General features: G+C 68.7%; 54 protein-coding genes and 1 tRNA gene (2 of these 55 running past the window's edge). 26 read left to right on the plus strand and 29 right to left on the minus strand.

Annotation, left to right across the window (positions count from 1 at the left end; genetic code table 11):
• The 4 genes in view from VGI12_20670 to VGI12_20685 are tightly spaced (at most 52 nt apart) and all read right to left on the minus strand, a layout consistent with a single transcriptional unit that may run on beyond the window.
• On the minus strand, positions 1 to 469 hold the start of the coding sequence (locus VGI12_20670; protein ID HEY2435096.1) for a hypothetical protein. Its footprint begins 611 nt before the window's first position; 469 of the gene's 1,080 nt are visible here — the first part of the coding sequence; its start codon is at positions 467 to 469; its stop codon lies beyond the left edge, outside the window.
• Positions 470 to 521: 52 nt separating this feature from the next.
• Entirely contained in the window at positions 522 to 887 is a 366-nt protein-coding gene (locus VGI12_20675; GenBank protein HEY2435097.1) for a cupredoxin family copper-binding protein, read from the minus strand.
• Positions 887 to 1,399, minus strand: a complete 513-nt coding sequence (locus VGI12_20680; GenBank protein ID HEY2435098.1) for a DUF4142 domain-containing protein — start codon at positions 1,397 to 1,399, stop codon at positions 887 to 889. The genes VGI12_20675 and VGI12_20680 overlap by 1 nt, the downstream gene beginning before the upstream one ends.
• Before the next feature lie 37 nt (positions 1,400 to 1,436).
• Positions 1,437 to 2,066: an RNA polymerase sigma factor gene (locus VGI12_20685; protein ID HEY2435099.1), complete on the minus strand. Its 630-nt coding sequence runs from the start codon at positions 2,064 to 2,066 to the stop codon at positions 1,437 to 1,439.
• A gap of 74 nt (positions 2,067 to 2,140) precedes the next feature.
• Here VGI12_20685 and VGI12_20690 point away from each other — a divergent pair, with 74 nt between their 5' ends.
• On the plus strand, positions 2,141 to 2,848 hold the full coding sequence (locus VGI12_20690) for a DUF169 domain-containing protein (protein HEY2435100.1): 708 nt from the start codon (positions 2,141 to 2,143) through the stop codon (positions 2,846 to 2,848).
• Here VGI12_20690 and VGI12_20695 read toward each other — a convergent pair.
• Together VGI12_20695 and VGI12_20700 are read right to left on the minus strand one after the other, a co-directional pair.
• Positions 2,838 to 3,737 carry a pirin family protein gene (locus tag VGI12_20695; protein ID HEY2435101.1) on the minus strand — a complete coding sequence of 300 codons (900 nt, stop codon included), beginning with the start codon at positions 3,735 to 3,737 and terminating at the stop codon, positions 2,838 to 2,840. The genes VGI12_20690 and VGI12_20695 overlap by 11 nt on opposite strands.
• A 60-nt stretch (positions 3,738 to 3,797) precedes the next feature.
• The gene (locus VGI12_20700) at positions 3,798 to 4,727 is read right to left on the minus strand and encodes a PEGA domain-containing protein (GenBank protein HEY2435102.1); all 930 of its coding nucleotides are present in this window, start codon (positions 4,725 to 4,727) and stop codon (positions 3,798 to 3,800) included.
• Between the two features lie 138 nt (positions 4,728 to 4,865).
• Between VGI12_20700 and VGI12_20705 the strand changes: the two genes are divergently transcribed.
• On the plus strand, positions 4,866 to 7,250 hold the full coding sequence (locus VGI12_20705; protein HEY2435103.1) for an ABC transporter permease: 2,385 nt from the start codon (positions 4,866 to 4,868) through the stop codon (positions 7,248 to 7,250).
• Here the strand turns inward: VGI12_20705 and VGI12_20710 are convergent.
• Positions 7,219 to 8,493: an NAD(P)/FAD-dependent oxidoreductase gene (locus VGI12_20710; GenBank protein HEY2435104.1), complete on the minus strand. Its 1,275-nt coding sequence runs from the start codon at positions 8,491 to 8,493 to the stop codon at positions 7,219 to 7,221. The genes VGI12_20705 and VGI12_20710 overlap by 32 nt on opposite strands.
• A 174-nt stretch (positions 8,494 to 8,667) precedes the next feature.
• On the opposite strand from VGI12_20710, the gene VGI12_20715 reads away from it, so the two are divergent.
• Together VGI12_20715 and VGI12_20720 are read left to right on the plus strand one after the other, a co-directional pair.
• A complete protein-coding gene (locus VGI12_20715) occupies positions 8,668 to 8,820 on the plus strand; it encodes a hypothetical protein (protein HEY2435105.1) in 153 nt (50 codons plus the stop codon).
• A 102-nt stretch (positions 8,821 to 8,922) separates the two neighbouring features.
• Positions 8,923 to 10,740 (plus strand): VWA domain-containing protein, encoded by a 1,818-nt coding sequence (locus tag VGI12_20720; protein ID HEY2435106.1) that lies wholly within the window; start codon positions 8,923 to 8,925, stop codon positions 10,738 to 10,740.
• A gap of 637 nt (positions 10,741 to 11,377) precedes the next feature.
• Here the strand turns inward: VGI12_20720 and VGI12_20725 are convergent.
• The 5 genes from VGI12_20725 to VGI12_20745 all read right to left on the minus strand — a co-directional run bounded on the left by VGI12_20725 (position 11,378) and on the right by VGI12_20745 (position 16,420).
• Positions 11,378 to 12,058: a Crp/Fnr family transcriptional regulator gene (locus VGI12_20725; protein ID HEY2435107.1), complete on the minus strand. Its 681-nt coding sequence runs from the start codon at positions 12,056 to 12,058 to the stop codon at positions 11,378 to 11,380.
• A gap of 14 nt (positions 12,059 to 12,072) precedes the next feature.
• Positions 12,073 to 13,002 (minus strand): hypothetical protein, encoded by a 930-nt coding sequence (locus VGI12_20730; GenBank protein HEY2435108.1) that lies wholly within the window; start codon positions 13,000 to 13,002, stop codon positions 12,073 to 12,075.
• 916 nt (positions 13,003 to 13,918) lie between these two features.
• Positions 13,919 to 13,992 (minus strand) — tRNA-Gly (locus tag VGI12_20735).
• Between the two features lie 15 nt (positions 13,993 to 14,007).
• Positions 14,008 to 15,366, minus strand: a complete 1,359-nt coding sequence (locus tag VGI12_20740; protein HEY2435109.1) for a phosphomannomutase/phosphoglucomutase — start codon at positions 15,364 to 15,366, stop codon at positions 14,008 to 14,010.
• A gap of 1 nt (position 15,367) precedes the next feature.
• The gene (locus VGI12_20745; protein ID HEY2435110.1) at positions 15,368 to 16,420 is read right to left on the minus strand and encodes an NDP-sugar synthase; all 1,053 of its coding nucleotides are present in this window, start codon (positions 16,418 to 16,420) and stop codon (positions 15,368 to 15,370) included.
• 45 nt (positions 16,421 to 16,465) lie between these two features.
• On the opposite strand from VGI12_20745, the gene pgsA reads away from it, so the two are divergent.
• Positions 16,466 to 17,014 (plus strand): CDP-diacylglycerol--glycerol-3-phosphate 3-phosphatidyltransferase, encoded by a 549-nt coding sequence (pgsA, locus tag VGI12_20750; protein ID HEY2435111.1) that lies wholly within the window; start codon positions 16,466 to 16,468, stop codon positions 17,012 to 17,014.
• Between the two features lie 22 nt (positions 17,015 to 17,036).
• Here pgsA and VGI12_20755 read toward each other — a convergent pair whose 3' ends face one another.
• Genes VGI12_20755 through aroC form a run of 10 tightly spaced genes read right to left on the minus strand, consistent with a single transcriptional unit; the run spans position 17,037 to position 25,461 of the window.
• On the minus strand, positions 17,037 to 17,801 hold the full coding sequence (locus VGI12_20755) for a hypothetical protein (protein HEY2435112.1): 765 nt from the start codon (positions 17,799 to 17,801) through the stop codon (positions 17,037 to 17,039).
• A complete protein-coding gene (gene bamD / locus VGI12_20760) occupies positions 17,798 to 18,631 on the minus strand; it encodes an outer membrane protein assembly factor BamD (protein HEY2435113.1) in 834 nt (277 codons plus the stop codon). The genes VGI12_20755 and bamD overlap by 4 nt, the downstream gene beginning before the upstream one ends.
• Complete coding sequence (locus VGI12_20765) at positions 18,628 to 19,575, minus strand: NAD-dependent epimerase/dehydratase family protein (protein HEY2435114.1); 948 nt, start codon at positions 19,573 to 19,575, stop codon at positions 18,628 to 18,630. The genes bamD and VGI12_20765 overlap by 4 nt, the downstream gene beginning before the upstream one ends.
• Positions 19,572 to 19,970: a thioesterase family protein gene (locus VGI12_20770; protein ID HEY2435115.1), complete on the minus strand. Its 399-nt coding sequence runs from the start codon at positions 19,968 to 19,970 to the stop codon at positions 19,572 to 19,574. Before VGI12_20770 ends, VGI12_20765 begins: the two co-directional genes overlap by 4 nt.
• Positions 19,971 to 20,645, minus strand: coding sequence for a ribulose-phosphate 3-epimerase (gene rpe / locus VGI12_20775; protein ID HEY2435116.1), 675 nt, complete (start codon positions 20,643 to 20,645; stop codon positions 19,971 to 19,973).
• Positions 20,642 to 21,364: a PASTA domain-containing protein gene (locus VGI12_20780; protein ID HEY2435117.1), complete on the minus strand. Its 723-nt coding sequence runs from the start codon at positions 21,362 to 21,364 to the stop codon at positions 20,642 to 20,644. Before VGI12_20780 ends, rpe begins: the two co-directional genes overlap by 4 nt.
• 40 nt (positions 21,365 to 21,404) lie before the next feature.
• Positions 21,405 to 22,742, minus strand: coding sequence for a 16S rRNA (cytosine(967)-C(5))-methyltransferase RsmB (gene rsmB, locus VGI12_20785; protein HEY2435118.1), 1,338 nt, complete (start codon positions 22,740 to 22,742; stop codon positions 21,405 to 21,407).
• Between the two features lie 37 nt (positions 22,743 to 22,779).
• Positions 22,780 to 23,727, minus strand: coding sequence for a methionyl-tRNA formyltransferase (gene fmt, locus VGI12_20790; GenBank protein HEY2435119.1), 948 nt, complete (start codon positions 23,725 to 23,727; stop codon positions 22,780 to 22,782).
• Complete coding sequence (gene def, locus VGI12_20795) at positions 23,721 to 24,230, minus strand: peptide deformylase (protein ID HEY2435120.1); 510 nt, start codon at positions 24,228 to 24,230, stop codon at positions 23,721 to 23,723. The genes fmt and def overlap by 7 nt, the downstream gene beginning before the upstream one ends.
• A gap of 25 nt (positions 24,231 to 24,255) precedes the next feature.
• Entirely contained in the window at positions 24,256 to 25,461 is a 1,206-nt protein-coding gene (aroC, locus tag VGI12_20800) for a chorismate synthase (GenBank protein ID HEY2435121.1), read from the minus strand.
• Between the two features lie 112 nt (positions 25,462 to 25,573).
• On the opposite strand from aroC, the gene VGI12_20805 reads away from it, so the two are divergent.
• On the plus strand, positions 25,574 to 28,777 hold the full coding sequence (locus VGI12_20805; protein HEY2435122.1) for a sigma 54-interacting transcriptional regulator: 3,204 nt from the start codon (positions 25,574 to 25,576) through the stop codon (positions 28,775 to 28,777).
• A 26-nt stretch (positions 28,778 to 28,803) separates the two neighbouring features.
• Here the strand turns inward: VGI12_20805 and VGI12_20810 are convergent, their stop codons facing one another.
• On the minus strand, positions 28,804 to 30,189 hold the full coding sequence (locus tag VGI12_20810) for a tetratricopeptide repeat protein (GenBank protein ID HEY2435123.1): 1,386 nt from the start codon (positions 30,187 to 30,189) through the stop codon (positions 28,804 to 28,806).
• Positions 30,190 to 30,261: 72 nt separating this feature from the next.
• Between VGI12_20810 and VGI12_20815 the strand changes: the two genes are divergently transcribed.
• Both VGI12_20815 and VGI12_20820 read left to right on the plus strand, forming a co-directional pair.
• Positions 30,262 to 30,876 (plus strand): sigma-70 family RNA polymerase sigma factor, encoded by a 615-nt coding sequence (locus tag VGI12_20815; protein HEY2435124.1) that lies wholly within the window; start codon positions 30,262 to 30,264, stop codon positions 30,874 to 30,876.
• The gene (locus VGI12_20820; GenBank protein ID HEY2435125.1) at positions 30,873 to 31,640 is read left to right on the plus strand and encodes a zf-HC2 domain-containing protein; all 768 of its coding nucleotides are present in this window, start codon (positions 30,873 to 30,875) and stop codon (positions 31,638 to 31,640) included. The genes VGI12_20815 and VGI12_20820 overlap by 4 nt, the downstream gene beginning before the upstream one ends.
• A 13-nt stretch (positions 31,641 to 31,653) precedes the next feature.
• On the opposite strand, the gene VGI12_20825 is transcribed toward VGI12_20820, so the two are convergent.
• Together VGI12_20825 and VGI12_20830 are read right to left on the minus strand one after the other, a co-directional pair.
• On the minus strand, positions 31,654 to 33,870 hold the full coding sequence (locus VGI12_20825; protein HEY2435126.1) for a hypothetical protein: 2,217 nt from the start codon (positions 33,868 to 33,870) through the stop codon (positions 31,654 to 31,656).
• Positions 33,871 to 33,921: 51 nt separating this feature from the next.
• Positions 33,922 to 35,766, minus strand: coding sequence for a SpoIVB peptidase S55 domain-containing protein (locus VGI12_20830; protein HEY2435127.1), 1,845 nt, complete (start codon positions 35,764 to 35,766; stop codon positions 33,922 to 33,924).
• 276 nt (positions 35,767 to 36,042) lie between these two features.
• Between VGI12_20830 and VGI12_20835 the strand changes: the two genes are divergently transcribed.
• The 11 genes from VGI12_20835 to VGI12_20885 all read left to right on the plus strand — a co-directional run bounded on the left by VGI12_20835 (position 36,043) and on the right by VGI12_20885 (position 46,298).
• Positions 36,043 to 37,482 (plus strand): type I 3-dehydroquinate dehydratase, encoded by a 1,440-nt coding sequence (locus tag VGI12_20835; protein ID HEY2435128.1) that lies wholly within the window; start codon positions 36,043 to 36,045, stop codon positions 37,480 to 37,482.
• On the plus strand, positions 37,479 to 38,957 hold the full coding sequence (gene trpE / locus VGI12_20840; GenBank protein HEY2435129.1) for an anthranilate synthase component I: 1,479 nt from the start codon (positions 37,479 to 37,481) through the stop codon (positions 38,955 to 38,957). The genes VGI12_20835 and trpE overlap by 4 nt, the downstream gene beginning before the upstream one ends.
• Positions 38,958 to 39,063: 106 nt before the next feature.
• A complete protein-coding gene (locus VGI12_20845) occupies positions 39,064 to 39,627 on the plus strand; it encodes an aminodeoxychorismate/anthranilate synthase component II (protein ID HEY2435130.1) in 564 nt (187 codons plus the stop codon).
• The gene (trpD, locus tag VGI12_20850) at positions 39,627 to 40,652 is read left to right on the plus strand and encodes an anthranilate phosphoribosyltransferase (GenBank protein HEY2435131.1); all 1,026 of its coding nucleotides are present in this window, start codon (positions 39,627 to 39,629) and stop codon (positions 40,650 to 40,652) included. The genes VGI12_20845 and trpD overlap by 1 nt, the downstream gene beginning before the upstream one ends.
• Positions 40,649 to 41,470, plus strand: a complete 822-nt coding sequence (locus tag VGI12_20855) for an indole-3-glycerol phosphate synthase TrpC (GenBank protein HEY2435132.1) — start codon at positions 40,649 to 40,651, stop codon at positions 41,468 to 41,470. Before trpD ends, VGI12_20855 begins: the two co-directional genes overlap by 4 nt.
• Complete coding sequence (locus VGI12_20860) at positions 41,467 to 42,084, plus strand: phosphoribosylanthranilate isomerase (GenBank protein ID HEY2435133.1); 618 nt, start codon at positions 41,467 to 41,469, stop codon at positions 42,082 to 42,084. The genes VGI12_20855 and VGI12_20860 overlap by 4 nt, the downstream gene beginning before the upstream one ends.
• Positions 42,081 to 43,301 (plus strand): tryptophan synthase subunit beta, encoded by a 1,221-nt coding sequence (gene trpB, locus VGI12_20865; GenBank protein HEY2435134.1) that lies wholly within the window; start codon positions 42,081 to 42,083, stop codon positions 43,299 to 43,301. Before VGI12_20860 ends, trpB begins: the two co-directional genes overlap by 4 nt.
• Entirely contained in the window at positions 43,301 to 44,095 is a 795-nt protein-coding gene (trpA, locus tag VGI12_20870) for a tryptophan synthase subunit alpha (protein HEY2435135.1), read from the plus strand. Before trpB ends, trpA begins: the two co-directional genes overlap by 1 nt.
• Positions 44,092 to 44,397, plus strand: a complete 306-nt coding sequence (gene pheA, locus VGI12_20875; GenBank protein ID HEY2435136.1) for a chorismate mutase — start codon at positions 44,092 to 44,094, stop codon at positions 44,395 to 44,397. Before trpA ends, pheA begins: the two co-directional genes overlap by 4 nt.
• Positions 44,398 to 44,399: 2 nt before the next feature.
• A complete protein-coding gene (gene aroF / locus VGI12_20880) occupies positions 44,400 to 45,449 on the plus strand; it encodes a 3-deoxy-7-phosphoheptulonate synthase (GenBank protein ID HEY2435137.1) in 1,050 nt (349 codons plus the stop codon).
• Positions 45,450 to 45,494: 45 nt separating this feature from the next.
• Positions 45,495 to 46,298: a prephenate dehydrogenase gene (locus VGI12_20885; protein HEY2435138.1), complete on the plus strand. Its 804-nt coding sequence runs from the start codon at positions 45,495 to 45,497 to the stop codon at positions 46,296 to 46,298.
• 59 nt (positions 46,299 to 46,357) lie between these two features.
• On the opposite strand, the gene denD is transcribed toward VGI12_20885, so the two are convergent.
• Positions 46,358 to 47,305 carry a D-erythronate dehydrogenase gene (gene denD / locus VGI12_20890; GenBank protein HEY2435139.1) on the minus strand — a complete coding sequence of 316 codons (948 nt, stop codon included), beginning with the start codon at positions 47,303 to 47,305 and terminating at the stop codon, positions 46,358 to 46,360.
• Between the two features lie 30 nt (positions 47,306 to 47,335).
• Here denD and VGI12_20895 point away from each other — a divergent pair, with 30 nt between their 5' ends.
• Genes VGI12_20895 through VGI12_20920 form a run of 6 tightly spaced genes read left to right on the plus strand, consistent with a single transcriptional unit; the run spans position 47,336 to position 52,872 of the window.
• Positions 47,336 to 48,091 carry an SDR family oxidoreductase gene (locus VGI12_20895; GenBank protein ID HEY2435140.1) on the plus strand — a complete coding sequence of 252 codons (756 nt, stop codon included), beginning with the start codon at positions 47,336 to 47,338 and terminating at the stop codon, positions 48,089 to 48,091.
• Between the two features lie 19 nt (positions 48,092 to 48,110).
• Complete coding sequence (locus VGI12_20900) at positions 48,111 to 48,605, plus strand: GNAT family N-acetyltransferase (GenBank protein HEY2435141.1); 495 nt, start codon at positions 48,111 to 48,113, stop codon at positions 48,603 to 48,605.
• A 31-nt stretch (positions 48,606 to 48,636) separates the two neighbouring features.
• Positions 48,637 to 49,329 carry a hypothetical protein gene (locus VGI12_20905; protein ID HEY2435142.1) on the plus strand — a complete coding sequence of 231 codons (693 nt, stop codon included), beginning with the start codon at positions 48,637 to 48,639 and terminating at the stop codon, positions 49,327 to 49,329.
• Positions 49,330 to 49,363: 34 nt separating this feature from the next.
• Complete coding sequence (locus VGI12_20910) at positions 49,364 to 51,241, plus strand: acetoacetate--CoA ligase (protein ID HEY2435143.1); 1,878 nt, start codon at positions 49,364 to 49,366, stop codon at positions 51,239 to 51,241.
• 54 nt (positions 51,242 to 51,295) lie between these two features.
• Entirely contained in the window at positions 51,296 to 52,477 is a 1,182-nt protein-coding gene (locus VGI12_20915) for an acetyl-CoA C-acetyltransferase (protein HEY2435144.1), read from the plus strand.
• On the plus strand, positions 52,474 to 52,872 hold the full coding sequence (locus tag VGI12_20920; GenBank protein HEY2435145.1) for a M67 family metallopeptidase: 399 nt from the start codon (positions 52,474 to 52,476) through the stop codon (positions 52,870 to 52,872). Before VGI12_20915 ends, VGI12_20920 begins: the two co-directional genes overlap by 4 nt.
• Positions 52,873 to 52,925: 53 nt before the next feature.
• Here the strand turns inward: VGI12_20920 and VGI12_20925 are convergent, their stop codons facing one another.
• Positions 52,926 to 53,339, minus strand: coding sequence for a hypothetical protein (locus tag VGI12_20925; protein HEY2435146.1), 414 nt, complete (start codon positions 53,337 to 53,339; stop codon positions 52,926 to 52,928).
• Between the two features lie 23 nt (positions 53,340 to 53,362).
• On the opposite strand from VGI12_20925, the gene VGI12_20930 reads away from it, so the two are divergent.
• Complete coding sequence (locus VGI12_20930; protein HEY2435147.1) at positions 53,363 to 54,862, plus strand: leucyl aminopeptidase; 1,500 nt, start codon at positions 53,363 to 53,365, stop codon at positions 54,860 to 54,862.
• On the opposite strand, the gene VGI12_20935 is transcribed toward VGI12_20930, so the two are convergent.
• A complete protein-coding gene (locus VGI12_20935; protein ID HEY2435148.1) occupies positions 54,843 to 55,088 on the minus strand; it encodes a hypothetical protein in 246 nt (81 codons plus the stop codon). The two genes, VGI12_20930 and VGI12_20935, sit on opposite strands and share 20 nt — an antisense overlap.
• A gap of 46 nt (positions 55,089 to 55,134) precedes the next feature.
• A protein-coding gene (locus VGI12_20940) for an N-acetylmuramoyl-L-alanine amidase (protein HEY2435149.1) crosses the window boundary here: on the minus strand, positions 55,135 to 56,277 show its 3' portion. It continues 879 nt past the right edge of the window; only the last 1,143 of its 2,022 coding nucleotides appear in the window; the start codon falls outside the window, past its right edge — the gene reads right to left on this strand; its stop codon occupies positions 55,135 to 55,137.

Below are 56,277 nucleotides of genomic sequence, written 5' to 3' on the forward strand. Positions count from 1 at the left end.
CGTCGGCGCGCGGCGCGCCGGGAACGTATTCGGCAAGACGGTCGACGCTCGCCGTGTTCCAGGATCGCGGATCGCGAGGCGGCACGCGTCCGAACAGCAGCGAGAGGTACTCGACGCGCGTCGGCGACTCGTGGAACAGCGCCTTGAACAGCAGGTGAAGCAGCACGTTGTCGCGCCGGATGTCGACGATGTAGGCGACATCCGGCCGGACTTCGACGATGTAGCTGAAGTTCTGGTCGGGACCGACACCGATGTAGGCGCCGCCGCGGACGTTGCGCCGCCTCAACTCGGGAATCACCTGGAGGTACGACCCCTCGTTCGAGATCAGGTTGTCGGTATCGAAGGAGCCACCCTTCTCCGAGAGCGATCCGACAGCTGCGGCAAACGTCGGCGACGTCGACGTCTGGCGTGCCGCAGCCGCCGGCACGAGAAGGACGGTGAGGGCGAACGCGAGTCGAAGCCGGGTCATGGGCTGCGATGAGCATACACGGCCCGCGAGAGTTTGCGGAGGCTCCCGCGCCTCAGCGAACGCTGAACCTGCCCGCCATCGGCACGTGGTATGAGCACTTGTAGTCGAACTCGCCGGACTTCCTCGCGACGTACTTCCAGCTGCCGCCCGGCGGAATCAGCTTCGAGTCGAAGAGCCCGCTCTTCGACGTCACCGTGTGCGCGACGACGTCGGTGTTGGTCCAGACGATCGTGTCGCCGGCGCGGGCGACCGCATCGGCGGGCAAGAACTTCATGCCCTCGATCGTCACGCGAACGGTGGCCGGCTTGCGCGACGGCTCGGCCGGAACTGGCGCGCGAAGCGGTGCCGCCGCCTCGATCGATCCGCAGAGGAGGAGGAGGAGGAAGGCGGCGGCAACCGCCCGCGCGCGGCCGCGCATTACTTCAGCGACGCCTGCAGATGCTGCGCATGTTCGAGATGCGCGGCAATCGCCGGGCGGACCTTGACGAGCAGCGCCTTGAGGTCGGCGTTGCTGGCATTGGGAATCAGCGTCTTGTCGATGGTGTCGAGCACCGCCTGGTGATACGCCACCTCATGGTCGACGTAGGCCTTGTCGAAGGCGGCGCCCTTCAGCGTCTTGATCGTCGCGAGGTTCTTGTCGCCGCCGTCCTTCAGCGACTTGCTGGTGTCGTTGTCCTGCGGCGTCACGTGCAGGCGTGTCACCAGTTCGGTCGCCTGCTTGTTCACACCGGTGTGGTCGGTCACCATGAGCTTGGCGAACTGTTTGACGTCGGCATTGCTCGCCTTCGACTCGGCCAGTTTCCCCGCGTCGATATCCACCTGGTTGGCGGTGACGACGATCGAAGCGATCTGGGCGTCGTTGGGCGCCTGCGCGAACGCGGGCGCCGTGAAGGTGAGCACTGCGGTTGCAAAGAGAGCGGTTGTTTTCATACCCGTTTGATGCACGGGCCCTCCGGCGCGTTCCCGGCTAGAGGCGAGCCAGCACGGCCGCGACGATGCGGTCGCAGCGGGTGCCGTCGAAGCCGAACACGTTGCCGCGCGCGCTGTCGACGTCGCGGTCGAGGGCTTCGCGCAGCAGGGCGCGGGCGCGGAACAGACGCGTGCGCACCGTCGCTTCGGGAATGCCGAGCGCAGCGGCGGTTTCACGCGCGGTCATCTCCTCGACCTCGCGCATGACGAACACGGTGCGGAAGTTCTCGGGCAGCTCGTCGATGCGTTGCTCGAGCACCTTCCGGACCTCGCCTCGCAGCGCGGCGTCCGACGGCGATTCGGTCTGGACATCGGGCACGTCAATCTCCGGCGAGGCGGCGTCAGCCTGACTGAACGAGATCACGTTACGGTCGCGCGACCGGCTGCGCACGCGCATCAGCGCCTGATTGATGACGATCCGCGTCAGCCACGTGGAGAGCTCGGCGTCGCCGCGGAAGTCCCCCAGTTTGCGGTAGGCCTGGACGTAGGCGTCCTGCAGCGCGTCCTCCGCGTCGGCGTCGTCGCGCAGGATTGAACGGGCCACACGGAAGAGCCGCTGGTTGTGCTGGCGCATCAGCCGCTCGAACTCGGCGGCGGATGCGGCGGAGGATCCGAGGTTGCTGGACATGCGCCAATGATTGGATGCCGGCCGCGCCCTCGGCGTTCCCGTCTGGTATCAGGTTGATATACTGGCACGCGGAGATGTTCACGCCAACCACATCGCTCGAATCACTGCTTCAACTGACCTCGGCGCCGGTCGCGATCACCTTCAGCGACGAGCCCCCGGCGGGGATCCCGCGCGCCGGCGCGGCCGAGGCCGCCGGCTGCGGCTACTGGCGGCGCGCCGCCGAGGGTGACGTGTTCTATACCGTGGCCGACGACCACAAGCGGTGTCCGGTCGGCGCGCACACGCACAATGTCCCTCTGTCACCCGCAGAGCAGCAGGAGCTCATGGGCCTGGTCCAGACGATGGTCGGCCTCTCTTACATCCGGATGGAGGAGGTGTCCGCCATCCCGACGCGAAAAACGCCGTTGCGCGTGGCGACGTATGCGCCGCTTGGCAAAGCGCCCGTCCCGCCAGACGTCGTTCTGGTCCGCGGCAACGCACGGCAGCTGATGCTGCTGGCCGAGGCCGCGCAGCTCGCCGGCATCGCCGGCACCGGCGCCACGATGGGGCGGCCGACATGCGCCGTGGTGCCGGAGGCGATCAACCGCTCGGCGACGGCGGCCAGTTTCGGGTGCGTCGGCAACCGTGTGTATACGAACGCGGGAGACCACGACGCCTACTTTGCGATGCCCGGCGGCCAGCTGAGCGCGCTCGAAGCCGCGCTCGCGACGATCGTGCACGCAAACGAGGAATTGGCGAAGTTCCATCGGGCGCGGGCCGGGCAGGGCGCGATCAGCGGATGAACGTCCCCTCGCGCAGCTCGCGGAAGGCCTGCTGGAGCTCGGCGTCGCTGTTCATGACGATCGGTCCGTACCAGGCGACCGGCTCTTCGATCGGCCGTCCCGAGACGAGCAGGAACCGGATGCCCTCGTCGCCGGCCTGGACGACGATCTCGTCGCCGCGGTCGAAGAGCACGAGCGAGCGATTGCCGGCGGCGCTGTATTCGACGCGGTCGCTGCCGTCGGCGGCCTCGGTGAGGACCGCGCGAGGGTCGGAGGCGTTGCGGAACCGGCCGCTCCCCGCGAAGACGTATGCGAAGGCCTGGCGCGCCCGATCCACGGCGATGCGCTTTTCGCGTCCGGCCGGCACGGTGATGTCGACATAGATCGGATCGGCCGCCGTTCCCTCGACGACGCCGCGACGCCCCCAGAACTCGCCGGTGATGATTCGCGCGTGCGTGCCGTCGTCGTCGGTTGTCTCCGGGATGTCGGCTGCCTGGATGTCCTGATAGCGCGGCTCGGTCATCTTCAGCGACGAGGGCAAATTCGCCCAGAGCTGGAATCCGTGCATCCTGCCCTGGGTGTCGCCGCGCGGCATCTCCTGGTGGAGGATGCCGCGGCCGGCCGTCATCCATTGGACGTCGCCGGCGCCGAGCGTGCCCCGGTTACCGAGACTGTCGCCGTGCGCGACCGTTCCCGCGAGCACGTAAGTAATCGTCTCGATGCCGCGATGCGGGTGCCAGGGAAAGCCGGCCAGATAGTCGGCCGGGGTGTCGTTGCGGAAGTCGTCGAGCAACAAGAACGGATCGAACTCGGCCGTGTCGCCGAATCCGAAGGCGCGGCGCAGTTTCACACCGGCACCCTCGACAGCGGGGGAGGCCTGGACGATGCGTTTCACGGGTCTGACTGACATAATATATGTAACTATATATTAGTAAGTCACGCGCTGTCAACCGGCCTCCCGCTCCCGCGACTACTTGCCGATCTGCACCGCGATGGTTCCGCTAATCCCGTTCAGATCGTGAAAGTCCGATGACGTCCAGCGATAGCCGATACCGCCGACCAGACGGACGTCGTGTCCAAAGCGGGCGACCACCTGCGCCTCCGGCACGCCGACGAAGAAGCCCTCATACGCGGATGGATAACCATAGTAGGGAGAGTAGTAGCCGCCGTGGCGGGGATCCACGTATCCGCAGTTGTTGCCGCAGCCGGCCGAGTACCCGTAGTAGCCGATGTTCGCGGTGCCCCAGCCGGCCAGTCCGTGAAGCGTCAGGCCGACCGGACTGTTGTGAAAGAGCCGCCACTCGCTGACCAGTCCCCCATACGCCATCTGCTCGGAGTAGTGGTCGTCGAGCTGGAAGTAGGCGCCGCCGCCGATCATGACCTGGCCGGCGAAGACGACCCCGCCGTAGAAGCCGGCGAAGCCGGTCGTCCGATGATTCATTTCGGTGATCTTGAAGTCGGGCGCGAACACGAATCCATCGCCGGTCGGCGTCCGCGACACCTGGACGATCGACCCGGGAGCGGCAGGTAGCGGCGCCGGCGGCGGTCCTTGGGGCTGCCCCTGCGGCTCGCCAAACGCATTTGGCGCCGCCGGACCATTCGGCAGGATGACGTTCAGCGGCGTCGACTCGCCGCGGTGAACCGTAATGCTGGCGTTGTAGGAGCGGTAGCCCGGCGCGCGCACCTGGACCGTGTGTGGTCCAGGGGTGAGCTGAATGACGAGCGGCGCGTTGGCATCGGGCGAAACCCAGCGCTCGCCGTCGATGTAGATCTCTCCGCTTGACGGACGGACCGTGATCGACAGGCTTCCAAAATCCCCGGTGCTTTGCGCCTGCGCGGTCGAAGCGGCAGCGGCCAGGGTGATGGCAACAATCAAGGCTTTGAAGACGGACACACGCATGAGAGGACTCCTGAGTTGTCGGTTGTCTCTGCAGATGGGGTGCCAGCCCGAGCGGGCGACGAAGGCCAGCAAATCCCGCCGCTCGTCCCCGGACGAGTGCAACCGTGTCCGCTTTGGGGCACACTGGGCCCAACCCGCATGACCGATATCCGTTACGCCCTCCGGTTGTTGCGCAAGGCCCGGCTGTTCACGCTGACGGTCGTGCTCGTGATCGCGGTCGGCATCGGCGCCACCACGGCGATTTTCAGTGTCGTGAACGCCGTGCTCCTGCGTCCGCTGCCATTCCAGGATCCAGCACAGCTGATGCAGGTCGCGGAGAAGAACGACTCGCTTCATCAACCGGCGTTCGGCGTCTCAGCGCTCAACTATCTGTCGTGGAAGGAGCGATCGCGAAGCTTTGCCGCGCTCGGCGCGATCCAGTTCGGCACGTTCACCTTGAGCGGGCAGGGTGATCCAGAAAATTACACAGGCAATGCGATCTCCGCGTCGCTGCTGCCGCTGCTCGGTCTGCAGCCGCTGGCCGGACGCGTGTTCGGCGATGCCGACGAGCGCACCGGCGCGGGCCCGGTGGCGATGCTCGGCGAGTCGCTCTGGCGCCGGCGGTTCGGAGCCGACCCTGGGATCGTCGGACGCCCGGTCACGCTGAACGGCGTGGCCTACACGGTCATCGGGATTGCCCCGCGGGCGCTGACCACGCTGACGGCGGGCGACGTGTGGATTCCGCTCGTCATCGACCCGCCGAAGGAGATTCGGCTCAACCACGTGCTGTTCGTGGCCGGACGGCTGAAGGACGGCGTCACCCGGCAGGCGGCCCAGGCCGAAATAAACGCCGTGGCGGCGCGGATGGAGCAGGACTATCCAGACATCCACGGCTGGGGCGTCAACCTGATCAGCTTCACCGACACGTTCGTCAGTGCCGACCTCCGCCGCGCGCTGCTCGTGCTGCTCGGCGCCGTCACGTTCGTCCTCGCCATCGTCAGCGCCAACGTCGCCAACCTGCTGCTGGCGCGCGCCCTCGATCGTCGGAAGGAAATGGCTGTGCGGGCGGCGCTCGGCGCCGGTCGGGCGCGGCTGCTGCGTCAGCTGCTCGTCGAGAGCCTGGTGCTGTCGGGAGTCGGTGGCGGGCTCGGCCTCGTCGGCGCGGTGTGGGCGATCGATTGGCTGCAGTCGACGCTGCCGCCCAACGTCCTGCCTGTTCCCGACATCGGGGTCGATCGTGTGGTGCTCGGCTTTGCCTGCGGCGTCACGCTGATCACCGGCATCGTCTTCGGGCTGGCGCCCGCCTGGCACGCGGCGCGGACCGACGTCAACGCGACGTTGAAGGACGCCGGGCGGTCCTCCACCGGCGCCCATCCGCTGTTCCGGCGCGCGCTCGCGGCGATCGAGCTGGCGCTCGCCACCGTGCTGCTCATTGGTGCCGCGCTGCTCGGGCGCTCGCTGCTCGCACTGCAGCGCCAGCCGCTCGGGTTCAACCCCGATGGCGTCCTGACCATGCAGATCTCGCTGCCGCCGACGCGCTACTCGAATGCGCAGCGGGTCGCGTTCTTCCGCGATCTCGACTTGGCGTTGAATGCGCTGCCTGGCGTCACCCGCGCCGCGATCACGAGCGGCATGCCGTTTGGCGCCGGCAACTACACGCGATCGCCGTTCATTCCCATCGGGTCGCGCGTCCTCGAGCCCGGCGCCGGCGTCCCGGTCGACTGGCGGACCGTCAGTCCCGGGTACTTCGCCACTCTGGGCATCCCGCTCCTGCGCGGCCGGGTCTTCACCGACGCCGACACCGGCAGCGCCCCCGACGTCATGATCATCAGCCGTTCGACCGCGCGGATGATGTGGGGTGACGACGACGCCGTCGGCCGTACGGTTCGCCGCACGGCGGACAAGAAGGAGTTCACCGTCGTCGGCGTCGTTGGCGACGTCCACAGCGCGACGCTCAACGTCGAGGCGCCGACGCTGTATTACTCGAACGGCGTCAGGACGTGGCCGCTGATGGACATCGTGGTCCGCACGTCGGGCGACACGGCGTCGACGATCTCGAGCGTGCGCGAGATCGTTCGGCGCCGCGATGCCGACCTGCCGCTGGCGAACGTCCGACCGATGCCGGAGTGGATTAGCAGCAGCGCGGCGCAACCCCGTCTCAACTCGGCGCTGCTGACCGTGTTTGCCGGCGTGGCACTGCTGGTGGCGGCGATCGGCACCTACGGCGTGCTCGCGTACTCCGTCTCGCAGCGGACGAAGGAGCTCGGGCTGCGGATGGCGCTCGGCGCCGATCGCCGCTCCGTTCTGCGGCTGGTGGTCGGCGAGGGGATGACCACCGGCGCCGCCGGCATCGTCGCCGGCGTCACGGCCGCGGGCCTGATCGGCAGGGCGCTGTCGGCGCTGGTCTACGGAGTATCGGTCTGGGATCTGCCGACGTATGCCGCGGTCTCGCTGCTGCTCGCGATCGTGGCGCTCGTGTCGTGCGTGCTTCCGGCCATCCGCGCGTCGCGCGTCAGCCCGATGGTGGCGTTGAGGCTCGAGTAGCGCCTCGTCCGGCGATCGCGGCGGTGCACCAGGCCCATTGGAAGTTGAAACCGCCGATCCGGCCGTCGACGTCGAGGATCTCGCCGACGAGATACAGCCCCGGACAGACGCGAGACTCCATGGTCGCCGCATCGATTTCCGCGAGCGGGACGCCGCCGGCGGTGACTTCCGCGTAGCTGTAGCCTCGCGTCTCGACGACCGGCAGGGGCCAGTCGGTCAACGCGTGCACGAGGCGTCGGCGGTCCTCGCGCGTGAGCTCGGCGGCGCGCCGATCCGGCGCCAGGGCGAGCGCGCCGAGGATCGCGAGGGCCATGGCGTCGGGCAGGTGCGGGACGAGTGCGCGGCGCAGGGTCACACCGGGACGCTCCCTGGCGGCGCGGATCCAGCTTCGCTCCACCTCGTCGAACCGCAATCCGGGATACCAGTTGGCGGCTAGACGCACGTCGCGCCCCAGCAGCGTCCCCCTCGTCCAGTGGCGCGATGCGTTGAGCACGACCGGACCGCTGATCCCGAAATGCGTCCAGAGCAGCGCGCCGCGTAACCGGATCGACAGCCCGCCATCGATCCACAGAGCCAGTTCCGCGTCTACGGTGACGCCGGAGAGGCCAGAATGCACGCTGTGCGGCGTGTCGGGGGCGAGCCGCAGCGGCACCAGCGCCGGCGTCGGCGCCACGATCGAATGGCCGAGCGACATCGCGAGGCGATAGCCCGAACCGTCGCTTCCGCTCTTGGGAAGTGATTGTCCACCCGCGGCAAGGACGACGGCACCGGCGCGGATGCTCCCAAGCCCGGTGTCGATGATGAAGCCACTTCCGTGGCGCGCGATCCGTTCGACTCGCGCACCTGGGACGAGCGTCGTGCCGGCTTGCGCGGCGCCGTGCACCAGCGCCTCGAGTACGTCACGCGCTCGATTCGAATCGGGAAAGAGCTTCCCATCAGGCTCCTCGTGCAGCGGCACCCCGAGTTCTGCGAAGAACGCCGTCGTTTCCGGAACGGGCAGCGCCCTCAGGATGCGCCGGACGGCGTGGGAGCTGGCGCCCCAGAAATCAGTCTCAGCGACGACCGCGTTCGTGACGTTGCAGCGGCCGCCGCCACTGACGAGAATCTTGGCGCCCGGCGTGCGCGCGCCGTCGACGATGACGACGCCGCCACCTGGGCGCGCGCGGCCGGCGAAGATGGCAGCCGCGAGGCCAGCAGCGCCGGCGCCGACGATGACGATGTCACTGCTGGCAGGGAGGGGCATCGGTCGAGCTTGCGGGCCACCATCATGACCGCGTACACTCCGCCTGTCTCCCCCTTTTTCCAGCGAAAGACCTGAGTGGCGGACTACGCCGTGCAGCCTGGCGCACGCGTCGTGTGGCGTCTCAGACGCGGCTCGACCGACGTACGATGCATTGTCTCCTCACGGGCAGTGCCCGTGGAGGTGCACGTCGTTCACGGTCCCGACGTCGTGGTGTGGCAGCTGTTCCAGGAGGAATGGATGGCGCTCACGTGGGCGCGCGCCTACCGCGAGCAGATCCGCGCGCAGGGATGGCGCGACGTGATTGACGATCCGGCGTCCGCGCGCTGAGCCCGTCAGGTGTAGACGATCGCTGTCGCGACAGCGCCATCGCCGAGCCGGGCGATCGGCTAGACTGCTCGAAGCCAGCGATCCCGTTCGCGAGGAGCCCCCGTGATCCAGGCGTCCCGGTTCATCGCCCTTCTATTGATCGCACTGCTCGGACAGACGCCGGCCGCGCCGCCGCAGCAGCCACTGCCGCAGCAGCCTCCGCCGCAGCAGCCCCCGCCGCGGTTTCGCACGGAAACGAACTTCGTACGGGTCGACGTCTATGCGACGCACGACGGCACGCCGGTGCAGGACCTGGCGCAGGAGGATTTCGAGGTCTCCGAAGACAACGTCCCGCAGCGGATCGAGTCGTTCGAGCACATCCTGATCAACCCGGCCGGGCCACAGGCGGCCCTGATCGAGCCGTCCTCGCCATCGCAGGCGAACCAGCTCGCTGCCGATCCGAAGCGGCGCGTCTTCGTGATTTTCCTCGACACCCACAGCGTGCCCTATGAGGGATCGCATGCGATCAAGGAGCCGCTCATCAGCTTCATGCAGCAGGCGATGGGGGACGACGACCTCGTCGCGCTGATGACGCCCGACATGAGTCCCGACCAGCTCACGTTCGGACGCCGCACGCAGGTGATCGAAGCCGGGCTGCGCGAGACCTGGTTCTGGGGGCGCCGCGACACGCTCTCCCTCGACGACTGGGAGCGGAAGATCGACGAATGCTTTCCGCCGCAGCCACTCGAGGGGGGGTATTCGTCGGCCCTGGCGAAGGCGTTGATCACGCGGCGGCGCGAACGCGTCACGCTCGACAGTCTCCACGATCTGGTCCGCCACATGGGCGCGCTGCGGGAGGGGCGTACCGCAGTCATCACGGTGTCGGACGGCTGGCTGCTGTATCGGCCGGATCAGTCGCTGATGTCCCCCAGAAAAACGGTGTTCGGGAAGAACGCGGATCCCCTACCCGGTTCGCCGACCCCGGTCGGCGTCGGGCGAGGCGGCACGCTCTCGAAGGAACCGGGATACGACACCAACCCGAACGATCGCACGACGTGCGACGCCGATCGAGCCGATCTCGCGCTCAGTGACGACGACCAATACTTCAAGACGATCTACGGCGAGGCGAATCGCGCCAACGTCAGTTTCTACACGATCGATCCACGGGGACTGGTGGTCTTCGACACACCGCTCGGCCCCGATCCGCCGCCGGATCTCGAGACGGACCGCGCGATGCTGACCCAGCGCCACGACGTGTTGAGGACGCTCGCCAGCGCAACCGATGGGATGGCGCTCATGGACAGCAACGATCTGCACCGGCAACTGCGGCGGATCGCCGACGACATGACGTCGTACTACCTGGTCGGATATCGCTCGACGAACGGCAAGCTCGACGGCCAGTACCGCGCGATCAAGGTCCGATCGAAGCGGGCCGGCGTCGACATCCGCGCCCGACATGGCTACACCGCCGCCAGCGCGGCGGAGGTCGCCCGGGCGCGTGCCGCGGCGGACCTGGCCGTGCCGGAGGAGAAGGCGGCGCTGAACCGCGCGCTCGGAACCATCGAATCCGACGCTCGCGCAGTCGGCCGCACCGTGCGCGGCGCCGGCGAACCGGTCGTCCTGCACCGAGGTCCGTCCACCGGCAACCAGATCCAGCCGTCGCCCGGGCGGGTGTTTCCACGAAGCGACCGCATCAGATTCGAGCTGGAAGCGCCGGCCGGCACGCCGGTCTGGAGCGGCGCCCTGCTCGATCGCAACGGCGGCAAGACGCCTATCCCGGTCGCCGTCGCCGAGCGGACCGACACCGCCACGGGGCAGCGCTGGCTGACGGCCGACATCACGCTCGCACCGCTTGGCGCCGGCGACTACGTCGTGGAACTGACCACCATCGAGGGGACCGCACAGAAGAAGACGCTGGTGGCGATTCGCGTCACGCAGTAGTGCCACGGCCGGTCGGTTCCGGAGCGGAACGCGCATCGCCCAGCGCTTCCATCACATCTCCGTGCGCCCAACGGCATCTCGGTAGACCGGAGTGTGCCCTTTTGAACAGCCAGCAGCGCTCGCCGGCCGATAAGCTCGATCTGAGGAATCCAATCATGAGTGCCAGCCACCACCCGACCGACACCCATCTACGGCAACAGCGGAAGAAGAAACGGAACAAGCTGCGCGCGCGGATTGCTGCGGCTCCAGCAGCCGCCCGTGCCGTGCTCGAAGCGAAGGTCCAGCGCACCTATTCACCCTTTCATAGGTCGGAAGCGAAGCGGGCACAGCAAACGACGACGTAGATGTGAGCAGGTCCGGTCGGCTCGTCTCAAGCGGTCTGTGCAGGCTGTCAGGATACGGGACCTGAGAGGGGATGCGATGCCGAAGTCCGGAGTCGTAGGCGGTGCGCGGCGAAGACAGGTGCAGCGGCCCGTCCCATTTCCGAACGCCGTCGAGGGCCAGATTGCGGAACTCTGTCGCGATTTGGCCGTGGAGGCGAAGCGGATGCGCCAACTGCAAGAACAGGCGGACGAGTTGCGAACGGTGATCCGCCAGTGGGCCAGCCACTCCGAGCCGGACTCCGAGCGCGAACCGACTACTCGTGCAGGACGACGTTGAGAAGCGATGTGTTGATCTTCAGATCGCCGTTGTACTCGATGAATCCCAGGTCCCTGAATTTGTTCATGAAGAAGTTGACGCGTGAACGGGTCGTCCCGACCATCTCCGCCAGGGTTTCCTGGGAGATCTTCGGGATCCGGCGCTCCGAACCCGCCTGATCGCCGTAGCGTGCCAGCAGCAATAGCGCCCGCGCCAGCCGCTTTTCGCTCGAGTTGAACAGATGATCGACGAGGTCCGCCTCGATGCGGAGGTTCCTCGCGAGCATGTACGAGATGAAGCGCTCTGAGAAGGCCGGCTCGATGCGCAGGAGGCGAAGCATCGCGGCCGTGTCAATGATGAGCACGGTCGTCGGCGCTGTCGCGGTTGCCGTTCCGAGCCGAATGGATTGACCGGCGAGCGCCCCCTCCCCTAAGAAATCGCCGGGGCCGAGCATCGCCACCACGGCTTCTTTGCCGGTCCGGGACAGCACGGAGATCTTGATGCTGCCCTTCTGGATGTACATGACGGCATCGCTCGGTTGACCCTGCGCGAAGACGGTCTTCCCCTTGGGATACGTCACGACGCGCCGTGCCGTCTCTGTGGCCTCGAGAAAGGCTTCAGGATCGAACGCTGGTTGTTGCGCCCGCGACGGAACGCGCCGCCTGTTCGCTCTGGCCATCGGAATCAGGCGGATTATCGCACGCGGCGCGCGGCCAGTCCCGCATCTGATCCCGGATCGGACGCGACAGCGGCTATGACGCGGCGCGGCGCGGCTGAGATGGTCATCCCCGTGGTTCGATCGTGGTCAGTGAGGAACTTTCGCAGCTCGGCGTTGTCGGGAAAGTCGAGCGCGAGCGTCCGCGCGGTGGCAACGGCTCCGGAGACTTCGTGTTCACGCACCTGCATGTCCCAGAGGGCGAACGTCGCTTCAGTCCGAACGAAGAAGTCGCCGCCGCCACGTGTGACCACCTCGCGGACGGCGCGGAGCCCACGTTCCTTGTTACCACCGCCGAGGAGCCAGCGCACACCGCGGGGAACCGATGTGCCGACGATGTAATCGACCCACGCCCGCGCGACGCGGGCGCGAACATGCGCCGGGTTCAGGCGCAGTGCGTGGTCGAGAGATCGGCGGGCCTCCCAGTACTCGTCCCACCCGGTCTTGCGACCGAGTGTGCCCAACTGCAGCCACACGTCATTGAGGTCCACCTTTCCGAGGAAGAACAAGGTCTCTTCGTCATCGGGGTGGATCTTCAGCCTGGCTCGCGCAAGGGTCTGGCCACGGCCTGTCTCCGCCAGGAACGTAGACATGAGCGCCGGACAGGCGGCGCAGGCGTTCCATGCCGTCGTCTTGTCGCGTGCTCCCGTTTCTCTGAGCGCCTTTTTGATCTGAAAGAGCAGGCTGGCTGTACGCAGCTCGCAAGCGTCGAGGTCGTCAGGGCGAGCCTCACACAGCCGCTGAGTCACCGCGGCCGCCAGGTCGTAGTTGCCGTTGTAGAAATGTCGCTGGGCGCTTTCGAGCGTGGGGTTTGCCTGCGAAGTGACTGCTTGCAGACCGAACACGAGGACGATCACAACAACCGAACCCGCGATCGATCGTGTGGCGACCGCGCGGGGGATGTTCATATGACAGGTTACCAGGATGCTGGCCGCGCCGCTGTCCAGACAGCACACGTCCATCGATGTGTTCAGTCTGGGACAGTCCGCGTGGTACGGATTGCCTAGACTGAACGCGATGAATCGTCAGTTCGCTGGGACGGAGCGTCGGTCGTGAATCCCACCTGGATCGTTCTCGCTGTCTTCATTGCGGGTGCCATCGTCATGTTCGCGACGTCGCGGCTGCGGCGCCGTCACGTTGTCGACCTCGGAACCGTCAGCCATCAATGGATGGCGGAACAGCGGTTCGGAGAAGGGCACGATTCGCAGCGTTGATAGGCCGCGACCGATGTCCACCTCACCCCAAGCGACCGCTGCAACCGGCCCATGGTGTACGGCCGCTCCGCTTAGAGCTGGCGGTGAGGATCCTCAAACAGGGCGAAGCGCCGTCTCCTGTGAGACGACCGAACCGGCGAGCGGCGCTCTCGGGTCGGCATCGGGCTTCGATCTAGCGACTTTGTCGTTCGGTTTCGCGGCGCGTCGCGACTGCGCTTCGCGAAACTCGTTGATCATTCGGTCAACCTGCGCCTGCCGCCCGGTGCCCTCGTCATCATCGATGCTCATACGGCAGTATACCGGCGCCGTTGCCGGCCGGTCTGTCCTGATTTGAACAGCGGCGCAAGTGGCCGACGACGTGGCTGTTATCGCTCTTTGTGCGTTCTCGCGCGTCCTGGATGGCTCGCACGTCTCACGCTCATCGCTCGAATTGATCGAGCGTTACGCGAAGGGCACGCGCGGATCTGTCTCGGGTGATGTCTAGGATCGCGGTGATCGAATGGGGAGACGCAAATGCTACTCAGGCACGGCCTCGAGCAAGGCAAGCAAGAGCGCTATCGTCCTCAGGGCGCGCAGAAAACAGCGACGTAGACTGGTGTCGCATGGGGTGTGGAGCGGGCTACGGGGATCGAACCCGTCTATCTGGCTTGGGAAGCCAGGGCATTACCACTATGCTAAGCCCGCGTCCGGCCGATCTTATCAGGATCTGATATAGGCGAGCACCTCGTCGCGCTTCGCCCGCATGAGCTCCTCGCTGGTGGCTTCCAGGTTCAGTCTGAGCATCGGCTCGGTGTTGGATCCGCGCACGTTGAAATGCCAGTCGGGGAACTCGGCCGAGATGCCGTCCATCGAGTACACCTTGCCCGCCTGATACTTTGCAGCCAAACCGTCGATCTTCTCCTGCGCCTTCTTGACGTCGGAGACGCGCGTGTTGATCTCGCCGGAAATGAAATACTTCTCGCGCAGCGGCGCGAGCAGCTCGCGGAGCGTCTGCCCCTTGCGCGACATCAGCTCGAGGATGAGCAGCGCCGGAATGAAGCCGTTGTCGGCGTAGAAGTTGTCGCGGAAATAGTAGTGGCCGGTGACCTCGCCGCCGAAGATCGCGTTGTCTTCGCGCATGCGTCGCTTGAAGAAGGCGTGCCCGACGCGATTCATCAGCGCCTCGCTGCCGTAGCGCGCCGCAGTGTCCTTGACCGCGTAACTGGCCCGCACGTCATAGACGATCTTCGCGCCTGGATGCTTGATGAGGAAGGCCTCGGCGAGCAGCGCCGTGATGAAATCCCCTGCGACGAACTGGCCGGCGCCGTCGATGAAGAAGCAGCGATCGGCGTCGCCGTCCCAGGCGATGCCGATGTCGGCCTTCTCGGCGATCACGCGCGCGGTGATGTCGCGGCGGTTTTCCTCGATGAGCGGGTTGGCCTCGTGGTTCGGAAACGTACCGTCCACCTCGAAGCAGAGGGTCGTCAGCGTCTTCGTCGGGATGTGCGCAAAGATGAGCGGCGCCATCATGCCGGCGATTCCGCTGCCGGCGTCGAGCACGACCTTGAACGGCCTAATGATCGACAGATCGACGAACGACAGCACGTGCTTCACGTAGTCGTCGACGACGCTGGCCGTGCTCAGCGAGCCCGGCTCGGGCGCCGGCGGCGGCAGCTGATTGGCCGCGATCATGTCGCGGATGTCGTCGATGCCTGACTCGCCGGAGAGCGGAAACGCGTCCCGGCGGACCATCTTGATGCCGTTGTACTCCTTGGGATTGTGCGACGCCGTGATCTGCACACCGCCGTCGTGCCCGTCGCGGGCGACGGCGAAGTACAGCATGTCGGTCCCCATCATGCCGTAATCGACCACGTCGGCTCCCTGCTGCCGCGCCCCTTCGATGAAGGCGGCCGCTATCGATGGCGACGACAAGCGCATGTCTCTCGAGACGGCGATCCGCTTGGCGTGCAGGTAGGCGACGAAGCCGCGGCCGATGAGCCGCGCCGCGTCCTCGTTGACCTCCTGCGGATAGAGACCGCGGACGTCGTAGGCCTTGAAGATGTTGGGATTGATGGACATATCAGAAGTGTGAAAAATCCGTGATGACCGTCTTGTCGCCGAGCACGGCCGGCGAGCGGAGGATGGCGTTTCTGCCGATATGAACGTTGCGTCCGAGAATCGCGCCGTGCAGCGCCGCCTCGGCGCCGATCCAGCCGTTGGGCCAGACGATGGCGCCGTCGACGATCGCCCCTTCCTCGATGTGGGTCTGCCGCCCGATCACCGAGTAGGGCAGGATCTTCGCGCCAGCCTTGATCACCGAACCTTCATCGATGAAACACGGCGAGTGGATCTCGGCGCCCGGATCGACCCGCGCGTCCGGCGACACCCACGCCGACGGGACGCCGTTGAAGGGCGGCGCGGCATAGTGTCCGTCCATGATGTCGCGGTGCACCTGCAGGTACTTGGCCGGCGTCCCGATGTCGATCCAGTAGCCGCCGTGGACGTAGGCCACGAACGTCTCGCCGCGTTCGACCAGCGACGGAAAGTAGCTGCGCTCGATCGACCAGGCGGTGTCCTTGGGGATGCGATCGAACGTGTCGGGCTCCAGCACGTAGATGCCGGCGTTGATGGTGTTGCAGGTGATCTCGTCTTCGCCGGGCTTTTCGAGAAACCGGCTGACGTTGCCGTCCGGGTCGGTCTCGACGAGCCCGTAGGCGCGCGGATTGTCGACCGGCGTCAGCACGACAGTCGCCTTGGCGCCGCGCTCACGGTGCAGCCGCAAGACCGCCGCGAGATCGACATCGGTCAGCACGTCGCCGTTGAACACGACGACCGATTCGGTCAGCGAGTCCCCTGCGTAGCGGATCGCACCGCCGGTGCCGAGCGGCTGCGGCTCGACCACGTAGCGGATCCTGATGCCGAGATCCTCCCCCTCGCCGAAGATCTCCTCGATCCGTCGCGGCTGGTAATTGAGACTGAGGATCACCTCGTCGATCTCGGGAATCTGCTTCAGCCGGTCGATCTGATAGTAGAGAAACGGCCGATTGAGGATCGGCACGATCGGCTTCGGCGTGTGCACGGTCAGCGGCCGCAGCCGCGTCCCCTTGCCGCCGGCGAGAAGGATGGCCTTCATGACAATCTCCTATTTTATGCTTTTGATAGAATCGCGCCAAAGAGAATGAACCTTCCGAACGCACTGACCGTCGGCAGGATCTTTCTGGTTCCCCTGCTCGTCGTCGTGCTGCTCACCAAGTTCGAGGGACGCGTGATCCTCGGCATGCGGAAGGAACTGGTCGGCGCCGCGATCTTCGGGATCGCCGCGCTCACCGACGTGCTCGACGGCTACCTGGCACGCCGGCGCAAGCAAGTCACGACCCTTGGTCAGTTGATGGACCCCTTCGCCGACAAGCTGCTGATCACGGCAGCCCTCGTCTCGCTGGTCCAGCTCGATCTGGCGCCGGCCTGGATGGTCGCGGTGATTCTCGGGCGGGAGCTCGCCGTCACCGTGCTCCGCGGCATCGCGCACGGCAAGGGAGTGGTCATTGCCGCCTCGCCGATGGGGAAGCTGAAGATGCTGTCCGAAGTGATCGCCATCCTCGCACTGATCTTGAGCCAGGATCACCTGCAGCAGTTCTACGTGGTCGGCACGGTTGCGCTCTGGGTGGCGCTCGTCACCGCGACGATCTCGGGCGTCGACTACTATCGGAAGTTCGTCCGTCTGGGCTGAGCGTCGGCGGCGCGCCCGACGCTCAGCGGTGGAGGGCCGCCATGTCGCCCAGGTAGACGGCGTCGCGCGACGCATCGACGCGGATCAACGACGTTTTCGGCCGCACCAGGAGAACCGTGCCGCGACCGACGTCGAACACCGGCCCGGTGCCCTCGAGGGTCTCGCGGAAGATTGTCAGCGACTGTCCGGCGCGCACCCCCTGATCGGTGCCGCGGTTGATCAGCATCAGCGTGCCCGCCGCGCCGGTCTGCAGCTTGTCGTCCCCCATGAAGATGCGCGCCGGATTGGTGTAGTCCGGCGCGACGCCGGGCACCGCCGTCGGCACGACCGGATCCGCGTAGGGCTCGAGGAAATCGCCGTCGATCACGCCGTCGCAGGCGTGCGTCACCTGCGCAACCGCCATGTCGTCCTTGACGTCGACGATGGTGACCCAGCCCGCGGTGTGCACGCCGACCGGCTCGGCATCGGGCGAGACTGCGCCGAACCAGTCGTGCACGTAGCGGCGTACGTAGTACACCTGGCCCGTCTGCACCCCCTGCTTCGAACCGCCGTGGACGATCAGCGGCTCGCCAGGGCCGAACATCAAGCGGCCGTGCACGTAACCGCCAGACACGTGCAGCGGCGCGACCGCAGGCGCGTCGACGCTGGTCGGCGCGCAGGCGATTTCCTCGAGGATGTTCTGGCCGCCGGCGATCGCCGCCTGCTCGGCGACGGGCGGGGATGCGATCGGCTGCTGCGCGACCAGGGTCAGCGCCGGCACTATCCAGGCGATCGAGAGCGTCATCATTGTGGCAGCGCTCCTTTGGCGGCATCCTTCACGCCGGCCGCCGGCAGCGTCGATTTGATGTCGGTAATCCGCTTCTTCGCCAGCTCGAGATACTCGCTCTCCTCGAACTCCTTCACCAGGCGTTCGTAGTAGGGCAGCGCCTCGGCCGGGCGATTCAGCTTCTCGTACGACGCGGCAAGCATGTAGTACGCCCTGTCGCGCCCGGTGTACTCCGGATCGCTCTTGAGCATCGGCACCAGGCGGCCGACGGCGCCCGGATACCACCTGATCCGGAAATAGTGGTCGGCCACGCCGACGTCCCACTCGTCGAGGCGATCCTTGGCTTCGCGCAGGTGCTGCCGTGCCTCGGCGAGCAGCGGCTGGTCGGGATAGCGCGTGACGTAGACCTGCAGCTCCCTGATCGCGTCGCGCGTCTCGGTCTGGTCGCGCATCGGCGACTTCAACTGGGAGAAGTGCGCCATCGCCAGACGGAACTGCGCATAGTGGGCGCGCTTGCTGGTCGGGTAGAAATTCAGGAACTCGTGGAACTCGTTGATCGCCAACACGTACTGCTCGGCGGTCTTTTCGCCCATGTAGGTGTCGCCGACTCCGAGCTTCGCGTCGGCCCGATACGGGCTCTGCGGGTAGCTGTCGACGAGCTGCCGATAGTACTCGCGCGCCACTGCCCAACGCCGTTTCGCCAGGTTTTCGTTGCCGCGGTCGAAGAGGAACTTGTCCGGTTCGGGAGTGCCGGCCGGTGGTTTCTTCGGGCCGCCGCTGGCGCAGGCGCCCAGCAGGACGGCCACGACCGCCAGGGCCGCAAACGTCGACATCGTCTTCATGTGGTTCATGCGGGCACCGGCAGCGTTGCCAGCCACCGGTATTCGGCTTCGATCCCTTCTTCCAGCGACACGCTCGGCTCGAACGCGAGATCCCGGCGAGCCAGCGACGCGTCGGCATAGGTGTCGCGCATGTCGCCTTTCTGGGCGGGCTCACGCGCGATGGTCAGCGGATGCCCGGCCAGACGCTCGACGATCCGGATGACGTCGTTCATCGACACGCGCGAGCCGCCGCCGAGGTTGTAGGACCGGCCGTTGACGCCGCGCTCGCCGGCCGCGATGGTGCCGGCGACGGCATCGGCCACGAACGTGAAGTCGCGGGTCTGTTGGCCGTCGCCGTAGAGCGTGATGGGCTCGTCGCGAAGAGCCGCGCGGATGAAGCGGTGGAAGGCCATGTCGGGTCGTTGCCGCGGTCCGTAGACCGTGAAATATCGCATCGCGACGACCGGCAGTCCGTAGTTCACATGATAGAGGTAGCCGAGCTGTTCCGCGGCCAGTTTCGTGACGCCGTAGGGAGAAACCGGTTGGGGCAGCGCGTCCTCGCGCATCGGGATCGGCGCGCGGTCGCCGTAAACCGACGAGCTCGACGCGTAGACGAAGCGAACCAGCGGGCGGCCGACGCACGCCTCCAGGAGCAGCTGCGTCGCGTCGATGTTGTTCACCGTATACGTCTTGAAATCGCTGCCCCAGCTCTTGCGGACGCCGGCCTGCGCCGCGAGATGGAACACGTGCGTGACGCCGTCGAGGAGCGCCGGCAGGTCCGCTGATTCGACAGACGTCTCCGCGAAACGGAAGCCTTCCCGGAGGCGGTTCTCCTGGAGATTTCTTTCCTTGTCCGCGCGCGGATAGTAGCTGGTGAAGCAGTCGAGCCCGACGACGGTCGCGCCCCGGTCGAGGAGGGCCGCCGTGAGATGCGACCCGATGAAGCCGGCGGCGCCGGTCACGAGTGCCTTCATGCGAACGCCTCGCGAACGCGCGCCGGCAGCCGGCACGGCCGGCCTTGCGGATCGAGGGCGGCGTGAACGGTCCGGCCCTGGGCGGCGACGCTTCCGTCTTCGGCTTTCAACACGTCGTAGGTAAACTCCATCCGCACCGGCGACAGCATCCGCCCCTCCGTCCGAATCTCGATGGCATCGTCGTAGCGGGACGGACGCTGATACGTGCAGTGCGCCTCGATCACCGGCAGCGAGATGCCCGCCGCTTCCATTTCGCGGTAGGTCCAGCCGAGCGAGCGCAGCAGATCGGCGCGGCCGACTTCGAACCAGACCAGATAGTTCGCGTAATAGACGACTCCCATTTTATCGGTTTCGGCGTAGCGGACGCGGAGCGTCGAGACCGATCGCGGCGGCATTCAGCAGACGGCGGCCGTCGCCGCCTCGCGCAACTCGCGGATGGCGCGCGCGGGATCGGCGTTGCCGAATACGGCGCTGCCGGCCACCAGGACGTCGGCGCCGGCCGCGACCACCCGCGGAGCGGTGTGCACGTCGATGCCCCCATCCACGGCAATCGGAGCCGAGCTGCCACTCCGCTGCAGGAGCTCCCGTACGGCCCGGATCTTAGACTCCGATCGCGGAATAAAAGTCTGCCCGCCGAAACCGGGATTGACCGTCATCACCAGCACGTAATCGAGGTCGGCGGCGATCTCCTCGAGCGCTCCAGGCGGCGTGGCCGGATTCAGCGCGACGCCCGCTTTCGCCCCCGCAGCCTTGATCGCCTGAATCGTACGGTGCAGATGCACGGCGGCTTCGGCATGCACCGCAATGCTCGCCGCGCCCGCGGCCGCGAACGCCTCGATGTAGCGATCCGGCGCCTCGACCATCAGGTGCACGTCGAAGGGAACCCTGGCTATGCGCGTCAGCGACCTGAGAATCGCCGGACCCATCGTGATGTTCGGTACGAAGTGTCCGTCCATCACGTCGTAGTGAAGGCAATCGGCGCCGGCGTCCTGCGCGACGCGCACCGCCTCGCCGAGCGCCGCGAAATCGGCCGAGAGCAGCGACGGCGCGATGACGATGCGGCGGCTCACCGGCTCACCTCCAGCGAAATCGGATCGCTGACGCCGATCTGAAAGCCCCCCTGCGGGCTCTGCCGCAGGACGATGCCGGAGGGGACGCCGGGGTAGGGATGATCGCCGACCACCGACACCCGGAAGCCGCGCGTGCGCAACACGTCGGCGGCGCGGTCGCCGTTGACGCCGATCAGATCCGGCATGACGTAGGTGCCGCTGTTCTCGCGGCGGTTGAGCAGCAGCGTGACACGGGCGCCGCTCGTCTTGGCGGGCGGATTCTGCGCGATGATCGTGTCGGCCGTGTAGTCGTCCGAGCGCACTTCGGCGATCGACGCGACCTGGAGCCCTTCCTGTCGCACTCGCATCTCAGCGGCCCGCTCGGACTCGCCGAGCAGCGATGGAACCGAGGCGGCCCGCGCGCCCGCGCTGACCCACACCTTCACGCTCCGCTCGCGCCGCGTCTTCACGCCAGCCTGCGGGTCCTGGCTCACGATTTGTCCTGCCGGCACCGCCGTGTCAGATCGCCGCGCTTCTTCAACCCGCAGGTTGAGGCCCGAAGCGGCCAGGATGGCGTTGGCCTGGTTGACGGTCGTGCCGCCAACGGCAGGAACCACGACATCGCGCGTTCTCAGCGCGAACCGCATCGCACCGGCAGCGAACACGAAATAGGTGAGCACCAGCGCGCCGGCCAGAAGCACCCGCTTCCCGGCGCCCCAGACGCGCGTCGATAACGCCATGAACTCAATAGTTTAGCATCGACGCCACCCGTCCCGCGGCTCATCGCTGCCGGACCAGGTTGACGGCATAAAACGCCTCGAGGCTGTCGCGAAAGGGCAGTGTTCTCAGCGTCCCATCGGCGTCGAGCAGTGCAGCGAGATCGCTACGCGCGGCGAACGCCGCGGGCGTCACGCGGACGAACTCGGCGTGCGCCGCGAGGAACGCCCCGACGACGTCTTCGTTCTCGTCCGGTTCGCCGGAGCACGTCGAATAGATCAGGCGGCCGCCCGGCCGGACGCGCGTGGCGAGTTCGTCGAGCATCTCCCGCTGAGCCGCTGCGAGCCCGGGCAGGTCCGCTTCCGTCCTACGCCACCGCACGTCGGGATCCCGCCGGATCGTGCCGAGACCGGAGCAGGGGGCGTCGAGCAGCACGGCATCGAATTGTGCGCGGTACGGGGCGCTCGCGCGCGCGTCCGCCTGCACGAGACGGATCGACCGGGCGCCGGACGCGGCAACCGTGCGGCGGAGCAGGGCCAGACGCTTTCCGCGCACGTCCGCCGCAACCAGGACGCCGATGTCCTGCATCGCCGCCGCCATGAGCGTGGTCTTGCCGCCAGGCGATGCGCAGGCGTCGAGAATGCGCTCACCCGGCTGCGCGCTTGCGTACATCCCGACGAGCTGCGACGCCTCGTCCTGGATGACGAACGCGCCGGTTCCGGCGAGCGGCGTGAGGAGCGGGTTTCCGCCGGTCACGACGAGCGCGTCGGCGGCCAGGCGCGCAGGCTCGACGGTCACGCCCTCGGCCGAGAGCGCGCGCGCCAGCGCGTCGGCGGTCGTCACCAGCCTGTTTGCGCGCAGGATGAGCGGCGCCGGCGTGTTGTTGAAATTGGCCCATCGCTCGGCAGCCTCGGCACCGTGCCGGGCGATCCACCTCGCCGCCAGCCAGCGCGGATGCGACAGCGTGATCGAGAGGAGGTCGAGCGGCGGCGTCGACGGCAGCGGCAGGCGCGTCTTCTCGCGCGACACCCGGCGCAGGAGCGCGTTGACGAACCCGGACGCACTCCGCTTTCCGGCGCGGCGGGCCAGATCAACCGCGTCGTCGACCACGGCGGAGGCAGGCACGCGGTCCAGGTGCAGCAGCTGGAAGATGCTGATTCGCAGAATCGCGACGATTTCAGGATCGAGCTTCGACGCCCCACGCCCGGAGAATGCCGTCACGATGTGGTCAGCGGCGCCCTGCCAGCGGATCGCGCCCGTCGCGATCTCGCCGGCCAGCGCCCGATCGCGCTCGTCGTCGAGGACGGCGCGAGTCCGTGCGAGCGCCGATGGCAGATCGCTGCGTCCCTGCGCCACCGCCAACAGCGTTTCGTAGGCGGCGATCCGGGCGGGCGCAATCATGGAAGCTCCGCGGGCAACGCGCGTCCGACGCGCGCCGTCACGTTCCCAGCCGCGCGCCTTCGAGGCTGTGCCGGCCGGCCAGGAACTCGCGGGCAGTCTGCGTCCGCCGGCCCTCCGGCTGGATCTCTAGAATCTGGAGCGCCGTCCCGCCGCCGCAGGCGACGGTTAGCTCGTCTCCGTGGGCGCGGACGATCGTGCCCGGCAGGGCGTCGTGGGTGTCGAGCCCCACGGCGGCGGTACGCCGCAGCACGACACGCGCGCCGTCGAGCGTCGTCGACGCGAGCGGCCATGGCTGCAGACCGCGAGCGAGGTCGTGGATCGAGGGGGCCGCCGCCCCCCAGTCGACGGCGCCTTCGCCCTTCGTGATCTTGGCCGCATGGGTTGCGGCGGCATGATCCTGCGGCGTCTCGGTGGCGCGTGCGTCGGCCAGCGCGTCGACGATCGGGAGGAGTTGCTCGGCGCCGAGCCGTGCGAGCACCGTCTCCATATCGCCGCTGGTGGCGTCGGGGGGAATCGGCGCCGCCGCCATCGAGAAGGTCGGGCCGGCGTCGAGCTCGCTGGCCACGCGCATGATCGTCACCCCGGTTTCGGCGTCGCCCGACAGCACGGCGCGCTGGATCGGCGCCGCCCCGCGGTAGCGCGGCAGCAGCGAGGCGTGGACGTTGATCATGCCGAGGCGCGGGATCGCGAGCAGGCTGTCGGGGAGGATGCGCCCGAACGCGACGACCACGCCGAGATCCGGCTGCAGCTCACGGAGCGTCTGCTGGAAGGACTCGTCCTTGATTTTCGCCGGCTGCAGAACCGGGACACCGTGCGCCGACGCGATCTGCTTCGTCGGCGTCGCCTGCACGTGCTGGCCGCGGCCGCGCGGGCGGTCGGGCTGCGACACGACCGCCACCACCTGATGTCGTGAGCCGAGCAGGACCTCGAGCGACGGGACCGCGAAGGCAGGCGTCCCAAGAAAAACGATGCGCAGACTCACCATTTGCCCGATTTCTTCAGCTTCTGGATCTTGCGGACGATGATCTCCCGCTTGATGCCGCGCAGGCGATCGATGAAGACAGTGCCGTCGAGGTGATCCATCTCGTGCTGGAACGCCCGCGCGAGCAGGTCTGTGCCTTCGATCGTGCGCTCGATCCCGTCACGGGTCAATCCTTTGATCACCACGCGCCGCGGCCGGACCACTGTGGCGTTGAAGCCCGGCGCGCTGAGGCAACCTTCGTCTTCGAGCTGTGTTCCATCGCGCTCGACGAATGCCGGGTTCACCATCACGATCAGCTCACCGGTGGTGCGGCCCACCGACAGATCGATGACGAAGACGCGCAGCGGCACGCCGATCTGGGTCGCCGCAAGACCGATGCCGGGAGCCGCGTACATGGTCTCGGTCATGTCGTCGACGAGCTGGTGCAGGCTGGCGTCGAACGCCGTGACGTCGACGGCGCGTTCGTGCAGGCCGAGTTCGCCGTAGCGGAGAATGGGCCGGATCATCCTCGCGTGTACGCGGCCGGTTCCATCACGCGCGGGTGTTCGAGAACCGCGACCGGATGGCGGCGTCGGACGCGGCCATCGCACGATCGAGGGCGGCGACCGAGTCGCCGCCGAATCGTTCCAGGAGGGCATCGGCGAGCACGAGCGCGGTCATCGCTTCCCCGACGACGGCGGCCGCCGGAACGGCGCAGACGTCGCTTCGCTCAATAGCGGCCGGCGATTCGGTCATGGTCGCGAGATCGACCGAGCGCAGCGGCTTCATCAGCGTCGAGATCGGCTTCATGTAGGCGGAGGCGCGGAGGTCCTCGCCATTGGTGACGCCCCCTTCGAGTCCGCCCGCGTTGTTGGTCGGACGCGCGAGCCCGGTCGCACGTCCCTCACCACCAGGCAGGATTTCGTCGTGCACTCGGGACCCAGGACGGGTAGCTGCTTCCGGTCCGATGCCAATGCCGACGGCCTTGATCGCCGGGATCGACATCAGCGCCTGCGCGAGGCGCCCATCCAGCTTGCGATCCCATTGTACGTGGCTGCCGAGACCGACCGGGACGCCCGTCGCGATGACCTCGAACGCGCCGCCGAGCGTGTCGCCGGCCTCGCGCGCGCGATCGATTTCCGCGATCATCCGCGCCTCGAGCTCAGAATCTGCGACCCGCAGCGGCGCATCTTCTGGCAGCGCCGCGGCGCGCTCGAAATCGATGCGCTCCGGGTTCGGCAGGCTGAGGCTGCCGATCGAGAAGACATGGCTGGTCAGCCGGATACCGGCGTGCCGCAGTAACTGGCGCGCCAGCGCGCCGGCCGCGACCCTGGCGGCTGTCTCACGCGCGCTGGCGCGCTCGAGGATGTCGCGGAGATCGTCGCGCTCGTACTTGACGCCGCCGGCCAGATCGGCGTGGCCAGGTCGCGGCCGCGTCACCGGTCCGCGGCGCGCGCCGCCGGCATCGGCCGAGGCCTCTGCGGTGGCGCGCATCGTGTACTGCCAGTTGGGCCAGTCGCGGTTCTCGATCATCATCGCCACCGGGCCGCCGAGCGTCTCGCCGGCGCGCACCCCCGAGATGATGTCGGCACGGTCGGATTCGATCGCCATGCGGCGGCCGCGGCCGTAGCCGCCCTGGCGGCGCCGCAGCTCGCGCGCGATCGCCTCGACGTCGACGGACAAGCCGGCAGGAAGCCCTTCGAGGATCACGACCAGCGCGCGGCCGTGCGACTCGCCTGCGGTGAGAAACCTCAGCATCCGCCGAAAATTGTATACGAGTTTCTGCGTGCTCCCGCAGCCCCGCGGACCGCGAGGCCGTCTCCGATCGCCGTGCGCACGGTCAGCGTCTTGCAACGCGCGCCGCGTTCGCATGCAGCTTGTCGCGGAGCGCTTCCTGCCGCTCGCAGACGGCGTCGGAGCCGTGGATCTGGCGACCAACGATCGCGTCCGCATGTCGGTCGACGTTGCGGTCTCGGCCGCGGACATCGCGCGGCGCACCGCAGTGTGCGATCGACTGGCCGCACTTCGGCATCCACTCCTCGTCCCGCTGCTCGACTACGGCGCCGATCGCCGCCGCTGGTTCGAGGCGCATGCGATCGTCGAACCCGTGCGCATGACCGAGATGGCGCGAACCCGCGCGGTGCTTCATCTCGTGCGCTTCCTGCGCGCGGCCGGCGTCGAGCTGACCGCGTCGATGGCGGCGCGGCACGTCGCGACGGTCGTCGAAGCGTCGGCGCCGGACACGCGGCCGGTCGGGGTCGTGCTGCGCGACCGGCCGCCACTCGACGCGTTGCGCACAGTGCTCGAGGCCGACGGCCCGGCGGGAGCGCTCGCCGTCGACGTCACGGCGCCGCCAGGCGGAGGACTCCGGACTGCGCGCGTCCTGGTGGCCCGTGCGGCGCGCCTCGCTGGCTTCGCGGTGCTCGATGCACGTGGCGACGAAGCGTGGCTCGTGGAGCACGCCCACGCCAGGCACCTGTGCGTCCTCGACTGGCTGCCGGCGCAGGCGGTCCTGCCGCGCGTCATGGCGGCCGCCGCCGCGGCCGGGCCGCGACGCCATGTGTGGATCCGATTCCGCCGCGAGCCGGCGGCATGCCGGCGCGATGAACCGCGCCACCCGTTGCTGCGACTGGAGCCGATGATGAAGGACGACCTGATGGCTGCGATATTTCTCGACCCGGAGTTGGGACCGACGAGCGCCGATCTGCGCACGGCGATCGAGCGATCGGGAGGATGGCCAGGCGCGGCGGTGGCCTCGCTGACGAATGCGGGAGATTCGGGCGGTGCGGGATGGGTGCACGAAACGGCGCCGGAGTATGGCGCAGCGGACGCGGGGACGGAGTCACCAGCCGCTGCCGCCCCCGCGTCCGAGAGCGGCGAGGCCGGCGTGGGTCGCCTGCACCGGGCGGTCGAATCGGCCCGCGTGCTCGCCGCTCGGGGGCGGCACGCGCGCGCGGCCCGCGTGTTGGCCCGGTGCGCCCCGGCGCTGGCGGCGCGCGGCGCTCTCGAGGCCGCGGCCTCGGCAGCGTGCGACTTCGCCGACCTGATGCTCGACCGCGCGCAGCCACAGCGCGCGTTGGGGGCGTTGGTTCAGGCTCGCGCCTGGGCACACGGCCCGGCGCTCGTCGTGCGTGTCCTCGTCGGCAGCGGCCGCGCCAGCTACGAGATGGCCAGGTTCGCCGACGCGGAGGCGGCGTTCAGGACGGCGGCGGCCGATCCGCATGGCGGCACCGCGCGCATCTGGCTGGCGCGGACGCTCTGGCGGCGCGGCGAGCTCGACGACGCCCGGAGTGTGCTGGGGGACGCCGACCCGGCGCTGCTCGCACGGATCGAACTGGCGGCCGGCCGGCTGCAGGAAGCGGCCGCCGCGGCGCAGGTCGCGGTCGCGCGTCAGGACCCGCCGCCGGACGCCGCCTGCGACGCCCATCTCGCCGCCGCAGGCTTGCACGCCGCGCTGCGCGACGCCGAAGGCGTCGGGCGTCACATCGCCGAGGCCGTGCGCGCCGCCGAGCGTGCCGGCCATCGGGCGCGCCGGTTCGAGGTGGCGGCCGAACGGTGGGGCTGCCTGCAGCGCTGCGGGATGGCTCCGCCGCAGCGGACGCGGGAGCGCCTGCTCCGCGTCGCCGGCCGTCTGCCGGCGCTGGCGTCGATCGTCATTCGCGGAGCGTTGCAGCAGCCGCTGCAGCTCGAACCGGCATCCGAGGCGCCGCGCGCCGCGGCCGATCTCATTCGCCGTTTTCAGGAGCTGATTGATGCCATCCAGGGCGCCGGTGACGAGGCGGCGGCGCTGCAGGTCGTCGCGCGCGATACGCTCCGCGTCCTGCGGGCGTGTTCGGTGGTGATCCGATCGGCGCGGGGCGGCCAGGTGGTCGGCGGCAGCGGGCGGCCGTGGCCGCGTGAATCGGCGCTCGCCCAGCCGGTACTCAACGGCGGTGCCGCGGTGGTGCGCGACGGCATCACGCCGGAGGCGGTCGTCCCGGTCGCGGCCGGCGGATCGGTCGTCGGCACGCTGGCTGTTCGCTGGGTCGCCGGCGCGAATCCCGGGTGGGAATCGGTGCGCGACACGCTGGCCGCCACGGCGGTCGCCGTCGCGCCGCTCGTGCGCGCCGTCGAACCCGTCGCGGCGGCCGAGGCGGGCGTCCGGTTCCCCGACGACCTGCTCGGCCGCGGCGAAGGAGCCGAACGGGTCCGGCAGGCGATAAGCCGGGCCGCCTCGGCGCCGTTTCCGGTGCTGGTGGAAGGGGAGAGCGGTTCAGGCAAGGAGCTCGTCGCCAGGGCGATTCACGCGCGCAGCCTGCGTCGCGCCCGGCGCTTCTGCGCCATCAATTGCGCGGCGCTCACGGAGGATCTGCTCGAGGCCGAGCTCTTCGGCCACGCCCGCGGCGCGTTCACCGGCGCGATGAGCGAGCGCGCCGGCCTCTTCGAGGAAGCCGATCAGGGCACTCTGTTCCTCGACGAGGTCGCCGAGCTGTCGCCGCGCGCGCAGGCCAAGCTGCTGCGGGTGCTGCAGGAAGGGGAAGTGCGGCGCGTCGGCGAGAACCTGTCACGTCAGGTCGACGTCCGGATCGTCGCCGCCACGAACCGTTCGCTCGAGCAGGAAGCGCAGGCCGGGCGGTTCCGGGTCGACCTGCGCTTCCGTCTCGACGTGATCCGCATCGCGATTCCGCCGCTTCGCGAACGCGTCGAGGACATCCCGTGGCTCGCCGCGCGCATCTGGCACGAGGCGGCGGGGCGGGTCGGCAGCCGCGCGCTGCTCGGCGACGACACGATCGGGGCGCTGGCGCGCTACGACTGGCCGGGGAACGTTCGCGAGCTGCAAAACGTCATCGCGTCACTCGCGGTGCACGCGCCGCGGCGCGGCCGCGTGCCGGTATCGCTACTGCCGTCGCGAGTGGCGCACGAAGCGGCACGCGCCAGCCCGCACTACGAGGAGGCACGCTCCGAATTCGAACGCCGGTTCATCCGCGCCGCGCTGGCGCGCGCCGGCGGCCGCCGGTCGCTGGCCGCCGAGCATCTCGGCCTCAGCCGGCAGCGCCTCGTGAAGATCATGATCCGCCTGGGGCTCGAGGCCTAGCGACGCGTGTGCGCAAGGCAGCTGGATCAGCGGTCGGCGCGGCGCAGCACGGCGAGCGCCACCGGATTGGCCGGATCTTTCTCGAGAGCGCGCGCGGCGGTGCCCCGTGCGGTATCGCGATCGCCGGCCCGCAGTTGGGCGTCGGCCGCGCGGGCAATCAGGCCAGCGTCGTTGGGGGCGTCTTCGGCCGCCCTGAGGAAATAGGTCGCGGCGGTGGTTGGGTCGTTGAGCTGTAGCGAGAGCGCGGCCACACGGGCGGCCTCAGCGCTCCGGCGGCGCGCCTCCGGCTCGTCGCCGCGCAGCGCCGCGTAGTCGAGGAGGGCCTGCCGAGCCGTGGCGTAGTGCTTCTGCCGCTCGGCCGCCTCCGCCAGATAGAGGAACGCCAGCGGGTCGACCGGTTGCTTCGCGGTGGCGTCTTCGAGCATGCGCTCGGCCCCCTCGGCATCGGAGGCGAGCAGCAGGGCCCGGCCGAACAGTGTCAGCCCTTCGCTGCTGTTGTCGTTGGCGGCGGCTCCGGCGAGCGCTTCGAGCGCCTTGTTGAGCGCCACGCGATCGTGCCGCGCCTGGGCGATCTCGAGCCAGACGCGGCCCAGCGCCACGTAGATGGCCGGTTCGTCGCGATAGCGCTCGGCGGCGTGGCTCAGCGTGAGCACCGCACGTTCGGGCTGGCCGGCCTGCAGGTAGGCGACGCCGAGGGTGATGTCACGGCTCGCACGCGGGTCGAGCGCGGCCAGCGCCTCGAGCTGGGCGAGCCGCGCCTCAGTGTTGCGGCCGCCGTCGAGATCCGCCAGCTGCTCGCGCGCGTGCAGCATCGCCGGCTGCAGTTGGATCGCTCGCTCGAGCGACTGTCTGGCCGGCTCGGGGTGCTGGGCGTCGCGCTCGCACAGGCCGAGCAGAAAGTAGGCGTCGGCGGATCGGTTGTCGAGCGCCAGCGAGGCGTGCACGGCGTCGATCGCGTCGGCGAGGCGGCCGTCGTTGTAGCGTGCAAAGGCCAGCTTGTAGAGCACGCGCGGCGCGCGGTTGTCGAGCCGGACGTAGGCCGCGTAGTGATCGGCCGCCGCGGAGTAGCGATGCGGGCTGTCGACGAGCAGCACGTCGCCCAGTTCCTCGAGCGGCCCGGTCGCCATCGGGTCGATATCCGAGGCGCGGTGGAGGTCGCGCAGCGCCGCGCTGAGTTCACTGCGCCGGTGATAGGTCTGTCCCCGCTTGAAGTAGCCCAGCATCGAATCGGGCTTGAGGGTGATGGCCCCGCTGAAGGCTTCAATCGCTGCGGCGGTATTGTCGCGGGCGAGCGCCGCGTCCCCCTCGCCAATCAGGTCGCGGTAGCGACGCTCACGCTCGCTGACGGTGTAGCCATAGACAGCCGCCCCGGTGAGGACCAGCAGCACGATCCCGGCCAGAACCCGCTTCACAGCGTCCATGTTACCAGCGGGAACTTTTTCGGCCCCGCGGGTTCCAAGTTGGTGTCGGGAGCAGGTGCTACCATGGGCAGTGAGCTGTCGGTGAAACCCGTTCGAGCCATCACCTGGAGCGACGTCGGCGGACATGAGGGTCCGCTCGTCCAGCGCTGCGCCGCGCGCGACGAAGACGCGTGCGCCGAGCTCGTGAGCCAGCACCAGCGCATGGTCTACCAGCTCTCGATCAACCTCCTTGGCGACCACAACGAGGCGCTCGACCTGTCGCAGGAAGTCTTCCTGCGTGTGTTCCGGACCATCCACACCTTCCGCGGGCATTCCAGCCTGCGCACCTGGATCTACCGCATCGTCGTCAATCAGGCCAGGAACCGTCAGCGCTGGTGGCGGCGGCGCCACCGGGCGCAGCAGGTCTCGCTCGACCAGCACATCCAGGACCATGGGGAGCTGGCCGAGGCGCACGATCATGGGCCCGACCGGCTGGTCGGCCAGAAGCTGCTGGCTGAAAAGATCCAGGTCGCGCTCGAGGGTCTTCCGTTCGATCAGAAAACCGCCATCGTGCTGCGGGAAATCGACGGCCTCAGCTACGAGGAAATCGGGTTCTCGCTCGGGATTGCGGTCGGCACCGTGAAGTCGCGCCTTGCCCGCGCCCGTCAGGCGCTGCGGGCGCAGTTGAGGGACGCATGAACGCCCTGACCTGCGTGGCGGTACGGCGGCGGCTCGCCCCCTTTCACGACGACGAGCTGGTCGTGCAGGAGCGGATCGCGATTCAGGCGCATGTGAACGGCTGCAGCGGCTGCCAGCGCGAGCTCGAGGCCTATCACGACATCTCGTCGGCCTTGCGGCTGGCGGCCGCGCCCGGCCCTTCCGACGACTGGAGCGGGCTCACGCCGGGGGTGATCAGCCGGATGCGCGCCGAGGCCAGCGAATCGTGGGCCGCTCAGCTGCGGCGCATGTTCGACGACATGCATCTCGTCTGGATCGGTCTCGCGGCGACGGCCGGCACGCTCCTGGTGGGAGCGATCGCGCTCGGCCTGCTGCGTTTCGCGTCGCCGCAACGCGACGACTCGCTGCGCGCGCTGCTCGCGATGGTCTCCGCTGTGCCGGGGTCCGACCTGAATCCCGCAGGCATCGACGGGCTGGCGGTGCAGGCGCCCTCGGTGCCGCAAAACGGCAGCATCAACGCCTCGCTCGAGCGATCGGGTCAAGGCGCCGAACAGATACTGGCGTTTGCCGCGGTGGTCACGCGCGACGGCAGCATCGCCGCGATGCAGGCGCTCGGTGAAAGCCGGGGGAGCCGTCAGGTGGCCGCGCTCATCACCGAGATCTCCCGCGGGCGGCTGGAGCCGGCGCGCTATGGCACGGACCGGCTCGCGGTCAACATGGTGTGGGTCGTCGAACACGTGACGGTCAAGCCAGTGGCGGCGAGGCCAAGGGTAGTCGGCAGTTAGCCGGGCTCTCGTCTCACTTGGCGGTCGCGAGCGCCGTGGCCACGTTGTTCATCGCATCGGTGGCCCTGATGATCACCGAGCGGCCGCCGTCGCTCTCCTCCAGCGTCACCACGAACTCTTCTTTCCGCGAATCGGCAATCCCGTCGACCGGGTAGGCCACCCGCCAGCGGCTGCCGTCGAGCGAATATTCGACGCGTGAGACGGCCGACTGTTCATCGCGCACGATGAACTTGACCGTCGGCTTGCCGTTCACCCGCGCTGACGGCTGCAGCTCCACGACCGGCGGCGTGTTGTCGACATCGAAGCTGACGCTCTCCAGTTCGCCGACCAGCGCGGTATCGGGCGAATTGGACGGCGCGTCGCTCGCGGCGACCTTCACGTAGTAGGTGCCATCGGGCACCGAGGTCGTGTCCCATACCAGGATCGGATCCCATAGGCCCCGTTTGAGCGGCTTCCACGACGACTCGCCTTCGCGGCGGTAGAACACGTCGAACTGCAGCCGATCGTCGTTGTCGTCGTCCGCCTTCCACACGAACGTCTGCAGGCCCTTCTGGTAAATTTTGCGGCCCAGAGCGGGGGCCGGGGGCGGCGGGACGCCGGCGTTGGATGACGTCTGCTGCTGCGGTCCGCGGCCGTCCGAGGTGTTTTCCTCGAAGCCGGCGATCTCCAGCTCGCCGGTCGAGAACGGACGCTGGAAGACCGCTCCCGGCGGATGGACGGTGATGCTGGTCACGATCGGCCGGAGGTTGCGGGGGAGGTACGCGGCGGTGACCGAGGTCAGGACCGCCGACTGCTTCAAGACCGCTCGCCACTGCAGATAGCGCGCGTTCGGACTGGTAATCTTCTGTCCGCTCGAGGTGGTGTACGCCGCCGACCACGTGCTCCACGTCTCGTCGGGATTCGCGGTGTTGCCCGAGCGCGTGGCGATCTCGACGTCGCCGGGCGACGCCGACGCCCGCCAGCGAATCGCACCCCAGGTCGCCACCGTGCCGGCATCGCGGACGTCCGACTCGTAGGTGCCGCTCGCCGCCCGCCCTGACGAGAGCGCGAAGATGCGTCCCGGGTTGCTCGTCGCGCCGACGACGCGGCCCGACGGATCGCGCACGAGTGCCGTCACCTGGCGTGCCGCGGCGCGCGTGAGGAGGGTGGCCCGCGCGGGGTCGCCGGAGAGCCGGAAGACCTTGCCTTCCTTGCCGGTGCCGACGAGCAGCGAGCCGTCGTTGTCGATCAGCACGTCGAACGGCCAGTCGTCGGTCGCCTCCCACAGCGTGTCCCACAGGCCATCGGCGCGGATGCGGATGATTGCCCCTTTCGGACTCCGTGACCGCGAGGAGGTCACCGGCCCGCTGGTGACGCCGGTCGCGTCGACGACCGTGATGCCGGTGATTTCAGCGGAAACGGTTGGCACCGGTGCGCGGGACGGCGCCACATCGGGTGCGCTGAGGTTGATCGAGCCCGACCGATCATCACCGCCGGGCGTCCCGCTGAAGGCCGCGGCGTAGATCGTGCCGTCGGCGGCCAGCCTCAACGCGTGGATCTCCTTGAACGAGGAGTCGAGCAGCACGAACGCCTTGGCATTGCGATCGATGCGGAAGATCCGGCCCGGAGACTCGGTGCCGGCGAGCAGGTTGCCGGCCCGGTCGACGGCGAGGGACACGACGTTGGTCGTGTTCGTCTTGTAGAAGAGCGCGCCCTTGCCGTCCGGGGTGATGCGGTAGATGTTCCCCTTCTCGCCGGTGGCGGCGAACAGCGTGCCGTCAGGCCCGACCGCCAGCGCCCAGATGTACTTGTCGTCGGGATCGAAGAAGGTCTTCGACGTGCCGTCGGCCGCGACCTCGTAGATGCGGCCGTCGGGCGACGTCCCGACGTAGAGCCCGCCGTTCGGCGCCGGCGCGATCGCGTGCACCTCGATCTCCGGCGCGTCGAAGAACGTCGACGTCTTGCCGTCGCGGCCGACCTTGAGGACCTGTCCCTCGTTGCCGGTACCGGCCCAGAGCGTCCCGTCGGGTCCGGCGAGCAGCGTCCAGATAAATGGCGCCGCGGTTTCGGCGATCTGGGTGATCGCCGGGCCGGGAAAGACGCGCCCGTCGCCGTCGATCGACAGGTTGTCGACGTCTCCCTTGAGGAAATCGGCCTGGGTCGAGACCGTCCAGAATGTCGCAGTGGAGGCAGACAGGAGGGCAGACGCCGCGACCGCCGCAGCCGCGGCGATCGCCGTTCGTTTCAACATGCTCGTGATCGGTCTCGTTCCGTCTTCATCCGCGTTCATCCGCGGCTTCCTTCACCGGCCGCCGCGGCTGTCGAGATCGATCGTCAGGACGCGCGTGCCGCTGATCGCGGAATCCATCGGCAGCTCCCATTCGCCGAGCGCGGCGCTGCGAATCGGCGTGAAGCTGCCACCGCTGCGATCGCCCTCGAGCACCGAGAGTACGGACGGCGGCAGCGAGGTCATCGCCTCGCCGTCGACGACGGCGCCTGGCGTTCCGGTCAGCAGCCGGACGTAGACGCGGTTGTTGCGGTGCGTCTCGTTCAGCAGCTTGATCATCTGGCCGACGCTCTGCGGCTGCACGCTGCGCCGGAAATCCCGCTGCTCGATCTGATTGAGCTGCCGGCCGTCGGTCACCATCACCGTCAGCTGCCCCGACGCGTTGGCCGGAATCTCGATCGGGATCGTCGAGATCTTCTCGGCGCCCCGGTAGCTGCGCGTCAGCACCTTCAGCGGCACGCTCTTGCCGGCCCGCGGCCTCACGTCGTCGAGCCACACCCGCTCGATCGTCGCGGCGCGCGACTCTTCCGACGTGGTGATCGACAGCTCGACGCTCTTGACCGTCACCGGCTCGAGGTCGTTGGCCATCAGCATCGTGATCGGTCCGGCGACATAGGCCGAGGCGCTCGGGATCGGACTCTCGCCGGTGAAGATGTCCTCGAACGACAGATCGTCATGCCGGTCGACAATGGCCCGCCCTTTGACCGTGTAGGTAATCGCGCCGAAATTGCGCTCGTAGTTTCCCAGCGTGTTGAAGAGCGCGACATAGGTCAGCAGCGGCGTGAAGATCTGATCGTTGACGATCGCGAAGTTGAACGTGCGCTTACCGTTGTGGCCCGAGTCGAGGGTCACCGACAGGGGAATGAGTGCCGGCGGCTTGCCGAGGGTGCCGGCGATCGCCGTCGATCGATCCTGCTGCATGGTGCCGACGACGTCGCCCATGGTGGCGATCTTGAACGAGGACATCAGGCTCGGCAGGGTCGCGTAGATCGTGGCCCTGGTCATCGGGAAGGCGGTCGGTCCGAAGCCGTAGAACGGGTGGCCGAAGGCGTAGAGTTTGTCGCCGTCGATGTGGGTGATGGTGCCGGTCGCCCCCATCTCGCCGTCGCCGCTGAGCAGCGCGACGCCGATCGGATCGCCCGGACGGAGCGGGGCCGTCGACGACCCGCCCGCGGCCGTGCCGCCGGCGAGCATCGGCGTGAACCCGGCATCACGGAACATCGACGACACCAGATCGCCGGTGGCCGCACTCATGCCGCCCATCACGAGCGGCGTCGAGATCGGCCGGAGCAGCGCGCCAATCTGCGTCCCCTCGCTGGCCGCCAGCCCGAGGGCCTGGACGTCGGCCGGCCGATCCGCGAACGCCGCGACGCGCTGATACGCCGTGCGGATGGCCGTCGCGAAGTGATCGGGCGTGATCGGCAGGTCGACCCGGTTCTGCGCCGCGCGCGCGCGGACCGAGGCGTTGTTGGTGGTCGCGTCGATCATCTCGGCGATCGGCGTGATGCCGGCGATGGGTTCCTTGGGGAACGACCCAATCGAGTACGACACGGCGCCGACCAGGCGGCCGTCGATGTAGACAGGACTGCCGCTCATCCCGGCGATCACGCCGGTCTGGGCCAGCGGACCGCCCTCGAGCCGCGCCAGGATTAAGTCGCGTTTGGGCGCCTGCACGTTCTTGAGCACGCCGAGAATGCGGACTGTGAAGTCCTGCAGTTCCGCGCCTTCGAAGACGGTGCGACCGGTGCCGACCATGCCGGGCTTGATCTCGTCGATCGGCATGAACGCCGGGGCCGCGGGCAGGCGCGCCATGCTGGCCGCGGCGATGATGCCAGCGCTGAGAAAAGCCCGGATCTTCATGATATTTAAACCGTTATAGCATGGTTTCGCGGGCGGATTGCGAAACCGCAGCCGAGTTGTGTTAGGCTCATCCCATCGTGTCGTCAGTCGCCCGTTCGAGCCGCGTTGCCTTTACGGCGTTTACGTCGTATTGGTGGTGGTACGCGCGCATCGAGGGGGTGGGACGCTGACACGCGACCGTTAGACGAAGGCGAACGTCACCAACAAGCCCCCTCAATCGGACCGATTGAGGGGGCTTTTTTTGTTCTCGGTCCCGGGCCATAGAGCAGTGCGATTGTGACTGAGTTGTGCATCACCGTGATCGGACGTGACGCGGAGGCGATCCGCCACGCGCGCGCCGCTGCCGAAGCGGACGCCGATCTGGTGGAACTGCGCCTCGACTCGATGGCGCGCCCCGACGCGGCGGCAGCGCTGCAGGGCCGCACGAAGCCGGCGATTGTCACCTGCCGGCCGATCCGGGAGGGCGGGCTCTTCGCCGGCGCCGAGGAGGCACGCCTCCGCGTGCTGGCCGACGCCGACGCGCAGGGCGCGGAGTTCATCGACGTCGAATGGGACTCGGTAGGCGCGCCGGTGATGGCTGCGCGCCGCGGGCGCGGCGTCGTGGTTTCGCGGCATGTGTTTGATGCCACGCCGTCGAACGCCGCCCAGTTGCTCGACGACCTGCGCGGCCAGGGAGGGGAGATCGCCAAACTCGCAGTGATGAGCGAGCGCATCGCCGACCTGCGCACGCTGCTGGCCGCCGCGCGGCCGGATCGCTCGTCGATCCTGATCGGCATGGGGGCCGCCGGAATCGCGACGCGCGTCCTGGCGGCGCGCTTCGGGTCGCGATGGACGTACGCCGGCAACGGCATGGCGCCCGGGCAGTTGCCGGCGTCACGGCTGCTCGAGGAATTCCGGTTCAGGCGCGTCGACGACGCGGCCGCGGTGTACGGCGTGCTGGGCCGGCCAGTCGGCAACTCGCTCTCGCCCGCGATGCACAACGCCGGCTTTGCGGCGCTCGGCCTCAACGCGGCCTACGTGCCGATCGAGACGCGCGATCTCGACGGCCTCCGGGAGTTCGCGTCGGAGATCGGCCTCCGCGGTCTGAGCGTGACGATTCCATTCAAGCAGGAGGTGCTGTCGATGCTCGACGATCTGACCCCGGCCGCGCGGACGGCGGGGGCGGTCAACACGATCGCGATCCGGGACGGCCGCTGGCTGGGTTCCAACACTGATGCCGACGGGTTCCTCGAGCCGTTGCGGGCGGGCGGCATCGTGCTGCACGGGCTTCGCGTCGTCATTCTCGGAGCCGGTGGATCGGCGCGCGCCGTCGGGCTGGCGCTGGTCGGCGAGGGAGCGCGTGTCGGGATTGCGGCGCGCCGCCCGGGTGCGGCCGCCGACGTGGCGCGCGCGACCGGCGCCACGCCAGTGCCGTGGCCGCCGCCCGCCGGGTCGTGGGACCTGCTGGTCAACACGACGCCGGTCGGCAGCCGCAGCGTCGCGGGCATCCCCTACGAGGGACCGCTCGACGGGCACCTCGTGTACGACTTGATCTACGACCCGGACCCGACCGAGCTGATGCGGCGCGCGCGCGACGCCGGCCTCGAGGCGATCGGGGGTCTGGCGATGCTCGTGGCGCAGGCCGAGCGGCAGTTCGAGGTCTGGACAGGGCAGCGGCCGCCGGCCGCACTCTTTGCCGGGGCGGCGGTGTCCGCCATCAGGACACGTGCGGTATGAAGCAGACGAGTTACGAAGAGTTCGTCGATCTCGCGGGGCGCGGCACCTTCGTGCCGGTCGTCAAGGAGATCATGGCCGACCTGCTGACGCCGGTATCGGCGTTTCTCAAGATCGCGGAGCACTCGGACTACGCGTTCCTCTTCGAGAGCGTGGAAGGCGGCGAGCAGGTCGCGCGCTACTCGTTCCTGGGCAAGGATCCCTTCCTCGTGCTCCGCTCGCGGCACGGCCGCACGATCATCGACCGCTCGGGAGTCACCACCGAGACCGACGAGCCGTTCGTGCCGGTCCTGCGCAAGATGATGGCCGAGTTCCGGGCGCCGTTCGTGCCGGGGCTGCCGCGCTTCTCCGGCGGCGCCGTCGGCTTCATCGGCTACGACGCGGCGATCGAGTTCGAGCCGGCCCTGGCGGGAGCCTGGACCAAGGTGCCGCCGTCCGACGCGGAAGACGCCGGATTCATGCTGTTTGACACGGTGCTCGCCTTCGATCACGTCAAGCACCGCATCCTGATCATCGCCAACGCCCGCGTCACCGCGGACGAGGATCTCGCCGCCCTCTACCAGTTCGCCTGCGCGAAGATCCAGTTCCTCGAACGCGAGCTCGAGCGCAGCCTGTCGCAGGCCAAAGCCGGCGGCGGCCGCGCGCCCGAGGTCTCCTCGAACGTGACGCGCGAGACGTACGAGGCCGGCGTCCGGACGATCAAGGAGCGCATCGCGGCGGGCGACATCTACCAGGCGGTGCTGTCGCAGCGCTTCGAAGCGCGGGTCGAGGCGGATCCGCTGACCGTCTACCGGGCGCTGCGCCACGTCAACCCGTCACCCTACATGTATTTCATCCGCATGGGCGCCTTTGCGATCGTCGGATCGTCGCCCGAGATGCTGGTACGGGTGGAGGGGCAGCGGGTCGAGACGCACCCGATCGCCGGCACCCGTCCGCGCGGCCGCTCAGAGGAAGAGGACTTGCGGCTGGCCGACGAGCTGAAACGCAACGAGAAGGAACGCGCCGAGCACGTGATGCTCGTCGACCTCGGGCGCAACGATCTCGGACGCGTCTGCGAGTTCGGCAGCGTACGCGTCCCGCAGTACATGGGGCTCGAACGCTACTCGCACGTCATGCACCTGGTCTCGACCGTCGAAGGCCGGCTCGCCGACGCCCACGACCACCTCGACGCGCTGGTCTCGTGCTTCCCGGCCGGCACGGTGTCGGGCGCCCCGAAGATTCGCGCGATGCAGATCCTCACGGAGCTCGAGCCGACCCGCCGCGAACTCTACGCCGGTGCGGTCGGCTACATCGACTTCGCGGGCAACCTGGATTTCTGCATTGCGATCAGAACGATCACGATTCGCGATGGCGTCGCGCGCGTGCAGGCGGGCGCCGGCATCGTGGCCGATTCGAATCCCGCCGCGGAGTACGAGGAGACCCGCGACAAGGCGCGGGCGCTGCTCCAGGCCTTGGAAATGGCGGAGACCGAGCTATGAGGCGCGCGCGGAACGGAGCGACGCGGAGCAGCGGCAGCGGCCGGAGCGCACTCCGGCCGGCAGCAAGAGGGAACCGGCGGGCAGCCGCCGGGTGTGAGCGCCAATCATGACGGTCCTGTTGCTCGACAACTACGATTCGTTCACCTATAACCTCGCGCAGTATCTGGGGGAGCTGGGACACGCCCCCAGCGTCCGGCGAAACGACGAGATCACGCTCGGCGAGATCGAGGCGCTTGCGCCAGAGCGGATCGTGATCTCCCCCGGCCCTGGCCGGCCAGAGGACGCCGGCATCAGCGTCGACGTCATCCGCCGGATCGGGCCGCGCGTGCCGGTGTTCGGCGTCTGCCTGGGGCACCAGGCGATCGGTTACGCGTTTGGCGGCGACGTCGCGCGCGCGCCGGTGGTGATGCATGGCAAGGTGTCCAAGGTGCAGCACGACGGCCGCGGCGTGTTCGTCGGCATTTCGCAGCCGTTCGTGGCCGGACGTTACCACTCGCTCGTCGTGAACGAGCCGGTCCCGGCGCCGCTCGAAGTGACCGCGCGCACGGAGGACGGCATCGTCATGGGGCTGCGCCATCGCGAATGGCCGCTGCACGGCGTCCAGTTCCACCCCGAGTCGGTCCTGACCGGCGAAGGGCGTCAGATCCTGCGCAACTTCCTGGAGCTGTGATGTTCCGCGATCTGATCGAAAAGCTGCAGCGCCACGAGGACCTCACGGTCGGCGAAGCGGCGTCGGCGATGGAGGCGATCATGGACGGCCATGCGCAGCCGTCGCAGATCGCGGGTCTGCTGGTCGGGCTGGCGATGAAGGGGGAGCGGCCCGACGAGATCGTCGGCCTGGCGACGGCGATGCGGGCGCGCGCGACGCGCCTGAGCCGGAGCGTGGGACCGGTGTTCGACACCTGCGGCACGGGCGGCGACGGCGCCCACACGTTCAACGTCTCGACGATCGCCGCGCTCGCGCTCGCCGCCTGCGGCGTGCGCGTCGCCAAGCACGGGAATCGGAGCGCCTCGAGCCGCTGCGGCAGCGCCGATCTGCTGGAGGCGCTCGGCGTCAACATCAGCGCCCCGCCACCTGTCGTCGAGCGCTGCCTCGAGGATGCCGGCATGGCGTTCTTCTTCGCCCAGGTCTTCCATCCGTCGATGAAGCACGCGGCGGCGACGCGGCGTGAGCTGGGCGTCCGTACCGCGTTCAATCTGCTCGGCCCGCTGACCAACCCGGCCGGCGCGACGCGACAGCTCGTCGGCGTGCCGCGGCCGGAGCTGACCGAGCTCGTGGCGCGGTCGCTCGCCCAGCTCGGCTCCGAGCGCGCCTGGGTCGTCCACGGCGCCGACGGGCTCGACGAGATTTCGACCACCGGATACACGAAGATTTCGGAGTGCCGAGAGGGACAGGTGAACACCTTCTACCTGCACCCGGCGGACGTCGGATTGCCGAAGAGCGCGTCCGAGGCGCTGAGGGGCGGGGAGCCGCAGGACAACGTGGAGATCGCGCGGCGCGTGCTGGCCGGCGAGGCCGGCGGCCCCCGCGATGTCGTCGTCTTGAACGCCGGCGCGTCTCTACTGATCGCCGGACGGGTCGCGACGGTCCGTGAGGGTATCGCGCTGGCCGCCGAGGCCATCGACAGCGGCCGCGCCGCCGCGGTCCTCGAACGGCTGATCGCGTGTTCTCGGGCAGGAGCCGGCGTCGCATGATCGCGCCGCCCGCCTCGCCGCTCGCGCCGCCCGACCTGCTCGCGACCATCACCGCCGCGGCGCTCCGTGTCACCGAAGTGCGCGCGGAAACGATCCCGCTCGCCCAGGTCGAAGCGGCGGCAGCGAAGCGCCGGCCCGACGGCGCCGGATTCCTGGAGGCGCTCCGCGACGGCCCGTCGCCGCGGGTGATCGCCGAGTGCAAGCGCCGCTCCCCCTCGCGGGGGATCCTGCGCCAGCAGTACGACGCGGCGGCCCACGCGCGCGGGTATGCCGAGGCTGGCGCCGCGGCGATCTCCGTGCTCACGGAGCCGACCTTCTTCGACGGCGCGCTCGAGCACCTGGCCGCCGTGCGCAGCGCAGTGCGCATCCCGATCCTCCGCAAGGATTTCATCGTCACTCGCTACCAGGTTTACGAGGCGGTGATGGCGGGCGCCGACGCCGTCCTGCTGATCGTGGGCGCGCTGACGCCCGCCGACCTCCGCGCCCTCCTGGCCGTGACCCGCGACGTTGGCGCAGCGGCGCTCGTCGAGGCGCACGACGAGACGGAGCTCGCGATCGCCGCGGACTCGGGCGCCGAGATCGTCGGCCTGAACAGCCGCAATCTCCGCACGCTGGCGGTCGAGCCCGAGCTGCACGAACGGCTTGCGCCGCGCCTGCCCACCGGCATCGTGGCGGTCGCCGAAAGCGGGCTGCGTGAGACCAGCGATCTGTCCCGACTCGAGCGCGCCGGGTATCACGCATTCCTGGTCGGCGAGCGGCTGATTGTGCAGCCAGATCCTGGGGCGGCGCTCCGCCTCCTGAGAGGGGTGGCGGCGTGATCCGTGTCAAGATCTGCGGCATCACGACCCCCGAAGACGCCGCACTCGCCGCCGAACTCGGTGCGTCGGCGATTGGCCTCGTGTTCTGGCCCGGCAGCCCGCGCTGCGTCGACATCGACGATGCCTGGGCGATCGTGAAGGGGCTGCCGCCGCTGGTGCCGGCGATCGGCGTGTTCGTGAACCAGGGCGACGAACCCTTCCGTGTGGCTGCGACGGTGGGGCTGTCGGCCGTGCAGTTGCACGGTGACGAGCCTCCGGAATCGTACTGCGACAGGGGCGTGCCCAAGATCAAGGCGATTGCCGTCGGTGACGCCCAGGCCATCGTGGCGGCGGCCGCGGTTCCCGGCGACGTAAGCGTACTGCTCGACGCCCACGACCCGGAAAGGCGTGGTGGGACCGGACGTCGCGTCGACTGGGCGGTCGCGGCGAAGATCGCCGCTCGCCGCCCGGTGATTCTCTCCGGCGGCCTGAACGCGGCGAACGTCATCGAGGCGATCGAAACGGTGCGCCCCGCCGCGATCGACGTGTCATCGGGCGTCGAATCCGCGCCCGGCCGAAAAGATCCTGCAAAACTGCGCGCCCTGTTCGACATTCTCCATTCGTCATTGACATGACTTTCACAACCGGCCCGACATTCGGCAAGAGAGATCCAGACACCCGCGGCTATTACGGCGCGTTCGGCGGCCGCTACGTTCCCGAAACGCTCGTCGCACCCATCGAGGAGCTGACGGCGGCCTACTTCGCGGTCCGGGAGGACGCGGGCTTCCGCCGCGAGCTGCAGCAGCTGCTGCGCGACTACGTCGGGCGTCCGACGCCGCTCTACGAGGCGAAGCGGCTGACGGCATCGGCCGGCGGCGCGCGCCTCTTCCTCAAGCGCGAGGACCTGGCGCACACCGGCGCGCACAAGATCAACAACGCGCTCGGCCAGGCGCTGCTCGCCGTCCGGATGGGGAAGCGGCGAATCGTCGCCGAAACCGGCGCCGGGCAGCACGGGGTCGCCACCGCGACCGTCTGCGCCCTGCTCGGGCTCGACTGCCACGTCTACATGGGGTCGGACGACATGGCGCGGCAGTCGCTCAACGTCTTCCGCATGCGGCTGCTCGGCGCCGAGGTGATCGAGGTCAACGCGGGATCGCGCACGCTGAAGGACGCGATCAACGAGGCGATGCGCGACTGGGTCACCAATGTCGGCGACACGTACTATCTGCTCGGGTCGGTGCTCGGCCCGCATCCCTACCCGCTGATGGTGCGTGAGTTCCAGTCGGTGATCGGCCGTGAAGCCCGGCACCAGTGCGACGCCCAGCTCGGGCGCCTCCCCGACGCGATCGTCGCGTGCGTCGGCGGCGGCAGCAATGCGATGGGGATCTTCGACGCCTTCGTCGACGATCCGCAGGTACGGCTCATCGGCGTCGAAGCCGGCGGCCGCGGCATCTCACCGGGCGAGCACGCGGCGCGGTTCGCCGGCGGCAGCGCCGGCGTCCTCCAGGGCACCCGCAGCTACGTGCTGCAGGACGCCGACGGAAACGTCGAGCTGACGCATTCGATCTCGGCGGGCCTTGACTATGCGTCGGTCGGGCCGGAGCACGCGTGGCTCCGCGACCGGGGACGGGCGGAGTATACCTACGTGGAAGACGGGGAGGCGCTGGCGGCCTTCGAGCGTCTCGGGCGCGAGGAGGGCATCCTGCCGGCGCTCGAATCGTCGCACGCCGTCGCGCACGCCATCCGTCTGGCGCCATTAATGCCGCGCGATGCGGTCGTGCTGGTGAACCTGTCGGGCCGTGGCGACAAGGACGTGCTGAGCGTGCAGACGGCGCTCGGAGGGGCGCGCTGATGGGGAGGCTCGCCGACACCTTCGCCCGCCTGCGGGCTCGCGACGAGCCCGGGCTCGTCGCCTACGTGACCGCAGGCGATCCGACGCTTGCGCGCACCTCGGAAATCCTCGTGTCGCTCTCGCAGAACGGCGCCGACGTGATCGAGGTCGGAGTACCCTTCTCGGATCCGCTGGCCGACGGCCCCGTCATCCAGCGGGCGTCCGAACGGGCGCTCGCCGGCGGCGCGACACTGCGCCGCGCTCTGGACATGATCAGGGAGACGCGTGCGCGGATCGCGTCGCCGATCGTGCTCTTCAGCTATGCCAATCCGATCCTGCGGATGGGGGAGGACGCCTTCGTCAGAACGGCGGCGGCGGCGGGCGTCGACGGCGTGCTGGTACTCGATCTGCCAATCGAGGAGGCCGCGTCGTTTCGGGGGCAGCTGGTCGAGCGCGATCTCGACCCGGTGTTCCTGCTCAGTCCGACCACGACCGACGTCCGCATCCGCGCCGCGGCGGAGCTGGGGCGCGGCTTCCTCTACGTGATTTCGCGGCTCGGGGTCACCGGCGTGCGCGACCAGCTCGCGGCCGACGTCGAGCCGCTCGTCCGCCGCATCCGGGCGCAGTCGTCGCTGCCGCTGGCACTCGGATTCGGAATCTCGACGCCCGAGCACGTCGCCGCCGTCAGCCGCTGGGCCGACGCGGCGGTCGTCGGCAGCGCGCTCGTCAGCGTCATCGCCGAACACGGCGCGTCATCCGACGTCGCCGCGCGTGCCGGCGCCTACGTGCGCTGGCTGAAGGGACAACCGTCGTGAAGGCCGACCTCGAAGACCTGCGCAAGCGCATCGACCTGCTGGACGAGTCGCTCGTCCGTCTGCTCAACGCCCGCGCCGCATGCGCGCTGGAGATCGGGCGCATCAAGCGTGAGATGGGCGTCGCCATCTACCAGCCCGAGCGCGAAGCCGAGGTGCTGCGCAATGTGGAAGCGCACAACACCGGGCCGCTCGACCCGCCGGCGATCAAGCGGCTCTTCGAGCGCATCATCGACGAAGCCCGACACCTGGAACGTATTGCCGAAGCAGTACAATTGAACGCTCAACAAAAGGACGCGAAGTAGCCATGGTTGTAGTGATGCGGGAACGCGCGACGGACGACCAGATCCAGTCCGTCATCTCGAAACTGACGGAGATGGGGTTCGACGTGCACCGGTCGACGGGGGCGCTGCGCACCGTGCTCGGCGCGGTCGGCGGCACGCGGCAGTACGACATGGCGCTGCTCGAGGTGCTCGACGGCGTCCAGGAAGTGCACCGGATCACCGAGCCATACAAGCTGGCGAGCCGAAGCTTCAAGCCCGACAACACCGTCATCACGATCGACGATGTACGGATCGGCGGCGACGAGGTGATCGTGATGGCCGGGCCGTGTTCGGCCGAGAGCGAGGCGCAGGTCGAGGCGGCGGCCGCCGCCGTCAAGCGCGCCGGGGCCAAGATCCTGCGCGGCGGCGCCTTCAAGCCGCGCAGCAGCCCGTACAGTTTCCAGGGCATGGGCGAGGAAGGGCTCCGCCTGCTCCGCGCCGCCGCCGACCGCCACAACCTCAAGCTGATCACCGAGGTGATGGACCTCAGCCAGATCGAGCTGATCGAACGCTACGCGCACATCCTGCAGGTGGGCGCCCGTAACATGCAGAACTTCACGCTGCTGCGCGAGCTCGGCAAGTCGAGGATGCCGGTGATGGTGAAGCGCGGCATCTCCGCGACGATCGAAGAGTGGCTGCTCTCGGCGGAGTACGTGCTCGCCGGCGGCAACCCCAACGTGATGCTGTGCGAGCGCGGGATTCGCACGTTCGAGACGATCACCCGCAACACGTTCGACATCTCGGCGATTCCGATGGTCCAGCAGTTGAGCCACCTGCCGGTGATCGGCGACCCGAGCCACGGCACCGGGCGTCGCGACAAGGTCGCGCCGATGGCGCGCGCCGCGGTCGCCGCCGGCGCCGACGGCCTGATCATCGAGGTCCACCACGACCCGGATCACGCGCTCAGCGACGGCGCGCAGTCGCTGCTGCCGCAGCAGTTCGACCGCCTGATGGCGGAGCTGCGGATCATCGCCCCGGCGATCGGCCGGAGCATCTGCCTCGAACCGGTCGCCCGCCGCGGCTGGGGAGTGTAGCGTCCCGGTCCTCCGGCAGTCGCCGGCCGGGCGAAGCGAACTCACATGAGCGAACCGCCATTTACGCGCCTGGCGATCGCGGGTGCCGGATTGATGGGCACGTCGGTCGGCCAGGCGGCCTCGGGCGCGTGGCCCGGCATCGACGTCCGGCTGCTCGACGCGGGCGACGATCTGTCGGCGCTGGCCGAGGCCGATCTCGTCATCCTCGCCGCGCCGGTCCGCGCGAACGTCGCGCTGCTCGAGACCATCGAGCCGCACCTGCGGCGCGCGACCGTCGTCACTGACACCGGCAGCACCAAGCGCGCCATCTGCGCCGCGGCGGCGTCGCGCCCCTCGCTGGTCTTCGTCGGCGGCCATCCCATGGCGGGCGGCGCCCGGGGCGGGGCGGCGAATGCCCGCGCCGATCTCTTCAGCGGTCGCCCCTGGATCCTCACACCGGCGCCCGGCACCCCCACAGACGCGATAACGCGGCTCGATGCCTTCGTCTCCGGGCTCGGCGCCGTGCCGCACGTGATGACGCCCGAGCTCCACGATCGGTTCGTCGGCGCCGTGTCGCACCTGCCGCAGCTGACGGCGAGCGCGCTGATGCACGTGGTCGGCAGGCTGGCGGGTGATGCCGGCCTCGAAATCGCCGGCGCCGGCCTGCTCGATACCACCCGTCTGGCGGCGAGTCCGCCCGGCATCTGGAAAGACATCGGCGCGACCAACCAGGACGTCCTGCGCGAGGCGCTCGATCACCTGATCCGCGCTCTGACCGAGGTCCGAGACACGCTCGACACCGGTGAAGGGATCGACGCCGTCTTCACGTCCGCCTGCCGCTGGCGAACTGCACTCGACCGCGCCCGCTGAATCGTCGGCGCGCCGCTCCGGCTGGAATTGGTGCAGTCGCGCCGACGAACGGCTTCGCCTCAACCCCGTTCGGCGATGTGTTGACGGACGATGGCGTCGACGTCGGTGTCGGCGGTGAACCCGAGCGCCAGCGCGCGGCTGGCGTCGAGTGCGGCGGGCCACCCGCACATCGCCCGTGCGACGCGCTCCTCCCGCTCGACCCGCACCCGGGCGCGCGCGGCCGCGCCGCCGACGCGCTCCAGGCTCGCCAGTATCTCGCCGGCCGTAACGCTCAGACCTGGCAGGTTCAGTGCTCGATCGGCCCCCAGCGCGCCGGTCTCAATCCGGCCCGCATGCACCAGATTGCCGATCACGGTCGCCGGCGAGCTGATCCAGATAGGCGTGTCGAGCGGCACCGGGCAGATCGTGTCGATGCCGGCCAGCGGCTCGCGAACGATGCCGCTGACGAAGGACGAGAGAGCCGAATTCGGCTTCCCAGGGCGCACCGTGATGGTGGCCAGGCGGCAGCTGATGCCGTCGATGAATCCGCGCCGCGAATACTCCGAGACCAGCAGTTCGTCGATGGCCTTGGTCACGCCGTAGGTGGTCTGCGGCTGCAGCGCCTGGCTTTCGGGAACGAGCGGCGGCAGGCGCCCGCCGAAAACGGCAACCGTGCTCGAAAAAATCAACCGCGGCTCGGTCCCGAGCCCCCGGCACGCTTCGAGGAGCAGCCGCGTCCCCTCGAGATTCACCTGCAGCGCCGTGTCGAATTCAGCCTCCGACTGGCCGCTGAGCACGGCGGCCAGGTGGTAGACGACGCCGACGTCGGGCTCGACGATCGAGCGCACGAACGCGGGATCGGCGATCGAGCCCACCCGGCTGGCTACACGCGGATCCTGCGCCGTGCACGGCGCCGCGTCGGCGGCGACGAGCGCAGTGCAGGGAGGGAAACCCGCTGGACCGGCGAGCACCGCCTTGACCAGCCTGCCGCCGAGGAACCCGGCCGCGCCGGTGACGAGGATCTTCATGGTCCGGACATTATTTGCTACTGTTCGCTCGTGAGCGAAACGACGCAGATTGCGCTGGTGACTGGCGCGGGATCCGGTATCGGGCGGGCCGTGGCGCTCGGGCTGCTGAAGCACGGATACACGGTCTTTCTGGCCGGCCGCCGCAAGGAGCTCCTCGCCGCGGTGGCGGACGAGACGGGGGAGGACGGGCGAGCCGTCGCGGTCGCAGCCGACGTCGGCGATCCGGCGTCGGTTCGTGCCCTGTTCGACACCATCCGGAGCCGCGCCGGCCGGCTCGACGTCCTCTTCAACAATGCCGGCACGAGTGCTCCAGGGGTGCCGTTCGACGAGCTGACCTTCGAGCAGTGGAAGGCGGTGGTCGACGTCAACCTGACCGGCGTGTTCCTGTGCGCGCAGCAGGCGTTCGCGCTGATGAAGACGCAGACGCCGCGCGGTGGCCGGATCATCAACAACGGCTCGATTTCCGCGCACGTCCCCCGGCCCAACTCGGCCCCCTACACCGCGACCAAGCACGGCGTCACCGGCCTGACGCGATCGCTGTCGCTCGACGGACGGCCGTACGACATCGCGTGCGGCCAGATCGACATCGGCAACGCCGAGACGCCGATGACGGCGCGGTTCCAGGGCGGCACCCTGCAGGCGGACGGCGCGATGCGTCCCGAGCCGCGGATGGACGTCCGTCACGTCGTCGATGCCGTCCTCTACATGGCGGCCCTGCCGCTCGACGCCAACGTCCAGTTTCTGACGGTGATGGCCACCAGGATGCCCTTCATCGGGCGGGGCTAGCTCGAAAATGTCGAGCTCGGTGCGAGCGGTACGGACCTATCTCGAGATGACCGACCCGGCCGACCTCGAGGCGGTTGCTGCGCCCGAAGGGGAGCTGTCGGTCGAACGGGTGGCGGATCCGGCCCCCGCGCTCTGGCGCTTCCTCTATACCGGGGTCGGCGGGGAGCACAACTGGGTGGACCGTCTGGCCTGGAGCGACGAGGACGTTCGACGCTACTTCGCGGATCCTGCGCTCGAACTCTGGGTGCTGACCGAGGCCGGGCAGTCCGGCGGCTACTTCGAGCTGCGCACGGATGGCGACGGCGGCGTCGAGATTGCCTACTTCGGGTTGCTGCCGGCGTTCGTCGGACGCGGACTCGGGAAATTTCTGCTCGCCCGTGCGGTGGAATGCGCGTGGGCGCGCGGCGCGTCGCGCGTGTGGCTGCACACGTCTTCACTGGATCACACATCGGCGCTCCCGAATTACCTCGCGCGGGGCTTCCGCGTCTGGAAACAGGAGATCTACGAGGTGTAGTGGCGTTCGGCTTGCACGGGCGCGACGCCAAATGGCTCGTCTTTCCGTCTTCGCAGTGCTCTCGTTCGCGGCGTGCGCCGCCGGCTTCACGAAATCCGGGACGTTTTCCGCGATGCCGCCGTCGCTGGCCGGCATCGACGCCGCCGCTCCGCGCTACACCACCGAGGACGAAAGACTCGTTTCTGAAATCGCTGGATCGATCTTGAACATCGCCGCGACCGCCGATCACTTCGAGGCAGGCGATCCGTTCCAGGTCCGCAGCGTCGGGTCGGCTGAGGGCCGGAGGCGGTTCTCGCTGTCACGGCGGGCTGAGGTGTTCACCGTCGACGTGCCCGGCCACGTCTGGGCGCCGGCGAGCTACGTCCGGCTGGCCCGCAGTTTCATGGCCGATGCGGCGGACCAGACGCTGAGCGAAGACCCGGCACAAGACCAGGTGGCGCTGACGGCAGTACTCGATCCGACGGCGCGTGCCGCGCAGCACGTGCGGGTTGCGCGATTGCTGGCCGAGCATCCGCGATCGGCGGCCATCCACCGCCGGACCGCCCTCCTGCTCGGAGCGGACGCCGCCCGGCAGGCGGGACCGGAACGGCGCGAGCTGCTCTGCCGGATGACCGCACACCTTGCCGTGGCGCGGGCGCTCCACCCCGGCGTCGCCGACGCCGAGGCGCGCTCTGCCGAGCGGCAGCTGACCGAACTCGCCGCCGCCCCCGAGCCGCAGCGCTGACAGCCGGCGCGCGGTCGCGATCCATAATCGCCGGATGGACGTGCCGCTGTGGGCGCCGTCGGCGGAGCGAATCGCGCGCGCCAACCTGACCAGGTTCGGACGCGGACTGTCCTACCCGCAGTTATACGAGGAGAGCATCTCGCGGCCGCTCGAGTTCTGGCGGGCTGTCTGGGAGTTCGCCGATATCCGCGGCACGATGGGCGACCGCGTCGCCGTGGATCTGGATCGGATGCCCGGTGCGCGGTTCTTCCCAGATGCGACGCTGAATTTCGCCGAGAACTGCCTGCGCCTCGACGGAGCCGCGCCGGCGATCATCGCGAGAACGGAAGTCGACGGCCCGCAAACCGTCTCGTGGCGCGAGCTGCGCTGCGAGGTCGCGGCCGCCGCGGCCGCGATGCGGGCCGCGGGCCTTGGGGCGGGCGACCGCGTCGCAGCCTATCTGCCCAACACGCCCCAGGCGATCGTGGCGGTCCTCGCCGCCGCGTCGATCGGGGCGGTCTTCTCGTCGTGTTCCCCGGATTTCGGCGTGGCGGGCGTGCTCGACCGTTTCGGCCAGATCGAGCCCAGGCTGTTCATCGCCGCTGACACTTATCACTACGGCGGCAGGGTGTTCGATCTTCGCTCGAAGGCGGCGAGCGTCGCGGCCCAGCTACCCTCGCTCCTCCGCACGACGATCGGGGACGAGGACTGGGAAGCCTTCGTGGCCCCGCATCGCGGTGGCGCGCTGCAATTCGAGGCCCTCCCGTTCAACCACCCGCTCTACGTCCTGTTCTCGTCGGGCACGACGGGGGTGCCCAAATGCATCGTGCACGGCGCCGGCGGAACCCTGATCGAACATCTGAAGGAACACCAGCTGCAGTGTGACATCCAGCCGGGCGACCGCGTGTTCTACTTCTCGACGCTCGGCTGGATGATGTGGAACTGGCTGGTCACGGCGCTGGCGTCCGGCGCCACCATCCTGCTTTACGACGGGTCGCCTGTTCACCCGGACGCCAACGTGCTGTTCTCGTTTGCCGAGCAACAGGGCATCACCCTGTTCGGGACGTCGGCGAAGTTCATCGACGCCGTCGCCAAAGCGGAGCTGCGGCCGCGCGAGGCGCACGACCTCGGCCGGCTTCGCACGATGACGTCCACCGGATCGCCGCTCTCGCCGGAGTCGTTCGACTTCGTGTACACGCACGTGAAGCACGACGTGCATCTGGCCTCGATCTCGGGTGGCACCGACATCGTCGGCTGCTTTGTCGGCGGTAACCCGATCGGCCCCGTCTGGCGCGGCGAGATCCAGTGTCGCGGCCTCGGCATGCGGGTCGAGGTCTGGAACGAGCGGGGCGAGCCGGTGCGCGGAGAGAAAGGCGAGCTCGTCTGTACGGCACCGGTTCCGTCCATGCCCATCGGGTTCTGGAACGATCCGGATGCCAGCCGCTATCGCGCGGCGTATTTCGCGCGCTTTCCCGGCGTGTGGACTCACGGCGACTATTGCGAGCTGACGCGGCACGACGGGGTGATCATCCACGGCCGCTCCGACGCAGTCCTCAACCCGGGCGGCGTACGGATAGGCACGGCGGAGATCTACCGCCAGGTGGAGCAGCTGCCGGAGATCCTCGAAAGCCTGGTCATCGGGCAGCACTGGAAGGGGGACGAGCGGATTGTGCTGTTCGTCAGGCTGCGCGACGGCGTGGTCCTCGATCAGGCGGTGGCGGATCGGATCCGCGCGCACATCCGCGCCAACGCCACGCCGCGACACGTGCCCGCCCGGATCGTCCAGGTTGCCGACCTGCCGCGTACCAAGAGCGGCAAGATCGTCGAACTGGCAGTGCGCGACGTCGTCCACGGGCGTCCGGTCGGCAACCGCGAAGCGCTGGCCAATCCCGAGGCGCTCGAGCACTTCCGCGACCGGCCCGAGCTCGTGTGATCACGGTGCCGCCTACTCATTCCGTGCAAGGGCAGTATCATAGAAGGCATCGGCATGGGCAACGCGGTCATTCTGTCAGCCTGCCGGACACCGATCGGCTCGTTTGGCGGCGTGTTTCGGGATCTGTCTGCCGCGGATCTCGGGGCGGTCGTGATTCGCGAGGCGATTCGGCGCGCCGAGATCGAGGCAGTCGAGCTGGGCGATGTCGTCATGGGATGTGTGCTGCAGGCTGGCGCCGGCATGAACGTCGCGCGCCAGGCGGCCCTCAAGGCCGGCGTGCCGGTGGAAGTGCCGGCTGAAACCGTGAATCGGGTCTGCGGCTCGGGCCTGCAGGCGGTGGTGCACGCGGTTGAAGCGGTCAACTCCGGTTTCATCGACCTGATGCTCGCCGGCGGCACCGAGTCGATGAGCCAGGCTCCGTACCTGATGTCAGGCGCGCGGTGGGGCTACCGGATGGGCAACGCGGAGGTCGTCGACTCGATGCTCAGCGAAGGACTGACCTGTTCGATCAACGGCTGCCACATGGGGATGACGGCGGAGGAAATCGCCAGACGCTTCACCGTCGGCCGCGTCGAGCAGGACGCCTTCGCGGCGGAGAGCCAGGCTCGTGCCGTACGGGCGGTCGCCTCCGGCGTCTTCGACAAGGAGATCGTCGCCGTCCCCGTTCCGCAGAGAAAGGGACCGCCGCTCGCCGTGACTCGCGACGAGTACCCACGCGCGGGCACGTCGGCCGAGACCCTCGCGGCGCTGAAGCCGGCGTTCACCAAGGGCGGCGCCGTCACTGCCGGAAACTCCTCAGGCATCAACGACGGCGCCGCGGCACTCGTCGTCGCGACCGAGTCATGGGCGAGGGCACACGGCCGGCGGCCACTGGCGCGGGTTCTCGCGTACTGCACAGTGGGCGTCGATCCGATGATCATGGGGATGGGCCCTGTGGAGGCGATGCGCCGCGCAGTCGCTCGCGCCGGGCTGACGCTCGACGATCTGGACGCGATTGAGTTGAACGAGGCGTTCGCGGCGCAATCGCTCGCGGTGATTCGGGAATTGAAGCTCGACCCGGACAAGGTCAACGTCCACGGCGGAGCCATCGCCCTTGGCCATCCGATCGGCGCGAGTGGCGCCCGGGTGCTGACGACGCTCGTCCATGTGTTGCAGGCAAGGGGGGGCGGCCGCGGGGCGGCATCGCTCTGCATCGGCGGCGGTATGGGCACCGCCATGGTTATCGAGGCCGCGTGAGAATCCGTCAGGACGCGTTCGACCGCATCGTCGCACACGCCGTTGAAGAGAAGCCGAATGAGTGCTGCGGGCTGCTGATCGGTAGCGCCACTCTGGTCCACGACGTGGTGCGGGCGCGGAATCTGCGCAAGAGCCCGACGAAGTTCCAGGTGGAGCCGGCCGACCACTTTGCCGCGGTCCGCCGGGCGCGCGCCGCGGGCCTCGAGGTAATCGGCGCCTACCATTCGCATCCCAACGGGCCATCCGGACCGTCGGAAACCGATCGCCTCCGCCTGGGTGATCCGACGCTGATCCACGTGATCGTGTCGCTGGCGCACGGCACGCGCACCGTCCGCGCGTTTCGCTTCAACGGGGAAGGTGCGTTCAGCCAGCTCGAGTTCGTACCGGTGCCGTAGTCGTCACGAGCATCGTTGTCATCCAGGGGCGCGTCGCCCCTCCGCCAGGTCGCCTAGCGACCGCCGTCGGAATCGCCGACGCCGGGGCGCACACGCACCATAGTGTTGCCGGCGATGACCGACTTGTCCTTCTTCTTCAGATGGAACTGCACCTGGTATTCACCCGCGCTGCGATAGGTGTGATCGGCGGTGAACCGCCGCTTGATCGACGACGTGCCGGCCACGAAGGGATCGCAGTCGGCGCTGTCGCTCGATCGGGTCTCATCGCCCCACACCCATTCGATTGAAGGGCAGTACAGTTCCTCGCTGTCGTTCGGACCGCCGTTGAGATCGGCCGTCACGACAACGCGCACCGGCGACATTCCCATCGCGGGATTCGCCTTGAGGGAAATCTTTGGTTTCTTGTCGTCCAAAGTTCCCGTCGACAACGCCACGGCGACGACGAGCGGCAGCGCGAGAGACTTCATAAAACCATTATAATCCCGCAGTTATGCCCACGATTCGGCTCTTTTCCGATGGCCCCGGTTCAACCGATACGGACCTGCTGGTGTTCCCGTTGTTCGAAGGCGAGACCATCGCCGACAGCGTCGCAGGGCTCGACGAGGCAACCGGCGGAGCGATCGCGCGTGCAGCCGCCAGCGGTGAGCTCCGAGGCCGCCTTTTCGACCTGTTTCTGACCCCGTCGGCGGGGAAGAGCTGGAAGGCTGACCGCGTCGCCGTGATTGGGGCAGGGAAGGCGGCCGACTTCACCACGGAACGTCTGCGCAAGGTGGCGTCGGCGGCGGCCCTCGCGGCCCGAACGAGACGCATCAAGCGGATTGCGTTCGTGCTGCGCGGGCGCTGGGACGGCTCGGAGGGGGCGCAAGCCGTGGCTGAAGGCCTGGTCCTCGCGGCGTTCAGCGGTGATCTCTATAAGAGCGGCGAACGGCAGGGTCCGCCGCCGGAGGAGCTGATCGTCGTCGCCGCCGCCGCCGCCGAGGACAAAGCGGCCACCGAAGCAGCCGTCCAACGCGGACGGATTCTCGGCGAGGCATCCAATTTCGCGCGCGAGCTCGCCAACGAGCCGTCGAACGTACTCACGCCCACTTCGTTCGCGGATCGCGCGGCCGCCGCCGGACGTGAAGCCGGACTCGCGGTGGAGATTCTGGACGAGCCCGCGATCGAGAAGCTGGGGATGGGACTGTTGCTTGGCGTCGCGCGCGGCAGCGCCGAGCCCCCCCGTCTCGTCGTCCTGCGCCATTCGCCTGCCGGGGCGCCGGAAGCCCCGGTGCTGGGTCTCGTCGGCAAGGGCGTGACGTTCGATACCGGTGGCATCTCGATCAAGCCCGCCGAAGGCATGGAACGCATGAAGGACGACATGGCGGGCGGCGCGGCCGTGGTGGCCGCCATGTGTGCCATCGCGCGCCTCGGGGCGCCGATTCGGGTCGTCGGGATCGTGCCGATGACGGAGAATATGCCGGGCGGCCGCGCGATCAAGCCTGGAGACATCCTGCGGGGCGCCGGCGGAAAGACCGTCGAGGTTTTGAACACCGATGCCGAGGGGCGGCTGATCCTCGGCGACGCGCTATGGTACGCGCAGCAGCTCGGCGCCACGCATCTGGTCGATGCCGCCACGTTGACGGGCGCGTGTGTGGTGGCATTGGGCAAGGTAGCGTCGGGAGCGTTCGGCCGGCCCGACGCATGGCGGGATACGGTGATCGAGGTCGCCAACCGCGCCGGCGATCGCGCGTGGCCCATGCCGCTTTATGACGAGTACGTCGAGCAGATGCGCAGCGAGGTTGCCGATCTGGTGAATGCCGGCAGCCGCGCCGGCGGTGCCTGCACGGCGGCGGCGTTCCTCAAGGAGTTCACCAACGGTCTGCCCTGGGTGCACCTGGACATCGCTGGCACGGCGTGGGCCGACGAGGCGAAGCCGTTTCAGCCGAAGGGGCCGATCGGCGTCGCGGTGCGAGCGCTCGCGGAGCTGCCGTTTACGTATCGACGCTGGTAGGCGTCACGCGCAGGTTCGCCGCATCTTCCTCGGCGTCGAGCGCGTCGCGGTGGCGCAGTCGCTTGAACAGGATCAGGCCGCCGCCGAGCAGCAATCCCATCACCGCGGCGGCCAGCAACAAGGCCCCGACCAGCCCGAGCGAGCCGACGACGACGTCCGCGATGGTCGTTTCGTGAACGGGCTGTTCGACGACCCGGACCACGATCGAGGTCGGCTGCTGGAGCACTCACCGATCTTACCGCGCAGCGACTGACCTCCCTGACGGGAAATCGCTACTGATTGGTGGCTTTCTTGCCCGCCGCGCCGTTCATCCGCTTCAAGCTCTGCTGGTAGTTCTGGATGGCATCCATCAGCGCCTGCGCGATCTGCTGCTTATAGGCCGCCGTCTTCAGCATCGCGGCGTCCTGCCTGTTGGTGACGAACGAGATCTCGGCGAGCACACTCGGCATCACCGCCCCGATCAGCACGACGAACGGCGCCTGCTTGACCCCGAGGTCGCGCAGCGTCTTGTTCTTCGCGGCGAGTTGCCGGGCCATCGACTTCTGCACGCTATCGGCGAACTCGCGCGATTCATTGCTCTTGTCGTGCAGCGCGATCGCTTTCACGATGTCGGGCAGGCTGTGCATCGGCTGTCCCGAGGCGGCGTTCTCGCGCGCGGCGACCGATTCGGCCTCGGGGTTGGTCGCAAAATTCAGATAGTAGGTTTCGATGCCGTGCGCCTGCGGGTTGCGGCTGGCGTTCGCGTGAATCGACAGGAACAGATCCGCCGACTCGCGGTTGGCGATCGCCGTCCGTTCTTCGAGCGGGATGAACACGTCGGTGTCGCGGGTCATCACCACGTCGATGTCGGCCTTTTCGAGAAGGGCGCGCAGCCGCAGCGCCACGTCGAGGGTCAGTTCCGCCTCGTTGATGCCGTTGCCGTGCGCGCCAGGATCGTGGCCGCCGTGGCCGGCGTCGATGACGACGCGTCCGACGCTCAGGCCCAGCTGGCGCGAGAGCGAGAACGAGCCGTTGGAATTGGCGGCCGGTGCCGCGGGTGTCAACGACGCGCGCGCCGGCTTCGACGGCAGCGGCCTTGGCTCGTTCGATTTCGGCTCGCTCCTGTCGCTGACCGCCGGTCTGGCGTCGGCGCGATCCATCGGCGCCGGCCCCTTGACCTCCGGACGTTCAACGGCTGGCGGCGGGGCGGGAAGCGTTGCCTTCGCCACCGTCGAGACCGGCATGGCGAGCGGTTCTCCCTTCGGCAGCGGCGGCACCGGCGGGGCAGTGAAGACGGCGGCCAAGGCCCTGGTCGGTGCGGGAGTGGGCGGCCCCGCGGCGTTCCGGACGGTCTTCGACGCCGCCATGCCGGTCGTCGCGGCCGGTCCGGCCTCGGCGGTGCCGGTGGCGCGTTGCAGGTCGATCACCAGACGATA

Source organism: Vicinamibacterales bacterium (assembly GCA_036496585.1).
In the GTDB taxonomy this organism is placed as follows: domain Bacteria; phylum Acidobacteriota; class Vicinamibacteria; order Vicinamibacterales; family 2-12-FULL-66-21; genus JAICSD01.

Excerpts from the sequence above, each read along its gene's own strand:
- VGI12_20780 (HEY2435117.1), bottom strand. The coding sequence starts at position 21,364 with ATGGCGTTATCGACGCGCGTCTGGGGCGCCGGGAAGCGGGTGCTTCTG.
- VGI12_20730 (HEY2435108.1), bottom strand. The coding sequence starts at position 13,002 with ATGAACATCCCCCGCGCGGTCGCCACACGATCGATCGCGGGTTCGGTT.
- VGI12_20675 (HEY2435097.1), bottom strand. The coding sequence starts at position 887 with ATGCGCGGCCGCGCGCGGGCGGTTGCCGCCGCCTTCCTCCTCCTCCTC.
- VGI12_20700 (HEY2435102.1), bottom strand. The coding sequence starts at position 4,727 with ATGCGTGTGTCCGTCTTCAAAGCCTTGATTGTTGCCATCACCCTGGCC.
- VGI12_20740 (HEY2435109.1), bottom strand. The coding sequence starts at position 15,366 with ATGTCCATCAATCCCAACATCTTCAAGGCCTACGACGTCCGCGGTCTC.
- VGI12_20770 (HEY2435115.1), bottom strand. The coding sequence starts at position 19,970 with ATGCCGCCGCGATCGGTCTCGACGCTCCGCGTCCGCTACGCCGAAACC.
- VGI12_20705 (HEY2435103.1), top strand. The coding sequence starts at position 4,866 with ATGACCGATATCCGTTACGCCCTCCGGTTGTTGCGCAAGGCCCGGCTG.
- VGI12_20830 (HEY2435127.1), bottom strand. The coding sequence starts at position 35,766 with ATGAAGATCCGGGCTTTTCTCAGCGCTGGCATCATCGCCGCGGCCAGC.
- VGI12_20765 (HEY2435114.1), bottom strand. The coding sequence starts at position 19,575 with ATGAAGGCACTCGTGACCGGCGCCGCCGGCTTCATCGGGTCGCATCTC.
- VGI12_20930 (HEY2435147.1), top strand. The coding sequence starts at position 53,363 with ATGCCCACGATTCGGCTCTTTTCCGATGGCCCCGGTTCAACCGATACG.
- VGI12_20745 (HEY2435110.1), bottom strand. The coding sequence starts at position 16,420 with ATGAAGGCCATCCTTCTCGCCGGCGGCAAGGGGACGCGGCTGCGGCCG.
- VGI12_20855 (HEY2435132.1), top strand. The coding sequence starts at position 40,649 with ATGATCGCGCCGCCCGCCTCGCCGCTCGCGCCGCCCGACCTGCTCGCG.
- VGI12_20680 (HEY2435098.1), bottom strand. The coding sequence starts at position 1,399 with ATGAAAACAACCGCTCTCTTTGCAACCGCAGTGCTCACCTTCACGGCG.
- VGI12_20845 (HEY2435130.1), top strand. The coding sequence starts at position 39,064 with ATGACGGTCCTGTTGCTCGACAACTACGATTCGTTCACCTATAACCTC.
- VGI12_20905 (HEY2435142.1), top strand. The coding sequence starts at position 48,637 with ATGGCTCGTCTTTCCGTCTTCGCAGTGCTCTCGTTCGCGGCGTGCGCC.
- VGI12_20910 (HEY2435143.1), top strand. The coding sequence starts at position 49,364 with ATGGACGTGCCGCTGTGGGCGCCGTCGGCGGAGCGAATCGCGCGCGCC.
- VGI12_20925 (HEY2435146.1), bottom strand. The coding sequence starts at position 53,339 with ATGAAGTCTCTCGCGCTGCCGCTCGTCGTCGCCGTGGCGTTGTCGACG.
- VGI12_20820 (HEY2435125.1), top strand. The coding sequence starts at position 30,873 with ATGAACGCCCTGACCTGCGTGGCGGTACGGCGGCGGCTCGCCCCCTTT.
- VGI12_20685 (HEY2435099.1), bottom strand. The coding sequence starts at position 2,066 with ATGTCCAGCAACCTCGGATCCTCCGCCGCATCCGCCGCCGAGTTCGAG.
- VGI12_20815 (HEY2435124.1), top strand. The coding sequence starts at position 30,262 with ATGGGCAGTGAGCTGTCGGTGAAACCCGTTCGAGCCATCACCTGGAGC.
- trpA (HEY2435135.1), top strand. The coding sequence starts at position 43,301 with ATGGGGAGGCTCGCCGACACCTTCGCCCGCCTGCGGGCTCGCGACGAG.
- VGI12_20725 (HEY2435107.1), bottom strand. The coding sequence starts at position 12,058 with ATGGCCAGAGCGAACAGGCGGCGCGTTCCGTCGCGGGCGCAACAACCA.
- VGI12_20915 (HEY2435144.1), top strand. The coding sequence starts at position 51,296 with ATGGGCAACGCGGTCATTCTGTCAGCCTGCCGGACACCGATCGGCTCG.
- aroC (HEY2435121.1), bottom strand. The coding sequence starts at position 25,461 with ATGCTGAGGTTTCTCACCGCAGGCGAGTCGCACGGCCGCGCGCTGGTC.
- VGI12_20825 (HEY2435126.1), bottom strand. The coding sequence starts at position 33,870 with ATGTTGAAACGAACGGCGATCGCCGCGGCTGCGGCGGTCGCGGCGTCT.
- VGI12_20710 (HEY2435104.1), bottom strand. The coding sequence starts at position 8,493 with ATGCCCCTCCCTGCCAGCAGTGACATCGTCATCGTCGGCGCCGGCGCT.
- VGI12_20885 (HEY2435138.1), top strand. The coding sequence starts at position 45,495 with ATGAGCGAACCGCCATTTACGCGCCTGGCGATCGCGGGTGCCGGATTG.
- trpE (HEY2435129.1), top strand. The coding sequence starts at position 37,479 with ATGAAGCAGACGAGTTACGAAGAGTTCGTCGATCTCGCGGGGCGCGGC.
- rsmB (HEY2435118.1), bottom strand. The coding sequence starts at position 22,742 with ATGATTGCGCCCGCCCGGATCGCCGCCTACGAAACGCTGTTGGCGGTG.
- aroF (HEY2435137.1), top strand. The coding sequence starts at position 44,400 with ATGGTTGTAGTGATGCGGGAACGCGCGACGGACGACCAGATCCAGTCC.
- bamD (HEY2435113.1), bottom strand. The coding sequence starts at position 18,631 with ATGAACCACATGAAGACGATGTCGACGTTTGCGGCCCTGGCGGTCGTG.
- VGI12_20690 (HEY2435100.1), top strand. The coding sequence starts at position 2,141 with ATGTTCACGCCAACCACATCGCTCGAATCACTGCTTCAACTGACCTCG.
- trpD (HEY2435131.1), top strand. The coding sequence starts at position 39,627 with ATGTTCCGCGATCTGATCGAAAAGCTGCAGCGCCACGAGGACCTCACG.
- VGI12_20805 (HEY2435122.1), top strand. The coding sequence starts at position 25,574 with ATGCAGCTTGTCGCGGAGCGCTTCCTGCCGCTCGCAGACGGCGTCGGA.
- pgsA (HEY2435111.1), top strand. The coding sequence starts at position 16,466 with ATGAACCTTCCGAACGCACTGACCGTCGGCAGGATCTTTCTGGTTCCC.
- def (HEY2435120.1), bottom strand. The coding sequence starts at position 24,230 with ATGATCCGGCCCATTCTCCGCTACGGCGAACTCGGCCTGCACGAACGC.
- denD (HEY2435139.1), bottom strand. The coding sequence starts at position 47,305 with ATGAAGATCCTCGTCACCGGCGCGGCCGGGTTCCTCGGCGGCAGGCTG.
- fmt (HEY2435119.1), bottom strand. The coding sequence starts at position 23,727 with ATGGTGAGTCTGCGCATCGTTTTTCTTGGGACGCCTGCCTTCGCGGTC.
- trpB (HEY2435134.1), top strand. The coding sequence starts at position 42,081 with ATGACTTTCACAACCGGCCCGACATTCGGCAAGAGAGATCCAGACACC.
- VGI12_20755 (HEY2435112.1), bottom strand. The coding sequence starts at position 17,801 with ATGATGACGCTCTCGATCGCCTGGATAGTGCCGGCGCTGACCCTGGTC.
- VGI12_20695 (HEY2435101.1), bottom strand. The coding sequence starts at position 3,737 with ATGTCAGTCAGACCCGTGAAACGCATCGTCCAGGCCTCCCCCGCTGTC.